Origin of the sequence: Enterococcus sp. DIV0802b (assembly GCF_050543535.1) — a bacterium.
Lineage (GTDB): Bacteria > Bacillota > Bacilli > Lactobacillales > Enterococcaceae > Enterococcus_D > Enterococcus_D entomosocium.
The window spans coordinates 1-57,671 of sequence record NZ_CP172941.1 but is presented as its reverse complement, the minus strand read 5'-3'; the positions used below and the strand labels follow the sequence as shown (position 1 = coordinate 57,671).

The 57,671-nt window shown below is 44.2% G+C and carries 54 protein-coding genes and 1 other annotated feature (1 of these 55 running past the window's edge); of the genes, 14 read left to right on the top strand and 40 right to left on the bottom strand.

Annotation, left to right across the window (positions count from 1 at the left end; genetic code table 11):
- A protein-coding gene (locus IGJ12_RS00270) for an extracellular solute-binding protein (RefSeq protein ID WP_016611650.1) crosses the window boundary here: on the bottom strand, positions 1-813 show its start. 858 nt of this gene lie to the left of the window's left edge; 813 of the gene's 1,671 nt are visible here — the first part of the coding sequence; its start codon is at positions 811-813; its stop codon lies beyond the left edge, outside the window.
- 205 nt (positions 814-1,018) lie between these two features.
- Here IGJ12_RS00270 and IGJ12_RS00265 point away from each other — a divergent pair, with 205 nt between their 5' ends.
- The gene (locus tag IGJ12_RS00265; protein ID WP_430619232.1) at positions 1,019-2,524 is read left to right on the top strand and encodes a response regulator transcription factor; all 1,506 of its coding nucleotides are present in this window, start codon (positions 1,019-1,021) and stop codon (positions 2,522-2,524) included.
- Complete coding sequence (locus IGJ12_RS00260) at positions 2,518-4,221, top strand: sensor histidine kinase (RefSeq protein ID WP_139843220.1); 1,704 nt, start codon at positions 2,518-2,520, stop codon at positions 4,219-4,221. Before IGJ12_RS00265 ends, IGJ12_RS00260 begins: the two co-directional genes overlap by 7 nt.
- Positions 4,222-4,295: 74 nt before the next feature.
- Here the strand turns inward: IGJ12_RS00260 and IGJ12_RS00255 are convergent, their stop codons facing one another.
- Positions 4,296-4,997: a TetR/AcrR family transcriptional regulator gene (locus IGJ12_RS00255; protein ID WP_005232882.1), complete on the bottom strand. Its 702-nt coding sequence runs from the start codon at positions 4,995-4,997 to the stop codon at positions 4,296-4,298.
- A gap of 225 nt (positions 4,998-5,222) precedes the next feature.
- On the opposite strand from IGJ12_RS00255, the gene IGJ12_RS00250 reads away from it, so the two are divergent.
- Genes IGJ12_RS00250 through IGJ12_RS00240 form a run of 3 tightly spaced genes read left to right on the top strand, consistent with a single transcriptional unit; the run spans position 5,223 to position 6,287 of the window.
- Positions 5,223-5,549: a PadR family transcriptional regulator gene (locus IGJ12_RS00250; protein WP_005232883.1), complete on the top strand. Its 327-nt coding sequence runs from the start codon at positions 5,223-5,225 to the stop codon at positions 5,547-5,549.
- Complete coding sequence (locus tag IGJ12_RS00245) at positions 5,536-6,126, top strand: DUF1700 domain-containing protein (RefSeq protein WP_005232884.1); 591 nt, start codon at positions 5,536-5,538, stop codon at positions 6,124-6,126. Before IGJ12_RS00250 ends, IGJ12_RS00245 begins: the two co-directional genes overlap by 14 nt.
- On the top strand, positions 6,123-6,287 hold the full coding sequence (locus tag IGJ12_RS00240; protein ID WP_005232885.1) for a hypothetical protein: 165 nt from the start codon (positions 6,123-6,125) through the stop codon (positions 6,285-6,287). Before IGJ12_RS00245 ends, IGJ12_RS00240 begins: the two co-directional genes overlap by 4 nt.
- A gap of 292 nt (positions 6,288-6,579) precedes the next feature.
- Here IGJ12_RS00240 and IGJ12_RS00235 read toward each other — a convergent pair whose 3' ends face one another.
- A complete protein-coding gene (locus IGJ12_RS00235; RefSeq protein ID WP_005226468.1) occupies positions 6,580-7,065 on the bottom strand; it encodes a hypothetical protein in 486 nt (161 codons plus the stop codon).
- Between the two features lie 258 nt (positions 7,066-7,323).
- Between IGJ12_RS00235 and IGJ12_RS00230 the strand changes: the two genes are divergently transcribed.
- Complete coding sequence (locus IGJ12_RS00230) at positions 7,324-8,697, top strand: MFS transporter (protein WP_430619231.1); 1,374 nt, start codon at positions 7,324-7,326, stop codon at positions 8,695-8,697.
- A 124-nt stretch (positions 8,698-8,821) separates the two neighbouring features.
- Here the strand turns inward: IGJ12_RS00230 and treP are convergent, their stop codons facing one another.
- Positions 8,822-10,801, bottom strand: coding sequence for a PTS system trehalose-specific EIIBC component (treP, locus tag IGJ12_RS00225; RefSeq protein WP_008376729.1), 1,980 nt, complete (start codon positions 10,799-10,801; stop codon positions 8,822-8,824).
- A 336-nt stretch (positions 10,802-11,137) separates the two neighbouring features.
- Here treP and IGJ12_RS00220 point away from each other — a divergent pair, with 336 nt between their 5' ends.
- Genes IGJ12_RS00220 through treR form a run of 3 tightly spaced genes read left to right on the top strand, consistent with a single transcriptional unit; the run spans position 11,138 to position 15,201 of the window.
- A complete protein-coding gene (locus IGJ12_RS00220; protein WP_061053524.1) occupies positions 11,138-13,765 on the top strand; it encodes a glycoside hydrolase family 65 protein in 2,628 nt (875 codons plus the stop codon).
- Between the two features lie 14 nt (positions 13,766-13,779).
- Positions 13,780-14,430 carry a beta-phosphoglucomutase gene (pgmB, locus tag IGJ12_RS00215; protein WP_005232889.1) on the top strand — a complete coding sequence of 217 codons (651 nt, stop codon included), beginning with the start codon at positions 13,780-13,782 and terminating at the stop codon, positions 14,428-14,430.
- Positions 14,431-14,484: 54 nt separating this feature from the next.
- Positions 14,485-15,201 (top strand): trehalose operon repressor, encoded by a 717-nt coding sequence (gene treR / locus IGJ12_RS00210; protein ID WP_005226457.1) that lies wholly within the window; start codon positions 14,485-14,487, stop codon positions 15,199-15,201.
- Between the two features lie 302 nt (positions 15,202-15,503).
- Here treR and rny read toward each other — a convergent pair whose 3' ends face one another.
- The 7 genes from rny to yfmF form a co-directional block, all read right to left on the bottom strand.
- Positions 15,504-17,078 carry a ribonuclease Y gene (gene rny / locus IGJ12_RS00205; RefSeq protein WP_005232891.1) on the bottom strand — a complete coding sequence of 525 codons (1,575 nt, stop codon included), beginning with the start codon at positions 17,076-17,078 and terminating at the stop codon, positions 15,504-15,506.
- A 243-nt stretch (positions 17,079-17,321) separates the two neighbouring features.
- Positions 17,322-18,365 (bottom strand): recombinase RecA, encoded by a 1,044-nt coding sequence (recA, locus tag IGJ12_RS00200; RefSeq protein WP_077453209.1) that lies wholly within the window; start codon positions 18,363-18,365, stop codon positions 17,322-17,324.
- 102 nt (positions 18,366-18,467) lie between these two features.
- Entirely contained in the window at positions 18,468-19,706 is a 1,239-nt protein-coding gene (locus tag IGJ12_RS00195) for a competence/damage-inducible protein A (protein ID WP_430619230.1), read from the bottom strand.
- A gap of 127 nt (positions 19,707-19,833) precedes the next feature.
- The gene (gene pgsA, locus IGJ12_RS00190; protein WP_005232894.1) at positions 19,834-20,415 is read right to left on the bottom strand and encodes a CDP-diacylglycerol--glycerol-3-phosphate 3-phosphatidyltransferase; all 582 of its coding nucleotides are present in this window, start codon (positions 20,413-20,415) and stop codon (positions 19,834-19,836) included.
- Positions 20,416-20,547: 132 nt separating this feature from the next.
- Positions 20,548-21,450, bottom strand: coding sequence for a helix-turn-helix domain-containing protein (locus tag IGJ12_RS00185; RefSeq protein ID WP_005232895.1), 903 nt, complete (start codon positions 21,448-21,450; stop codon positions 20,548-20,550).
- A gap of 464 nt (positions 21,451-21,914) precedes the next feature.
- Positions 21,915-23,213, bottom strand: coding sequence for an EF-P 5-aminopentanol modification-associated protein YfmH (yfmH, locus tag IGJ12_RS00180; protein WP_005232896.1), 1,299 nt, complete (start codon positions 23,211-23,213; stop codon positions 21,915-21,917).
- Entirely contained in the window at positions 23,206-24,474 is a 1,269-nt protein-coding gene (yfmF, locus tag IGJ12_RS00175; protein WP_429960304.1) for an EF-P 5-aminopentanol modification-associated protein YfmF, read from the bottom strand. The genes yfmH and yfmF overlap by 8 nt, the downstream gene beginning before the upstream one ends.
- A 161-nt stretch (positions 24,475-24,635) precedes the next feature.
- Here yfmF and mscL point away from each other — a divergent pair, with 161 nt between their 5' ends.
- Positions 24,636-25,082 (top strand): large conductance mechanosensitive channel protein MscL, encoded by a 447-nt coding sequence (gene mscL / locus IGJ12_RS00170; RefSeq protein WP_429960303.1) that lies wholly within the window; start codon positions 24,636-24,638, stop codon positions 25,080-25,082.
- Positions 25,083-25,178: 96 nt separating this feature from the next.
- Here the strand turns inward: mscL and IGJ12_RS00165 are convergent, their stop codons facing one another.
- The 13 genes from IGJ12_RS00165 to IGJ12_RS00105 form a co-directional block, all read right to left on the bottom strand.
- Positions 25,179-25,631 (bottom strand): GNAT family N-acetyltransferase, encoded by a 453-nt coding sequence (locus IGJ12_RS00165; RefSeq protein WP_086298923.1) that lies wholly within the window; start codon positions 25,629-25,631, stop codon positions 25,179-25,181.
- A 61-nt stretch (positions 25,632-25,692) separates the two neighbouring features.
- A complete protein-coding gene (locus IGJ12_RS00160; RefSeq protein WP_005226417.1) occupies positions 25,693-25,938 on the bottom strand; it encodes a Veg family protein in 246 nt (81 codons plus the stop codon).
- A gap of 87 nt (positions 25,939-26,025) precedes the next feature.
- Positions 26,026-26,589 carry a sigma-70 family RNA polymerase sigma factor gene (locus IGJ12_RS00155; protein WP_430619229.1) on the bottom strand — a complete coding sequence of 188 codons (564 nt, stop codon included), beginning with the start codon at positions 26,587-26,589 and terminating at the stop codon, positions 26,026-26,028.
- A gap of 95 nt (positions 26,590-26,684) precedes the next feature.
- Positions 26,685-27,203 carry an NYN domain-containing protein gene (locus IGJ12_RS00150; RefSeq protein WP_005232902.1) on the bottom strand — a complete coding sequence of 173 codons (519 nt, stop codon included), beginning with the start codon at positions 27,201-27,203 and terminating at the stop codon, positions 26,685-26,687.
- On the bottom strand, positions 27,200-28,039 hold the full coding sequence (gene rlmB / locus IGJ12_RS00145) for a 23S rRNA (guanosine(2251)-2'-O)-methyltransferase RlmB (protein WP_005232903.1): 840 nt from the start codon (positions 28,037-28,039) through the stop codon (positions 27,200-27,202). Before rlmB ends, IGJ12_RS00150 begins: the two co-directional genes overlap by 4 nt.
- Positions 28,005-28,427: a Mini-ribonuclease 3 gene (locus IGJ12_RS00140; protein WP_005232904.1), complete on the bottom strand. Its 423-nt coding sequence runs from the start codon at positions 28,425-28,427 to the stop codon at positions 28,005-28,007. The genes rlmB and IGJ12_RS00140 overlap by 35 nt, the downstream gene beginning before the upstream one ends.
- Positions 28,424-29,836 (bottom strand): cysteine--tRNA ligase, encoded by a 1,413-nt coding sequence (gene cysS / locus IGJ12_RS00135; protein WP_005232905.1) that lies wholly within the window; start codon positions 29,834-29,836, stop codon positions 28,424-28,426. The genes IGJ12_RS00140 and cysS overlap by 4 nt, the downstream gene beginning before the upstream one ends.
- A complete protein-coding gene (gene epsC, locus IGJ12_RS00130) occupies positions 29,829-30,365 on the bottom strand; it encodes a serine O-acetyltransferase EpsC (protein WP_034872105.1) in 537 nt (178 codons plus the stop codon). Before epsC ends, cysS begins: the two co-directional genes overlap by 8 nt.
- A 65-nt stretch (positions 30,366-30,430) precedes the next feature.
- Positions 30,431-30,629: a binding site (T-box leader), on the bottom strand.
- Positions 30,626-32,083: a glutamate--tRNA ligase gene (gene gltX / locus IGJ12_RS00125; RefSeq protein WP_430619228.1), complete on the bottom strand. Its 1,458-nt coding sequence runs from the start codon at positions 32,081-32,083 to the stop codon at positions 30,626-30,628. It overlaps the preceding feature by 4 nt.
- A 169-nt stretch (positions 32,084-32,252) precedes the next feature.
- Positions 32,253-33,392 (bottom strand): PIN/TRAM domain-containing protein, encoded by a 1,140-nt coding sequence (locus IGJ12_RS00120; RefSeq protein WP_005232908.1) that lies wholly within the window; start codon positions 33,390-33,392, stop codon positions 32,253-32,255.
- 35 nt (positions 33,393-33,427) lie between these two features.
- Complete coding sequence (locus IGJ12_RS00115) at positions 33,428-33,559, bottom strand: hypothetical protein (protein WP_254907872.1); 132 nt, start codon at positions 33,557-33,559, stop codon at positions 33,428-33,430.
- 1 nt (position 33,560) lies between these two features.
- Positions 33,561-34,931: a DNA repair protein RadA gene (radA, locus tag IGJ12_RS00110; protein WP_005226394.1), complete on the bottom strand. Its 1,371-nt coding sequence runs from the start codon at positions 34,929-34,931 to the stop codon at positions 33,561-33,563.
- Between the two features lie 44 nt (positions 34,932-34,975).
- Positions 34,976-35,485, bottom strand: coding sequence for a dUTP diphosphatase (locus IGJ12_RS00105; RefSeq protein WP_060791698.1), 510 nt, complete (start codon positions 35,483-35,485; stop codon positions 34,976-34,978).
- 189 nt (positions 35,486-35,674) lie between these two features.
- On the opposite strand from IGJ12_RS00105, the gene proB reads away from it, so the two are divergent.
- Both proB and IGJ12_RS00095 read left to right on the top strand, forming a co-directional pair.
- Positions 35,675-36,490, top strand: coding sequence for a glutamate 5-kinase (proB, locus tag IGJ12_RS00100; RefSeq protein WP_008376761.1), 816 nt, complete (start codon positions 35,675-35,677; stop codon positions 36,488-36,490).
- Entirely contained in the window at positions 36,487-37,731 is a 1,245-nt protein-coding gene (locus IGJ12_RS00095; RefSeq protein WP_244732794.1) for a glutamate-5-semialdehyde dehydrogenase, read from the top strand. Before proB ends, IGJ12_RS00095 begins: the two co-directional genes overlap by 4 nt.
- A 104-nt stretch (positions 37,732-37,835) precedes the next feature.
- Here IGJ12_RS00095 and IGJ12_RS00090 read toward each other — a convergent pair whose 3' ends face one another.
- Complete coding sequence (locus tag IGJ12_RS00090) at positions 37,836-38,237, bottom strand: DUF4809 family protein (RefSeq protein WP_015508682.1); 402 nt, start codon at positions 38,235-38,237, stop codon at positions 37,836-37,838.
- Between the two features lie 150 nt (positions 38,238-38,387).
- Between IGJ12_RS00090 and IGJ12_RS00085 the strand changes: the two genes are divergently transcribed.
- Positions 38,388-38,591 (top strand): hypothetical protein, encoded by a 204-nt coding sequence (locus IGJ12_RS00085; protein ID WP_010748476.1) that lies wholly within the window; start codon positions 38,388-38,390, stop codon positions 38,589-38,591.
- 55 nt (positions 38,592-38,646) lie between these two features.
- Here the strand turns inward: IGJ12_RS00085 and IGJ12_RS00080 are convergent, their stop codons facing one another.
- Positions 38,647-39,465: a ZIP family metal transporter gene (locus tag IGJ12_RS00080; RefSeq protein ID WP_005232914.1), complete on the bottom strand. Its 819-nt coding sequence runs from the start codon at positions 39,463-39,465 to the stop codon at positions 38,647-38,649.
- 208 nt (positions 39,466-39,673) lie between these two features.
- Between IGJ12_RS00080 and IGJ12_RS00075 the strand changes: the two genes are divergently transcribed.
- Positions 39,674-41,296, top strand: coding sequence for an ABC-F family ATP-binding cassette domain-containing protein (locus tag IGJ12_RS00075; RefSeq protein WP_005226380.1), 1,623 nt, complete (start codon positions 39,674-39,676; stop codon positions 41,294-41,296).
- Positions 41,297-41,396: 100 nt separating this feature from the next.
- On the opposite strand, the gene IGJ12_RS00070 is transcribed toward IGJ12_RS00075, so the two are convergent.
- The 14 genes from IGJ12_RS00070 to dnaA form a co-directional block, all read right to left on the bottom strand.
- Entirely contained in the window at positions 41,397-42,272 is an 876-nt protein-coding gene (locus tag IGJ12_RS00070) for a DegV family protein (protein WP_016611673.1), read from the bottom strand.
- 140 nt (positions 42,273-42,412) lie between these two features.
- On the bottom strand, positions 42,413-43,705 hold the full coding sequence (locus tag IGJ12_RS00065) for an adenylosuccinate synthase (RefSeq protein WP_005232916.1): 1,293 nt from the start codon (positions 43,703-43,705) through the stop codon (positions 42,413-42,415).
- A 247-nt stretch (positions 43,706-43,952) separates the two neighbouring features.
- The gene (gene dnaB, locus IGJ12_RS00060) at positions 43,953-45,323 is read right to left on the bottom strand and encodes a replicative DNA helicase (RefSeq protein WP_005226374.1); all 1,371 of its coding nucleotides are present in this window, start codon (positions 45,321-45,323) and stop codon (positions 43,953-43,955) included.
- 108 nt (positions 45,324-45,431) lie between these two features.
- A complete protein-coding gene (gene rplI, locus IGJ12_RS00055; protein ID WP_005226371.1) occupies positions 45,432-45,884 on the bottom strand; it encodes a 50S ribosomal protein L9 in 453 nt (150 codons plus the stop codon).
- A 15-nt stretch (positions 45,885-45,899) separates the two neighbouring features.
- Positions 45,900-47,348, bottom strand: a complete 1,449-nt coding sequence (locus IGJ12_RS00050) for a DHH family phosphoesterase (RefSeq protein ID WP_005232918.1) — start codon at positions 47,346-47,348, stop codon at positions 45,900-45,902.
- Between the two features lie 239 nt (positions 47,349-47,587).
- Positions 47,588-47,824 (bottom strand): 30S ribosomal protein S18, encoded by a 237-nt coding sequence (gene rpsR / locus IGJ12_RS00045; protein WP_005226367.1) that lies wholly within the window; start codon positions 47,822-47,824, stop codon positions 47,588-47,590.
- Between the two features lie 23 nt (positions 47,825-47,847).
- Positions 47,848-48,372, bottom strand: coding sequence for a single-stranded DNA-binding protein (ssb, locus tag IGJ12_RS00040; RefSeq protein ID WP_005232920.1), 525 nt, complete (start codon positions 48,370-48,372; stop codon positions 47,848-47,850).
- 43 nt (positions 48,373-48,415) lie between these two features.
- Positions 48,416-48,715: a 30S ribosomal protein S6 gene (gene rpsF / locus IGJ12_RS00035; protein WP_005226363.1), complete on the bottom strand. Its 300-nt coding sequence runs from the start codon at positions 48,713-48,715 to the stop codon at positions 48,416-48,418.
- A gap of 263 nt (positions 48,716-48,978) precedes the next feature.
- A complete protein-coding gene (gene gyrA, locus IGJ12_RS00030) occupies positions 48,979-51,504 on the bottom strand; it encodes a DNA gyrase subunit A (RefSeq protein WP_008376777.1) in 2,526 nt (841 codons plus the stop codon).
- Between the two features lie 23 nt (positions 51,505-51,527).
- Positions 51,528-53,477, bottom strand: a complete 1,950-nt coding sequence (gyrB, locus tag IGJ12_RS00025; protein WP_005232922.1) for a DNA topoisomerase (ATP-hydrolyzing) subunit B — start codon at positions 53,475-53,477, stop codon at positions 51,528-51,530.
- A gap of 5 nt (positions 53,478-53,482) precedes the next feature.
- Positions 53,483-54,595 carry a DNA replication/repair protein RecF gene (gene recF / locus IGJ12_RS00020; protein ID WP_005232923.1) on the bottom strand — a complete coding sequence of 371 codons (1,113 nt, stop codon included), beginning with the start codon at positions 54,593-54,595 and terminating at the stop codon, positions 53,483-53,485.
- The gene (gene yaaA / locus IGJ12_RS00015) at positions 54,582-54,821 is read right to left on the bottom strand and encodes a S4 domain-containing protein YaaA (protein ID WP_008376781.1); all 240 of its coding nucleotides are present in this window, start codon (positions 54,819-54,821) and stop codon (positions 54,582-54,584) included. Before yaaA ends, recF begins: the two co-directional genes overlap by 14 nt.
- A 222-nt stretch (positions 54,822-55,043) precedes the next feature.
- The gene (gene dnaN / locus IGJ12_RS00010; RefSeq protein ID WP_005226354.1) at positions 55,044-56,174 is read right to left on the bottom strand and encodes a DNA polymerase III subunit beta; all 1,131 of its coding nucleotides are present in this window, start codon (positions 56,172-56,174) and stop codon (positions 55,044-55,046) included.
- A gap of 159 nt (positions 56,175-56,333) precedes the next feature.
- Positions 56,334-57,671, bottom strand: coding sequence for a chromosomal replication initiator protein DnaA (dnaA, locus tag IGJ12_RS00005; RefSeq protein ID WP_005232925.1), 1,338 nt, complete (start codon positions 57,669-57,671; stop codon positions 56,334-56,336).

Genomic DNA, 57,671 nt, shown 5'->3' with positions numbered 1-57,671 from the left:
TAGCGTTAGTGCTTCTTTCATTTCTGGCGTATTGGATCCATAAAACATCTGCCCATTCTCATCTTGGAGATACGATTTTGGGTAGGCTCCAAACGCATTCATGATGGCTGTTCCGGTATATGCCGTGCCGCCATGATTTGGCGAAGACAACCAGAAGGCCAATGGCAAACCAACTGCTTTTCCGGTATTGGCTAAATCATTTTCTTGAAAAGCAATCGCTGTTTCCTTCAACTCATCCAATGTAATTGAGCGATTGCCATCTTTATCCAGTTCAATACCTAGCTCATCTAGCCAGTCCTGGCGCAACCAGACAAGATTGGGCCCGAAGTCATCGCTAGTAGATGGGATCGCCATCAAGCGATCATCAAACGTGGCTGCTTCTAACTGAATCCCATCAAACGAATCATAGATGTCTTTTAGAAAATCGTCGGCATGCTCCTCAAATACTTCGGTCAAGTCTTCCACTAAATCATTGTTAACTAATTCTTCCAATTCATCTCTTGATCCGACGATCATCGTATCCGGTAGTTCCCCTGAAGCGATCGCTAGCGATACTTGACGATCATAGTCTTCCCCATGGGCTTCAAAGGCACTCTCCAGCTCGATGCCCAAGCGTTCTTGAATCAATCGAGTATATGCGTTATTGCTGTAAGAATCCCCCTCAGGCAGTTTCGAGTTCGGTGCGGTCTGGCGTCCGATCGTAATCACGGTATCCCCATTTTCATTGGTCTTTGCTTCTTCTGAACTGCATCCTGTCATAATAAGTGCTGAAGCAACTGCTGTTAACATTGCTGTCCCCCGCCTAAATTTCATTGTTTTCCTCCTCAAACTTTTTTGATATCCTTATTATACGCAATCGCTTCCACAGAAAATATAGCACTTTTTTCAGATTCATAGCACGATTTCCAGAAAAATAAAACGTTTACAAATTCGCTCTGTTGCTTTTTTTGTTTATCGCTTACTATAGAAAGAAGAAGCGACTGCGTAATTTTCTCTATACGAAAGGACGGCGAAAACCATGTACCGACTGCTGCTTGCTGATGACAGCTACGATCAAAGAGAAGTGATCAAATACTTCTTGAGTCAGCATGAAAAAGAATGGCTGATCGAAGAAGCCAAAAATGGCCGCGAAGCCTGGCAACTTTTTCAGGAACAGCCCTTTGACTTGATAATTACCGACGTAAAGATGCCCTTTATGGATGGACATGCCCTCGTAGCGAGAATCAAAGAAGCAGTTCCTGAAATTCCTGTGATGTTTATCAGCGGCTTTGAAGATTTTCATTATGTAAAAAAAGCCATACAGTTACAAGCGGTTGACTACCTCTTAAAACCAATCGACCCTGATGATTTTTATGAACAAATAAATAAAATCATTCTTTTTATTGATCAACAAAAGCAGCGCGCTTACACAAAAACAATCGCACAAACCCATTACTTGAAAGAGATTTTGAGTAAACTTTTTTATGGCTATCCTTGGCATTCACTGCCGAAGGAAGAGCAATCGATTGCACAAGATTTTTTTAAGACTCATCCCTCTTTTTTTCTCGTTACTTGGCCGCTGGATTCTTGGAATGCGCCGGATTTTGTCCCTTCGCTATCTGCTGCATTTCCTGAAATGTTCAGTTTGTTTTTAGCTCCAGCACAACTGCTCTTTTTTAACGAACCTTTGCCAAAAAGGGAAATCGAAGAGCGAAAAAACAACTTAACTACCTATTTTTCCGAACAGTTTCAGCAAAAAATAACACTTTTTGACAGCGGACCAGTTCCCCACCATTCAGGGGTGTATGGCACCTATCATGACTTACTGAGAACCAGTCAGCGGTCTTTTTATCAGCAAAACAAAGGGAAAATCTGCCAGCTGCTTCCGGGAGATCACTACATCGTCAAGAAAGCGCTTTTCGAAAAAACCGTTTCGTATGTGAATCAATACGAAAGTAAAAAAGCCCACGCGCTTGTGAAAACAGTTTTCGACTGCTTTGAAACAAATGGACGTGAGGAACCAACCAATGCCAAGTTTTATTTTGCGACCTTTTATCAAACAATCCTCGATCAGTGCACGATCACTTTTGATGCGGAGTGTGGCGCTAATCAGATTGGAAAAATACTGGAAGCGCCAAGTCTGCAACTAATTGCGGATATTTTTGATGCCCTCTTCCATTATATCCATGATGCATTGCTTCAAATCAACGGGAGCCAGTCAAATGACTATGTGCGCCAAGTAAAATCCTATATATTCGCTCATTTTCACCAAGAGTTGAGCTTGGATCGGTTAGCAAAGGAAGTCAATATCAATCCTAACTACCTAAGCGAATTATTCAGTACTTCTGAAGGCATGGGTATCACCAAATACATCAAGTCTTACCGTATCAAACAGGCTCAGAAGCGTTTAAAGAACTCGAACTGCAGCATTCGAACTATCTCCAAACAAGTTGGCTTTAATCATTATTCCTATTTTTGCAAAACGTTCCGAGAAATTGTCGGAATGACGCCGGATGCGTATAGAAAGAGAGGTCCCTTTTGTTAAGAAAAGTCCACGATTGTGTTAAAAATTTTCGTTTTCAAAAAAAGATCGCCCTTATTTCAATTCTTTCAAGCATTGTTCCTCTGATCGTTTTGACCTTTGTCGGGGTATCTATCATCCGAGCCTTTATCCAACAGCAGGAAAAAAGTGCTTACTCCGATAATCTCAAAAGTATCAGCTATCAGTTAGAAAGCAAGATCCACACCTATCGGGACAGCCTGCTCTTTTTAGCCAACAATACCGCCTTGACGCAAGAGCTTTCTAGTCAACGCTTCTCAAACTTTGATCAATACAATCTCTTTCAAAATACGATCGTGCCTTTGTTTCACAGTGTTCGTTTTCCGCAAGCAGATATTAAAGGCATCACGCTATACACCACGATCGATCTTTATGATCATGGGCAATACGTCAAAAAAATCACGGCTGATACAGCACTGCCTTTTCTAAAAGAAAAACCTTCGACCGAGATTCGAACGTATTTTGACAAAGAACGGGAGGAACTTTCTTTTTATACCAACCTTTTTTTAAAAGGCCATACCGCAGATTCCTTAAACTACATCGTTTTAACCATCGATCGAGCAGCATTGTTCACGAATCTTGATGCAGTCACTGAGGAGCCTTATGATTTGACGATTCAGTCAGAGACCGGGCAGACGCTTTACCGCATTGATTATTTGACGAAGCAGCAACGTACTCAAAAACAGTGGCTGGTTGGAAACGCAGTTATTGAAGAGGCACCTGTACTGCTGGATAATCATTGGCAAATCGTTTTTGTTAAAACCGCACAGTCATTTTTCAGCAGTTTACTGTATCTAGTTGGTGCGGCACTTATTATCTTTGGTTTTGTATTAATGATATTGGTTTTATCCAGCTGGTGGTTGGCTAAAACCGTGGTACAGCCGATCAACTCTTTGACCCAGCAAATGGCCTCTTTATCAATGGATCAATTCAAAATCCAGCACACATATTCTTCAAAAGATGAAGTCGGGCAGTTATACACCAATTTTCAAAAAATGCTAGATAAAATCGCTGAGCTGATCAATGAAGTATATGAAGCCGAATTGAAACAAAAAGAATACGAATTGCGGGCTCTGCAAGCCCAGATCAATCCGCATTTCTTTTATAATTCCTTAGCACTGATCAGCAATACTGCCACACTAAACGGCAATCACGAGATCCGTGAGATGGCTCAGCTGCTGTCTCGATTCTACCGTCTCAGCCTAAACCAAGGATCCAACCGGCTATCCGTCAGCAAAGAACTCGATCTGACGATCACCTATGCTAAAATTCAGCAAAAAATGCATCACCATTCCTTTGATTTAGTCCTCGAAATTGACTCAAATATCGGTGAATATCCGATGATCCATCTGCTCTTGCAGCCGTTTGTCGAGAATGCCGTCTTTCATGGGCTTGATCATATTGAAGATGACCGCAGAGGGGTATTGACGATCCGCTGCCTCAAAGAAGGACAATGGCTACGGTTTGAGATTCAAGACAATGGTCCCGGGATTGATCCTGAACAGCTAAAACAACTGGAGGAACCTTCTGATCAACATTATGGTATCAACAATGTACGCCAACGGCTAGCATTGTACTATGGCACGCAAGCTTCCTTATCGATTCAATCAGTAAAAGGTGAAAACACCACAATTGTTCTACTCATACCGCAAGACTTACCTCCTCAAAAAAACCGTCAGTGAAGAATGTTTAATCACTAACGGTTTTTTGGTGTCAAAATATTCAGATATTTATTTTAATGCTTGATTTCAAGTACCTATTCCTCTACAGCAAACGTACCGACCTCTAATAATCCTTGCCGACCCTGGTCTCGCGTCACGCCTTTTGCTTTCTTTAACATTCGTTCCCAATACTCCATGGTATCTTTTATAAAATCCTTGTTGCCGTCAGTACACCCTTCACGAATAAACAGCAATACCAAACCGCTAAAAAAAATCAAGGCTTCTTCATGGTATTTCCTCAGATCGTTTTCTTGCTCACATTGAAAAACAGTTGATTCAGCGATTGCTTCTTGAAAATATGCAAAAGAACGCTCTTTTATGTAAGGACCACAACCAATATCATTTAAAAATAATGCAAAAAAGAGGGCTCGATTGCGACTGGCGAACACGTAATAGTCATGCCAAAAACAGTATAGAGGATCCAGTGTCATCACCGTCTCTTTTTTTGCTTCATGAATGTCATGGAAGACATCATCGACCATTGCCTGTTTATAATTTTGCATGTTTGAAAAATTCAAATAGATTGGTTGGGTCGATGTTCGTGCATATTTAGCAATGTCGCGGACAGTGATTGGCCGATAAAGATATTCCACCAGATATTTTTTTAAACAGTTGATCAAATATTTTTTCGTAATCGTTGCTTTTCTCATAATACCCCTTCCTTTCTTGAGGCGATCAGCTCTCGCTAACGCTCCTCTACTCTCACTTGCTTTCTTCCAGTGAAACACCACCAACACCCAATTTTCTTACTGAAAGTAATCTGCATACTTCTACTTTAACAAAAAAGAGAACGTTAACATATACTTTCTGCCGAATTTCTTAATTTTGTTTTATATTTTTGACCATTTTCCTGAAAAACCTCCTTGTTTTCCTCGGCTAAGTCTTAAGACTGATTTTTTTGATACTACTTGTGAAATGATACTATGTAATGTATAGTATGGATATGAACAGGAGGAGAGCCTTTGGATGCCCAATTAAAAAAAGGATTATTGGAAATTTGTGTTTTAGCCTATTTGCAGCACGGGGACTCTTATGGCTATGAATTAGTCAAAAATATTTCTCCTTTACTACCAATCTCAGAATCCACCCTCTACCCTATCTTGAAGCGCTTAGAAGCCAGCCGAGCGGTTGAGACTTACAACAAGAGTCATCAAGGACGGACCCGAAAATATTACCGCTTGACCAAACTTGGCAAACAGCGGATCGACGATTTTTTAACCAACGACTGGCCCCAATTGACATTGATCCAGCGATTTATTAAAGGAGGAACACTAGATGAACAGAGTTGATTTTATCAAGGCATTGGCTGCAGAATTATCTGAAAAAGTCAGACCTAGCGAGATTCATCAGCTGATCAACTATTATGACGAGATGATCGAAGATTTGATGGAAGAAGGATACACTGAAGAAGAAGCCGTGGCACGCCTTGGCTCCCCAAAAGAACTGATCCAAACAGTCACAGAAACAGAAGAGGTCGTGGTAGAGATTCCCCGCCGCTTTCATCCCTTTTTGCTCTTGATCTTAGTGCTAGGCTTTCCATTGTGGGGCAGCTTATTGTTAAGTGCCGCTTTGCTGATCCTAAGCTTTTTAATAATCATCTGGTGTGTGCCTTTCACCACTGGCATGATTGGTGTCACTACGTTTATCGGTGGGATTGCTAGCGTTGTCTTAAGTCCCATGCTGATGGCGGATGGTTTCTATCTCTTTTTAAGTCAGTTAGGCGTGGGGATTTTCTTATTTGGTTTAGGGCTTCTTTGTCTGATCGCCACTTATAGTATGAGCCGACCTTTTTCACGTCTTACCCACTCCCTTGTCGTTTGGCCAAAATCATTTGTTCAAAACTATCGAAAGAAGGCAGTCCTATGATCAAAATCAATAAGCGCTTTTTCGTTTTTCTCAGTCTGTTGTTTATTATTCTCGGACTGGTCATCACCTTTATCGGTTTTTCAATGTCAGGGTACTCACCTGATGCCTACCATATTGAGCATCGTCGTTGGTATCAACTGATTGGTTTCTACACAGACTAATCGGCAAAAACAATTATAAGTTGCTTTTTTCGTCAGAAAAACAAGTGATTTGCATTAATTTCATGTATTGATGAAAAAATTGAACTTTCCTTTTTGACCTCACCATATTACTATATAGGTACATCCTGTATCCTATTTCATAGGGTAACCAGAAAAACCCATACCATCCTATGGGTTTTTTTGTTGTTTATAAAAGCAAAAAAACGTGCCGCAAGTCCAGGTATCGCCAAGCCAGCTATTTTTAGCTAACCTTGGTAGAGCCTGTCTGCAGTACGTTTTTTCTAATGCTCGATTATTCCCCTAGTACTGGCTGTTCTTGCACAGTGCCAATAGGAAACAAGGCGCGAAACACCCGGCGAACGATTGGGCCTGCAATGAACAATTGCAACGGCAATGCGACAATCACATTTTTCCCAATGTTGCTTAGCCAATTGACGAACACCGAGTGATCAGGGTTTGGATGCATCAACGCACCAAAGAGTGACATACAGATCACCATGCCGGCGATCATCAATGAAGAAATCAAACCGATTTTTTTCCAAGTAGCTGATTGATGGTCCAAAAATCGAAATGCCAAACCTTTTGCCGGACCAGAAACAATGAACCAATCCAAAATAAAGGCGACACAAAGGGCTAATGGCAATTCATTCCACGCCAATTGGAATGCCAATGCAGAAACACCGACTTGGAACATGAGGTTGTAAACACTCATAAAATACACCATGAAAATACACATAAGTGTCGTATAGATCAAACTTTCTTTTTTGTTGATGGGCATGTTACAACTTCCTTTCTCTTTTTCGTACTCGACTATTCTAGCAGAAGAAAATTTTTCGTGTAAGTAAAAGTTTGAAAACTTTCAAAAAAGTTTTTTGCTATTTTTTTATCCACTTCTCTTGACACTTTCTTATGAAGTCAGTAGAATAGCGATAGATTAAATCGTACAGATAACAAGCGGGTTCGCTTGTCGAGAGAGAGGCGGTTTCTATGAGAATAGAAACGGTCTCTTTTTTTGCGAATTTTTAGAGGTGAGAATATGGAAAACAACAAAAAACTCGTGGGGGCGATCCTCGCAACCGGATTGATGTCATTTGCAGGCGTGCTGATTGAAACAGCCATGAATGTAACGTTTCCGACATTGATCGATCAATTTACGCTTTCAACATCCGATGTCCAATGGGTGACGACCATCTACTTACTGGTCATCTCCATCATTGTCCCAATATCGACCTACCTTTTGAAACGCTTCTCATTGAGAACCTTGTTTCTAGCTGCCAACGCCTTCTTCCTTGTTGGCTTGGTGATCGACTTTTTATCGCCGACGTTTGCCATTTTGCTGATTGGCCGCTTTTTCCAAGGTGCCAGCACAGGGATCGCACTGCCTTTGATGTTCCACATCATTTTGACTTACTCCCCCTTTGAAAAGCGGGGAGCGGCGATCGGCTTAGGGAATTTGACCACTTCCATCGCTCCAGCGATCGGACCGACATATGGAGGATTATTGACCGCCCATTGGTCTTGGAATGCGATCTTTCTTTTCTTAATCCCAGTCTTACTGATCTCCCTAGTACTCGGCCTTTACTCGATCCCTAAAACGGCTGGGGCAAAAGACACTTCCCTGGATTTACTGAGTGTATTAGGAATCGTCTTGATGTTCAGCGGCTTCTTATTGTTCTTGAATCAAGTAGGCACCTTAGCGAGTCTACTGCCGCTGATTTTCGGTTTCATTGGTGCTGGCTTGTTTTATCAACGCTCAAAAGGCCCGAACCCTTTGATTCGTTTGGCTGTTTTGAAAAACCGCAGCTTCAGTTTGTTTCTTTTCGGCTTTCTCGTTTGTCAGTTCCTTTTACTGGGCATTTCCTTTGTCTTGCCGAACTTTGTCCAACTCGTCTTGGGAAAAGATGCCTTTACTGCAGGATTAGTTATGCTGCCCGGGGCGGCCATCGGGGCGGTCCTTGCGCCGATCTCTGGTCGGTTGCTGGATAAAGTTGGACCGAAAAAACCGATCCTGTCTGGTTTGACTTTGATTGCCATTGGTTGGCTTGCCTTAGCCCTTGTTTTGCGTTCGCCTTTCATTTGGAGCCTAGTTGCCGGACATGTCTTTTACATGATCGGGATCGGCTTAGCCTACAGCAATATGATGACCACCGGCTTAAACAAGCTGACTCCTGCGTTGTACGCGGACGGTAATGCGATCTTTAATACGCTGCAGCAATTTTCTGGTGCAGTGGCGACGGCTGTGGTGGCGACCATTATCAATTTGGCACAAAATGCGACGACCGATTACACCCAAGGGACGGTCATCGGCTCTCAAATCGCCTTATTCTTTTTGTGGGCCCTGGTCTTACTGACTTTCCTATTAACGATCAACTACTTCCGCAAAAACACCGACAAAAAAGCTGTCAGCTAACTGCGGCTTTGCCAATTGAAAAACAACGAAAAAAAGCCGCCCTCCCTTGAGGACGGCCCATAAAAAAATCCGCTTCCGATTCCCCTTCTTAGTCAAAGGGCGCTCTCGGAAACGGATTATTTTTTTAGTTTAATTCAGCTGAACCAACCGCTGTTTTGGCTGTCACTGTGCCTGTAGTCGTCAATGAAAGCTGACGCACTTTTTCGGCATTCGTGATGACCGTCAAAACGTCTGTCTGTTTGCCAGCTGCGATAACGGCATCTAGATCCATCACTGCAAGCTTCGTTTCTGGTGTGACTGTATCACCTTCAGAAACAAGAACCTCAAATGGCGCACCTTTTAGTTCTACAGTATCCAAGCCCATGTGGACAAGAACTTCCGCGCCACCAGGCGTTAAAATCCCGATTGCATGTTTCGTTTCAAAAATGCTAGAGATCGTACCTGCAACAGGAGCATAAATCGTTCCGTTCGTTGGCTGAACAGCAAAGCCGTCACCCATCATTTTTTGAGAAAAGACAGGGTCAGAAACTTCAGTGATGGCAACTACTTTCCCATCAGCTGGAGCATAAAGGGTTTCTTCTGAAACTTGTGTTGCTTCTGGGGCTGCAGTTGTCGGTGCAGCAGTCGTTGGTGCAACAGCCGCTGCTGCAGCTGTATCAGCAGCCAATTGCGGTTCTAATTTATTTAAGAAGGTAACTTTTCTAAAGACGATAGTGCAAACAAAAGTGATCGCAATCGTCACCGCCATTGAGATGAAGACCATTGGATAGTTTTCAATTTTAAATGATAAGAAGCCAGGCAGTCCCCCTACACCAATACCTAATGCACGGGTATTCGTTGCAGTGATCAGCATTCCACCGAAGGCAGAACCTACCATTGCTGCGACAAATGGGTAAACATATTTCAAATTGATCCCGAACATCGCTGGTTCAGTAACCCCCATGTAAGCAGAAATCGTTGCTGGAACAGAGACTTGTTCTTCTTTTTTATTGCCACGGTGAAGGAACCAAATCGCCAATACTGCCGTACCTTGCGCAATATTTGACAGCATGATCATTGGCCAAAGGTTTGTTGTCCCAAAATCCGCTACTAATTGAGAGTCGATCGCTAGCGTTGTATGATGCAATCCGGTAATAACCAAAGGCGCATACAAGCCACCGAAAATGAAACCAAATAACCAGTTTAATGGTGAGGTCAAGCCAGCATTTACGACCCAAGAAATGCCTGATCCGATTTGCCAACCGATTGGACCTAATACCATGTGAGCTGCTAAAATAGTTGGCAGCAATGAGAACAATGGAACGAAGATCATTGAAACCGCTTCTGGAATCCATTTCCGGAAGAATCTTTCAAGATAAACCAATAAGAAACCTGCCAGCATTGCTGGGATCACTTGTGCTTGATACCCAATTTTATCAATAGTGAAGAACCCGAAGTCCCACGTATAATTTTGGGCGATTTCTGCAGCAGAAGTTGAACTTACTGAATAAGCATTTAATAATTGCGGTGAAACCAATGTAATCCCTAAAACAATCCCTAATATTTGCGTGGTTCCCATCTTACGTGTAATACTCCAGGTAATCCCTACTGGTAGAAAGTGAAAGATCGCTTCACAGGGCAGCCATAAAAAGCCGTTGACACCGTTCCAAAAAGTAGAAGCTTGCGTAATGGTTTGTCCACCTAGAGCTTCTAACGGTACACCTTCTAAGAAATTTCTCAGCCCTAGCATCAAACCACCGACAATAATCGCTGGTAATAACGGGGTAAAGATCTCAGCTAACGTAGCAATCGCTCGTTGCACGATATTTTGATTGTTTTTTGCAATCGCTTTGCTTTGTTCTTTAGAAACACCTTCTATTCCTGATACATCGGTAAAATCATTGTAAAACGTTGAGACATCATTGCCGATAATGACTTGGAATTGTCCCGCATTCGTAAACATCCCTTTGACACTTGGAATTTCTTCAATTGCCTTTTCGTTTGCTTTTGTCTGATCGTTCAAAACAAAACGCATCCGTGTCGCGCAATGTGTTACTGCGGCGATATTTTCTTTGCCGCCAACATATTCCAGCAGCTTCTCAGCATCATCACGATACTTTCCCATAATTAATAAACCCCTTTCATATCCACTTGTATATATATGTTTTAATTACGCACTAATCATAACTTGATAGTTTTGATATTGCAAGCGTTTCAAACCAATTTTTTTCACTTTTTCTACAAACAATACAAGTGAATAGAAAAGGTACCGTATTAAAACCTTAATAAATAAACGTTTTTTAAAATATTTGATTAATATAAAATAATATTGCCAATGACTTTATTTACTGTTTATTTAACAAAAAAGAATAAAAAAACAGGTGAGATAAATTGAAATAGCTTACAAATTACGTTATAATCATCTTGCATGTATAGACAAGTTTAAAGGAGGACAACTATTGTGAATACGATTATATTGTCTAAGGAAGAATGGCTGTTAACGGATCAAACCGGTACGACCTATCCGTTTTCTGGGACAGACAGTGAACGAGTTGCTGCACTGACCGCGCAGCTGCAGAAAATGGAAGGTGGCGGGATCGTCTCTGAATCGCTGGTGTTTACGAATGAAGAAGGGACTTTTTCACTGGACCAATGGTTGACAGAAAAATTGAATCGTCCCTTTGTTTGCACCACGAAAGAACAGTATGAAGAAAAAAGTGCTGAAATTCCTTGGAACCTCGAATACTATGGCTACACCCCTGGTAAAGATGAATACTCGGTGGAGTCACTTTTAACCGTCGGCAACGGCTATCTAGGGCTGCGAGGCACGACGCCTGAGATGACCATTTGTGAAGCGAACTATCCAGGGCTGTATTTAGCAAGTCTTTACAATACGGTAGAATCGGATGTTTCTGGTCATACCATCAGCAATGAAGACTTCGTCAATGCACCGAATCTGCAAAAAATGTACGTGAAGATCGATGATGAAGTGATCGACATTGCCAACAATCAGCTTCTTTCCTTTAAACGGACATTAGATCTGAAGACCGGCTTGTTCCAATCAGTGGCAGAAATTGAAACAAAAAAACAAAAGCGTCTGCGAATCGAAACGAAGAAAATCGCCAATATGCAAGACGTTCACCAATATAGCTTGGTCTATCAGTTTACCCCGCTGAACTTTTCCGGCACCGTTACTTTCGTCAGTGAAGCCGACGGATCGGTCTATAACTATAACGTCGCTCGTTACCGTAGCTTAACCAACCAGCATTTGACCGTGAAAGAGACAGCAGCTGAACAAAACAAAGCGCATTTAGTGGTCACCACTAACCAATCACAGATTACCGTTGTCCAATCCTCTGAACTGTTTTCAAAGGACCTGCCATTGGCTGAGCTGCACGCTGAAACAAACGACCAGCTCGTCCGTCAGCAAGTAGCCCTTGAGGTGACGGATGGACAAACTTATCGGGTCGAAAAATCAGTCACTGCTGCCGCTTATCGGCAAGAGGATCCGCAACCGGCATTTACGTTTTCTTCCTTAGCATTACCTGATTTTGCGACGATGTATACCGCCTCAAAACAAGCCTGGGCTGAATTATGGGCGAAAGCGGCCATCGAAGTCACTGGTGACTTGATGTCGCAAAAAATGCTGAATCTGCATACGTATCATCTGCTGGTCTCCGCAGCACCGAATGCTTATCAGGAGTCCTTAGATGCCAGTATCACTGCCCGTGGCCTACATGGTGAAGCCTATCGCGGTCATATTTTCTGGGATGAACTGTTTATCTTACCCTTTTACATTCTACATTTTCCTGACACCGCCAAAGAAATTTTGCTGTATCGCTACCGCCGCTTAGCTGCTGCCAAAAAAGACGCCCAAAAAGCCGGTTACCAAGGCGCCATGTTCCCATGGCAATCAGGCTTGGATGGCAGTGAGCAATCCCAAGAACTGCATTTGAACCCTATCAGCGGCGAATGGAAAGAAGACCACAGTCGCTTGCAGCGCCACGTCTCCTTAGCGATCGCTTATAACATTTGGCAATATTGGCACAACACACAAGACCGTCCCTTTATGGAACAATATGGATTAGAATTGATGTTAGAAGTCGCCCATTTCTGGCAAAGTGCTGCCACCTGGGATGATACTGCTCAACGTTACTTTATCGATAAAGTCATGGGACCAGATGAATTTCATGAAAGCTACCCAAATAGTGAACAAGGCGGCTTGAAAAACAACGCCTATACCAATATGATGGTAGTATGGTTGTTTGAAGAGATCGAGAACCTCCAACAACAACTATCAGCAGAGAGCTTCCAAGCAGTATTGGAGAAAACGGCTTTAACCCCAGCGGATATTGCTGCTATGGCAGATATTCGTACCAAATTAGGCTTAGAGATCGATCACGAAGGCATCATCGCACAGTTTGAAGGGTACTTCCAGTTGGAAGATCTGGATTGGGCCCATTATAAAGAGAAATATGGCAACATTTATCGGATGGATCGCATCCTAAACGCTGAAGGCAAGAGTGCTGACAGCTACAAAGTCGCGAAACAAGCCGATAGTTTGATGATTTTCTATAATTTCTCAAAAGAGCAAGTCAATCAAATTTTGGCGGATCTTTCTTACCAACTGCCAACAGACTATATTGAAAAAAATCTCCATTATTATTTGGCTCGCACCTCCCACGGCTCGACTTTGTCGCGGATCGTTCACGCTCAGTTAGCGGCAATGGTGGATGATCAGGAATTGGCTTGGTCGTTATACCAAGAAGCCCTCTCTTCTGATTATCGTGATATCCAAGGCGGGACCACGGCAGAAGGCATTCACGCCGGTGTCATGGCCGCTACGTTGTTTATTCCGTTAACCACTTTTGCTGGGATTGATATTCGAGAAGAGCAACTGCAGATCACACCAAACTTGCCAAAAGCTTGGGACAGCTTAGCCTTTCAGCTAGAAGTTCGCGGCACCCGCTTTGCATTGAATGTTACACATGAAACATTGACGATCACCGCTGATCAGCCAGTCACGATCTTAGTGAATGGGCAGCAAGTTTCTCTAGAAGCAAAGAAAGAAGCAACGATTACTTACTAAAAGGAGTGTTACACATGAAAAAAGGATTTGTTTTTGATTTAGACGGCGTTATCACGGATACAGCTAAATACCACTACATCGCATGGAAAGAATTAGCTGCGGAGATTGGGATCGAGATCGATTTGAAATTCAATGAGCAGTTAAAAGGCATTAGCCGCATGGATTCTTTAGAGCGAATCTTAACACTAGGCAACAAAAATGATGCCTACACAGAAGTCGAAAAAGAAGCCTTAGCGACAAAGAAAAATACCCACTATGTACAATTATTACAAAGCTTGACTCCTGATGATCTATTGCCGGGGGTAAAGACGTTCCTTGATGAAGCCAAAGCAAAAAATATTCCTTGTGCCATCGCTTCGGCATCCAAGAATGCGCCGTTTATTTTGGACAAACTAGGTGTCATGCAAGACTTTGATACGATCGTTGACCCAGCAACCTTGAAAAAAGGCAAACCAGATCCAGAAATCTTTATCCAAGCAGCGCTGGCACTAGGCATTGAACCGGCAGAAGCAGTTGGCTTTGAAGATGCTCAAGCAGGGATCGACGGCATCAAAGCTGCTGGTATGTACGCGGTAGGCGTTTATTCAGGAGAAGAACTACACGGTGCAGATGTGATCGTTGAAAAATTGACGGATCTAAACATTGACGAACTTTTGGCGAAATAGTCGATTGCATTTCCAAATTGGCCTCGCTATAATAGCCAAAGAGGGGGCAATCCGATGAACAAGTTCAAAGAGATATTTTTAGATTTAGAACAAAAAATTCTAGCAAACGAATACCCTCCGCATTCTTTGCTGCCTAGCGAAAACCAATTGATCAAAACTTATGGTGTCTCCCGCGAGACTGTCCGTAAGGCATTGAATTTATTGCGGGATGCTGGTTATATCCAAAAGAAACAAGGGAAAGGTTCGATCGTTTTAGACTTGAATCGCTTTGATTTCCCAATTTCCGGCTTGACGAGTTTTCGTGAGCTGCAAGATACCCAACGCATTCCTAGTGAAACAAAGGTTGTCGAGATCCGTAAGATCGCCGTTTCGCCAAAGCTGCACGAGACCACTGGTTGGCCTGTCGCTTCTGAGGCATGGAAACTGATCCGTCAGCGGAGAATCGATGGAGAAGTGGTGATTTTGGATAAAGATTACCTTGATGCTTCTATCATCGAAGAGTTGCCAGAAAACCGAGCGAAAGTATCGATTTTTGATTACTTTGAAAATGATCTTGGCCTTGAGATCGCTTATGCACAAAAAGAAATCACTGTTGACCCCGTCAACAAAGAATTGCGGGATCTAATGGATCTGCGTCCTGAAGATCAGCATGTCGTTACGGTTCGCAGCCTCGTGTATCTAGAAGACACGCGCTGTTTTGAATACACCGAATCGATCCACCGACTGGATAAATTCCGCTTTGTGGACTTTGCCCGTCGACGCAAGATTTGATGGACGTATAGACGTGAAAAAGACAAAACAGACCTAGACTTCACCGAGAAGTCTGGGTCTGTTTTATCTTTCAATCCCCCCCTCTCGAGATGATGCTGGATCGATCCTTCCTCTTTTCGCCTCTGTCGCTAACGATTCATCCTTTTGCTTTCCCGGCGTTTGGCTGCCGACGAACAAAAAAGGCTCAATCATTTATGGGACTGATGAAAAGCACAGTTGATTTTGAACAACTCAGTCGTCCTTATTAACAGTCAGCCACACAAAAAAAGCAGTACCCTCTGAGAGGATACTGCTTTTGCTTGCTATTTGGCGTAATCCGTTGCGCGGGTCTCGCGAATAACGGTTACTTTGATATGACCTGGGTAATCCAAATCGTCTTCGATCTTCTTGCGGATGTCGCGAACCAATCGTACAGCATCCAAATCAGAAATCTCTTCTGGTTTGACCATTACACGGACTTCACGTCCGGCTTGGACGGCAAAACTGGAATCGACACCTTTGAAGCCGTTGGCGATATTTTCTAGGTTTTGCAAGCGGCGAATATAATTTTCCAATGATTCGCTGCGGGCACCTGGACGGGCTGCTGACAAGGCATCTGCGGCTGCAACTAAAACAGAGATAACCGATGTTGCTTCAACATCTCCATGGTGAGAAGCGATCGCATTGATCACCACACCATTTTCTTTGTATTTGGCAGCTAACTCAGCCCCGATCTCAACGTGAGAGCCTTCGATTTCATGGTCAAGGGCTTTCCCGATATCATGCAAGAGTCCGGCACGTTTGGCTAACTGAATATCTTCGCCTAATTCTGCGGCAAGAACACCGGTTAGTTTTGCGACTTCGATCGAGTGGTTCAAGACGTTTTGTCCGTAGCTGGTACGGAAACGCAAACGACCTAAAATCTTGATCAAGTCTGGATGAAGGGTGTGAGCACCGACTTCAAAGGCTGCTTGTTCCCCATATTCACGAATATGCTCATCCATTTCTTTCCGAGATTTTTCGACCATTTCTTCAATTCGAGCTGGATGGATCCGGCCGTCTTGAATCAGTTTTTCAAGGGTCATACGAGCAATTTCACGGCGAATCGGATCAAATCCTGATAAGACGACTGCTTCTGGCGTGTCATCGATGATCAAATCGATCCCTGTCAATGTTTCAAGGGTCCGAATGTTCCGACCTTCTCTTCCGATGATTCGACCTTTCATCTCATCATTTGGTAATGATACGACCGATACCGTGGTTTCAGACACTTGGTCTGCGGCACAACGTTGGATTGCTAGGGACAAGAGATTTTTTGCTTTTCGATCTGCTTCTTCCTTCGCACGCTGTTCAGATTCTTTGACCATGATCGTTAATTCATGGTTCAATTCCTCTTCCGTTGATTTCATGATCAACTCTTTTGCTTCATCTCTAGACAGCGCGGCGATGCGCTCTAATTCTTTCTGTTGTCCATCGATTAAGTTTTCTACTTCTTTTTCTCGCTCGTCAATTAATTGTTGTTTCTCACTAAGTCTGCCTTCTTTATCTTCAAGTGAGCGTTCTCGTTTTTCCAAAGAATCGTCCTTACGATCAAGTACTTGTTCTCTTTGGAGTAAACGATTTTCTTGTGATTTTAAATCAAGTTTGCTTTCTTTCAACTCACTTTCAATCTCTGACCGATACTTCTGATTTTCTTCCTTAGCTTCTAACAATGCTTCTTTTTTAAGAGTTTCTGCTTCTTTCTTAGCGCTTTCGATAATTCCAGCTGCAGAATTTTGGGCGCCGTTGATTTCTTTCTCATGACGAGATTTCGTCACATAAACTCCTAATCCAAGACCGACAATTAAACCGATGATAGCGAGGAGAATGTAAAGTAGTTCCAATGAATCCACCTCCATACTATCTTTTTAAATATTTTGTAATTTTGATTAACAAAGGATAACAAAATTATCAATTCGCTACTTCTTATGTGGAAATCCACATACGTTTATTCTAATGTTTGAACACAAGAGTGTCAACTTTAAATAATAAAGTAAACTTTCGCAACCCTTCCTTTTTACGGATGTTTTTTCAACAATAGATGAATCTAGCAAAAAGCCACAAAAAAGCCAAACAACGAGGTTGTTTGGCTTTTTCAAGACTTATTCGTCTAATGGTAATTCTTCTTGCGCTTCCTCGAGGGTTACGGTCTCTCCTGTTCCAATCCCGTAAGCATCGCGGACGCGAGCAGAAACTTCTAGCATCATTTCTTGGTGTTCACGCATATAGTTTTTGGCGTTTTCACGACCTTGACCGATACGATCCCCTTTATAGGCATACCACGCACCGCTTTTATCGACGATATCTTGTTCCACGGCCATATCCAGCAGTTCGCCTTCTTGGGAAATCCCTTGACCATACATCATGTCGACTTCTGCTACTTTAAATGGTGGCGCTACTTTGTTTTTGACTACTTTGATCTTCGTGCGGTTCCCGATGATATCTGTACCGGATTTCAATTGCTCAGCACGACGTACTTCCAAACGGATGGTTGAATAGAATTTCAACGCACGTCCACCAGGTGTCGTTTCTGGATTCCCAAACATGATCCCAACTTTTTCGCGAATTTGGTTGATAAAGATCGCGATCGTTTTCGTTTTGTTGATGGAACCAGAAAGTTTCCGTAATGCTTGTGACATCAAACGAGCTTGCAAACCAACGTGGGTATCACCCATTTCACCATCGATCTCCGCCCGTGGGACTAAAGCTGCTACCGAGTCAATAACTACGATATCAACCGCACCACTTGAAACTAAGGCGTCAGCGATCTCTAATCCTTGTTCCCCTGTATCTGGTTGTGATAACAAAAGATCATCGATATTTACGCCTAATTTTTGCGCATACTGAGGATCTAACGCATGTTCGGCATCGATAAATGCTGCTGTTCCGCCATTTTTTTGGACTTCCGCAATGGCATGTAAAGCAACTGTCGTTTTACCAGAACTTTCTGGGCCGTAAACTTCTACGATCCGTCCTCGTGGGTAACCACCTACACCTAATGCAACATCCAAGGCCAATGAACCACTTGGGATCGTTGAAATTTGTTGATCAACTTTTTCGCCAAGCTTCATGATGGCACCTTTACCATAGTTCTTTTCAATCTTCTTTAGTGCAGCATCTAAGGCTGCTTTACGATCATCTGCCAAACGGATAATCCTCCTTATATTCATCACTTTCGTGTGTCGTTCATAAGATAATAATAGTCCTTCTGAAGGGAAATTGCAAGAAAAAACGAACAAACATTCGCATTAATTTAATAATTCCTTACGTATTTGATTTAAGCCTGCCATGACAGCACTATGCCGAATATAGGCGCGGTCGCGGTTGAAGTGATACAGCTGGCTCGAGACGCCTTTGTCAGAAGCTAAGGCGATCCAAACAGTGCCTTTGGGCTGGCCTTCTAGTTCGTCCGGACCAGCAACACCAGTAAACGCCACCGCATAATCGGTCTCTGCTTGTTTGCGGGCATAGACGGCCATTGCTTCCGCACATTCCTGACTAACAGTCCCATAGCTTTCTAAAAGCGCTGGATCGATGCCTAAGAGCTTGCTTTTTGTTCCAGCAGAATATGTCACGAACCCACCGGGAAACACCTCAGAGACGCCAGGAATCCCTCCTAGGGTCGCTTGGAACAAACCAGCGGTCAAACTTTCCGCTGCGGTGACGGTTTTCTTTTTCTCGATCAGTAGCTCGACGACTGTTTCTGCCAGCGAATTTTGTTCCCCATATCCATAGAAATACGCACCGACCCGTGCTTGGACGGTTTCTTCTAATGCATCCAATTGTTTGATCCCTTGCGCCTCGTCTGCGGTTTTGACCGTCAGACGCAACGTGACCTCATTGGGTTTGGCATAAGGAGCAATGGTGGGATTGACTTGATTCTCGATCAAATCGGCCAATTCTGTGACCAACGCCGATTCCCCGATCCCGTAATAGCGCAAAACGCGAGAAAGCAAGACTTCTTCTTGGGGAAACTGCTCTAACAGAAGTGGTTTTGCGTGGGTAAGAAACATCGCCTGCAGTTCACTTGGCGGTCCCGGCAGCAGCAAATAACTGGTAGCGGCTGTCTGATAAAAGATCCCGATCGCTAGTCCATTGGGATTTGGCAAAGACTCACCGTCTTTGAAGACTAAGGTCTGCCGCAAATTGTTTTCCGTCATCCTCCGTTGACTGTTTTCAAAGAAGGCTTTCAATTGGTGATAACCTGGTTCATCTCGCACTAATTCCTGTCCCACATGGCGGGCAGTGACTTGTTTCGTCAAGTCATCGTCGGTGGGCCCTAAGCCGCCGCACAGCACGATCAAGTCGCTGCGTTTGTCGGCGATCGTCAGCAATTCCTCTAAGCGATTGGGGTTGTCCCCGACAACACTATGATAAAAAACATCGATCCCTAGACTTGCCAGTTCTTCTGACAAGAAGGTCGCGTTCGTATTCACCACCTGTCCTAAAAGTAATTCGGTCCCGACTGCAATAATTTCTGCTTTCATTCGTTTACTCCTTCATTTATCAGATACGTAAAAGTCTTTCATATTGACAAAAAAAGTCCAGAAAACTTCTGAACTTTCGTGACTTGTATCCTTGTTTTTATCGCTTCTTTATCTAGATCTAGAAATTTTACATAGAATCTTTAAAAACATTCGTATTTTTTATGAAATAATCGACCCCGGAATAGATCGTAAAGATCAAGCATAGATACAACATGATTTGATCGACAGGTAAACCGATCATTGAAAAGGGAATGTTGTTCAAGAACAAGAAAATGATCGCAACCATTTGTGTCGCGGTTTTGATTTTCCCCGGCCACGCAGCAGCCATGACTTCGCCACTTTGTTCCACTAACAACAAGCGTAAACCTGTCACTGCCAACTCACGGCAAACGATGATCGAAACTACCCAGCCTGGGGCTTTGTCTAATTCGACCAGCATGATAAAAGCCGTCATGACGAGCATTTTATCTGCTAACGGGTCAGCAAACTTCCCGAAGTTGGTAACAAGGCCTCTGGAACGAGCGATCTTGCCATCTAGCCAGTCCGTAATGCTGGCTGCCGCAAAAAGGATCGCTGCAATAAGGTGCGTGTTTTCTAATTGTGTCGTACCAACGGTCATCGTGCCAAGATCGATCGGCAAAACCAAGACCAAAATAAAGATGGGGATCATAATGATCCGTAATACAGTTAATTGATTGGGTAAATTCACGAAATAGACTCCTCTCTGCCGACTATTGTACGAAATAACGGCAAATCATGCCACTACTTCTGCTTTTCACCAGTCGGGTGCAACAGATAACTTTTTAGCTAATGATACCTCAATAAGGCGCATTTGTCAGATTTATGCCGCATCGTCTTGGTATTCAATCACGAGACGGACCGTCTTTTGTAACAATTCAAATTGCGGATCAGAAAAGTCCACTTCCTGTCCATTGGCCTTGATGGAGATATTTTGGCTTGCGCCCAGGGTCAAAGTCGCATTCGTGGCGCCTTCTGGCAGCGTCATTGATTGCGTTTCCCCTGCTTGTAGAGTGTATTGGTACACATAAGCATTGTCAACTTGTACACCGACCCAACAAGAAGCATCTAGCCCAGTAAATGCCAATTCAATAGGGTTTTCCGCATCTTTCATCGTGATCGTGATCGACGATTGCGTGGAATCGCTAGCCGTCATCGTCATTTTCGCTTCGCTGGATTCCGTCGTACTTGATGACTCCGTCGCTTCACTCGAAGTACTGGTTTCTTCCGTACTTGTCGTGGTGGAAGCTGTAGACGCCGAATTTTCTACCACGAGAGAAGAACTCCCTTGGATCATCGGTGTTGTATTACGGTCTTGCCAAGCCATGTAGCCCACGATACTCACGATCGTAATGGCAACCAGACCTAATAAAATCATCGGCAAATAGCGGACAACAAATGAGCCGCTTTTTTCTTCTACGTGCTGTGCTTTTCGTGAGCCGCTGACGGTTTCAGGCTGCGGTCTTTTTGGTAAGGGGGCGTCTAACGTATCTTTGCCATCAAAAACGGCCACCAATTTGTCGCCGTCTTCTCCAACCGCTGCTGCATATTGGCGAATAAACGCGCGGACATAAAAAGTGCCTGGCAATTGATCAAAACGCTCCGCTTCAATTGCTTCTAAATAGCGTTTTTGGATCTTTGTCATTTGTTGTAATTCAATCAATGAAATGTTCTTATCTAAACGGGCTTGCCGTAATTTTGCTCCAATCGTTGTTTCGTTGGCCACTCGATCATCTACTCCAGTCTTTTATTCATCTTTAAAAAAAGCCCTAAAATCGCTTCGCTGCTTGTCGTAAGGTCAGCAAAGCTGCTCTATCATTTTAAAACAGGGGTTCCCTGTATCAGTCAATAAAAAAAACTCCGTCACGCCGATTTCCATCTGGGCGCGCCGTCTACTAAATATAACATTTTTTCCGTGATTTTTTGCAAAAAAACAAAAAAAGATTTTGCTTCAATAATTAAAGAATACCATAAAAGAAAAAGTCTGAGGATAGCCTAACCACAACTCGCAAACAAATTTTAATACTTTTCGCCAAATTGGCATCAAAATGCAAGAAAAAACCACCCTTTGACGCAAAAAGAAAACACTGAATGATCTAGGAGGTGGGCAGCCCTTGAGCTGTTGGGCCTTCCTCCTTGAATCATTCAGTGTCGCTTAAATGACAGCTGTTTGACAAAACCAGCCTTCGCTTAGGCTTTTTCCGTTGGATACATGTAAAAACGGCTAAACGCTTTAGGATCGATAAAGGAACGAGCCGCTTGCTGAACATCTTCCAAAGTGATCGATTGGATCACCTCCGGTAGATCAAAGAGCGTCGTTTCACCGAATAAGCTTTGGGTAAACTGGTTTGCAATAAACTCCAATGAGTTCAGTGATTGGAAATATTTCCCTAGCATTTTCTTCTTCAATAACGTCAAGTTTTCTTCATTAATCTCTGGGTCGTGCTGGAAATTCATTAAGATCGCTTCGATCTCTGCCAACATTTCTTTTGGCTCTTCAGAATCCCCCGAGAAATCGGCAAAGTAAAAGCCGCGATCCAAGTTCACTTCAAATCCAAACGTGTCATCGATGATGCCTTGATCATACAGACGCAAATAATTGGCGGAAGTATTGCCTAAAACCAATTGGCAGAAAAGGTTCAACGCATTTTTGAAGCGTAAGAGCTCTCTTCCTGATTCCGGCAGTTTGTTCAAGTCCCCTTTGATCCCTAACACGCCTTTAGCACGTGTCACTGGCATGGTAAGACTTGATTCTGCTTGAATATCGGCAAAGGTTTCTTCAGGAAACTGGCGAATGATCGCTTGCGTTTCTGGAAAGGTCTTGGCCGCTTGATTGGTCCGAATCCACGCCATCGTTTCTTCCGGATCGATGTTGCCTACCACAAAAAGTGTCATGTTGCTTGGGTGATAGAAGGTATTGTAGCAAAGATACAAGTCTTCTGCGGTGATCTGCGCAATGCTTTCCACCGTACCAGCGATATCGATATGCAGGGGGTGCTTCGGATACAAATTTTTGATGATGCCGAAAAACTGCTGCCAGTTCGGATCGTCATCATACATTTGGATTTCTTGGCCAATGATCCCTTTTTCTTTTTCAACGGTTTCTTCTGTGAAATACGGGGCTTGAACGAAATCAATCAACGTTTCAAGGTTCAGCTTGATTTGATCGGTTGCCGAAAAAAGGTAGCTGGTTTTCGTGAAACTGGTAAAGGCATTGGCAGAAGCCCCCTGCTGACCAAAGGTTTGAAAGACATCGCCGTCTTCTTTTTCAAACAGTTTGTGCTCTAGAAAATGGGCAATGCCATCTGGAACTTGATGCAATGCTTCGGGTGAAAACCCGAAATGATTGTCGACAGAGCCATAGTTCGTACTGAAAAGTCCGTAAGTTTTATGGAAATCGGCTTTTGGCAGCAAATAAACTTTCAAGCCGTTTGGCAATACTTCTTCATAAAGGGTCTCATTGATTTGCTGATAGACTTTTTTATTCATGGGTCGTCTCCTTATCCAGGAAGAATACAGCTTGCAAGGACACGTTTTTGGCCAATGCTTGGACATCTGCTACGGTCACTTGAGCCAATTTCTGCATAAATTCATCTTCCGTCATTTTCGTATTCGGTACCCACTGATTCAGATAGGCTGTTTCGATCAGTGCTTGTGGGTTATCCAACGAAAGCAAGTACTGGTTTTTCAACATCGCTTTTGTTTGTGCCAGTTCTTCCGCTGTGACTTCGCCACGCTGCAAGCTTTGCAGCTGTTGTTCGATCAATTTGAAGACCTTGTCGCGGTTTTTGCCGTCGATTCCTGTTTGGACCGACAAGTACCCGCGAAACGTATCGATACTGCTGGAAGCATAATAAGCCAAACTTTCTTTCTCTCGGACATTCATAAACAGTTTTGAATGAGGGAATCCGCCAAACAACCCGTTGAAGACCATAAAGGCGATCCGCTCGGCTTGGTCATAATACACGCCAGTATGATAGCCTAAGTTCAATTTGGCTTGAATGATTGGTTCCCGCAAGATTTTCTCGCGAATGATATTTTCCGCCGCTTGCTGATAAAAGACCGGTATTGCTTGGTCTGGCCGATCGGTAAAGGCCATGTTCTGGAAAATCTCCGCGACTTCTGATTCAACCACATCGCCGATCACAAAAAGATCGATTTGGTCATTGTCCATCATTGAGCGATAGGTTTGGTAAAGCTCTTTTGCGGTCACAGCTTCTAAGTCTTGGGGACGGCCAAAGCTCGGATACTTCTGATTCTGATCGTTTTCGAAATACAACTCTTGCAGCCCTAAAGAAGCCAATGCTTGCTTATCTTCTGCCACGCTGTTCATATAGGCGATCAAGTTGTGCTTTTCGATGGTAAAGTTCTTTTCCTCAAATTGCTCCTCGTGGGCATTCGGATGGAACAAAACTTCTGCTAAAAAAGCGGCTGCTTGCGGCAAGACTGCTTCATCTGACACATACTTCCCGTTGACAAAGGACATCGCTGCATTGATTTGATGCAGATTGCCCCGTTTGTTGACATTCATTCCAAAGCTGGCACCGTAAAGCTCCGCCAGTTGACTGCTAAATGCGGTCTGCGTCGGATAAGCCAAACTAGTCGTTTCTAATAAACTAGTCAATAAAGTCCGTTTGGCGGTCATTTCGGCCTGCAATGGTGCAGTGAACCGAACGAAAAAACGGATCGTTTTATACTTTTTGGTCGGCAGCACCGTTAACCGAACACCTTTTTTTAATTCAATAGACATGTGACACCCCTTCTAGAAGCAAAATTATCTCTTCAATTATAGCATAGCTGACAAACTTTCTCCTTGGCTCATTGATCAAACCTGCTGCAGCGAGCGTTTTTTTTTATAAATCTTGCATTTTTCGCTATACTGTCAGTAAGATTTAGAAGGGAGGATACAGGATGATTAAAGAATTTAAAGAATTTATTTTACGAGGAAACGTCATTGACTTGGCGATCGGGGTCGTGATCGGGAGTGCCTTCACCGCAATCGTCACTAGTTTAGTTGAAGGATTGCTGACACCATTGGTTTCATGGATCTTATCACTCTTCGGTAACGCCGATGCCTTTTCTGGCTTGGTCGTTGAACCCGCCAAAAATGTAGTCTTTGATTTTGGCCGCGTCATCACTGCCATTATTACGTTCTTGATTACCGCATTTGTCTTGTTCTTGATTGTCAAAGCAGTGAACAAATTACGCAATCTGAAACAACAACCTGAGGAAGACGAAGTACCAGAAATCACTGCAGAGGATTATTTAGAAGAGATTCGTGATCTTTTAAAAGCGCAAACGCCTACTGCCAACACCGTTGATCCACGTCCAACATCATTGGACGATACGATCAGATAAGAAACCGGCTCTTTGTCATTAAGGACAAAAGAAGCAATTCGGATTCATCCGATCCATCAATCATAGCGCTAAAAGAAGCAAGCACGGCGAACCTCTCTAGAGAGTCGCTGTGCTTGCTTCTTTTTTCATCCCGACATGCAGGATCCCGTCTTCATAAAAAGGCGGTGTAATGGTTTTAAAGCCATACTGGCCGTAGAATTTTTCTAAGTGGGCTTGTGCTTCGATCTCAATAGGCAAAGCCGGATAACACTGCTCAATGCGATGCAAAACTTCTTTGATCAGACGATGGCCTTCTTTTTGCCCCCGGTATGCCGGTGCCACAATGACCCGACCAAAATGCACCGTTTGTTCCTGCTGGAAAATACGGGCGTATGAAACGACCTGCCCGTCCTCATCAAGGGCCCATAAATGTTTGGCCTGTGCATCGATCACATCGATCTCCTGATACGCACACGCTTGTTCCACCACAAAAACTGCTGTGCGCAAACGGGCAAGTTGATAAAACTCCACCCCAGTCATTTCCCCTAACTCTTTTAGAAAAAACGCCATCCCATCACTCCTTATCTTGTTGAACCAAAAAAGAGTCAACAAAGTGTCAACTCTTTTTGTTTCAAACAGCTTCCGATAAAAATTCAATCTCAACAGTTCTGGTTAAAATATCTGAATAACTATAAGAAACCCGCTCGAATGAATTCTCGTTTGGATCCAAATCTACAACAAAAACTGAAGGATAAGTTTCTGTCAAAACGCCGCGACGTTCAGTTTGACGCTTACGTCCAGTCTGAGCAACTAGCATAATCTCACTACCGATACGGCCTTCTAAATCTTTCTTGATTGTAGCTAAAGTTGTTGGCATCGCATTCACCTCGAGCATCATTATACCACGAAATGCAGAAAATTTCAAGTTTACCATAAAATAATTCTACTTTCAATAAGATTTTTGTTAAACGTCTTTGATAAGCGCTATCAATTTTGTCCCACCGCGGCTGAAAGCGCTTTTTATTTTTTCGTAAGACAGCTTTTCTTGAGCCGCAATCTGATCAAGTTCTAATCCTTTTAAATAATTCATTATAACCATTCTTTCTAAAGACGATAAACTTTTCGGATACTCTACCAACGATTCATTAACAAACAAATAGGTCTCTGCAGTTTCCGCACAGCGATTATGATCGGTCAAAAACCGATTGCCTTCTTGTGAAAGCTTTTCTTCCAGCGAGCAGGCATCGACTTGGGCTTTGCGTTTTTGGGCATGCTGCGCCCGCAACAAGCTGCAGATACGGTTTTCAAAGGATCGCTTAAACAAGATACCCAGCGTCGTTCCTTTGTCCTGATCGTAAGTCTTTAGACACTTATTAAAAACGATCCGGCCTTCTTGCAGCCAATCATCTAAGTCATAATCCCGCAGATAATATTTTTTATGCAAAATCTCAACGATCGGTCGATATTTTCTGAACAACTCTTCAAATCTATCAGAAGGGTGTGATACTTGTCCTTCTTCCCTGCGCATCGATATCACTCCTTTTGTTTTTGCTTCATTTGCTACAAAAGGAGCGTATCATAAATGGCTGGGACATCTTCTAATTTACCAGACCAACTTTGTCCCTAACTAAGGTCGCGCAATTTCTTTTCAAGTTCAGCTAATTGTTCCGGTGACCAAGGGGAATTGCGCCGGAAATTTTCAAACCGCAAATCGGTTTGATGCTCGTGGATGTCTTTTTCTGTTTTTTCCACGCTTTTGTACAATTCCCGTGCCGAAGTTCGCAAAGCACCTTGAGAGAAGATCACCCACTGTTCGGCTAAATCGCTGGTAGCGACGGTGACTTGCGTCAATCGATTGTTTAACTCACCAGCGATTCGTTCAATGTAGCTGTCGGCGGTCTCTCCTTCTTCGGTAAAAATAACTTCCAGCTGATATTTGGTGTAACTTTGTGTCACACCAGGCACCAGTTGGGCATCAAAAACAACGATGATTCTCAAGCCTTCATATTTTGCATAATTCGATAGCCGGTTCAGCAAAGCTTCTCTCGCATCTTCTAAACGGTCCTGATTTTTCAAAAGAACCAGCTCCGGCCAAGCGCCAATCATATTGTAGCCATCCACGATCAGCAAAGGGGTTTTCATTGGGATGCCCCATTTCGGCTAGTAAAGGCCTGATACATCAACAAGCCTGCCGCCACACTGGCGTTCAAGCTCTGCACGTGCCCGGTCATTGGGATCGTCAGCATTTGATCCACTTCTTTTTTCAAACCTTCCCCCATGCCGCGACCTTCGTTACCGATGATCAAACCGACCGCCCCTTGGGCATTCCATGTACGGTAATCACTGCCGCTCATATCAGTACCGAAGATCCAAAAACCAGCTTTTTTCAGCTGCTGGACTGCTTGGGTCAAGTTGGTCACTCGAGCCACAGGGATATGTTCCACTGCGCCGGTCGATGTTTTCACCACGATCGGCGTGATCCCCACCGCACGGTGTTTCGGAATGATGATCCCGTCTACGCCGCTGGCATCAGCGGTTCGCATGATGGAGCCGAAATTATGGGGATCTTCTAGATTATCTAAAATCAGATACAGCGGCTGTTCTTTCGTTTGGGCCAACAATTCATCCAAGGTCAAATACTGGTAAGGGGTGATCGCCAAGATCATGCCTTGATGGACCCCTTGGTCACTCATCGTATCCAGCTTTTGTTTTGGCACCCATTTGACAGGAACTGCCTGTTCCCGTGCCATTTCTTTCAGACGATCGATCTTTTCTCCCCTTGCCTCTTCAGAAAGAAACAGCTTGTTGCCTCGCCCTTCTTTCAAGGCTTCAGCAACCGCATGATAGCCAAAGACAAAATTATCTTCGATGGCTTCTCCCTCGGCTTCTTTGCGGCGATCCGGTCTATTTTCTTTTCTGGCTTCTGATTGGCCAGCTGTTTTTTTATTTGGACGCTTTCTTTGCGGTTTTTCTCGCATCTTCTTCTCCTACTTTCTTTATACACCAGTCTACCAGCTCGTCTAAGCGTTCTTTTTGCTGCGTGAGGTGCAAATACCCGATCAGCGATTCAAAGCCAGTAGCGATGCGATACGTCGTGACATCGGCATTTTTGGCACCCGTATGACTTTTACTATTACGGCCGCGACGATAAAAATCATGTTCTTCTTCGGTCAAGATCTCTTCATCCAACATCTTTTGGATCAACGCTGCTTGGGCCTTGGCAGATACATAGTGGGTCGCCATATGGTGCAGTTGGTTTGGTCGGGTTTGGCCTTGGGCGACTAAATAATCGCGAATATAGACTTCATAGACCGCATCCCCCACATAGGCCAATGCCAAACCATTCAATTGTTTATAATCTCTCATACTTCTCGTCTCCATCGGGTTCCTTGCGGGGTATCTTCTAAGATGATCCCTTGTTCTTTCAACTCATCACGGATTTGGTCGCTGCGGGCAAAATCTTTGGCTTTGCGGGCGGCGATTCGTTCATTGATCAGCTGTTCGATTTCTTCATCTAGCAATTCTTCTGATACAAAATAAATCCCGAAAATCGTCAGCCATTCGCTGAACTTGGCTAATCCAGCGGTTAATAAAGCCAAGTCTGTTTCTGGGTCTTCGCTAGCTAAGTTCAGCCACTTCGCCAATTCATAGACCACTGTGATCCCATTAGCCGCGTTGAAATCATCGTCCATTTCTTTGATGAAACGTTCTTCAAATTCTTCCAGAACCGGTGCATTGACTTCCTCATCGCTGGCTTGATAGTGACTGCTATTCAAGCGGAATTTGGCATTTTCATAGGTCGTACGCAATTTTTGCAGATTGGTTTGTGCTTCATGCAAGGTAGTCTCGCTGTATTTGATTGGTCGGCGGTACTGAGTCGTTGCCAAAAAGAAACGCAGCACCTGTGGATCAACTTTTTTGACCATCTCATGCACCGTGACGAAGTTGCCCAGCGACTTACTCATTTTTTCTTCGTCTTCACCGATCGTCACATAGCCATTATGCATCCAATAGTTGGCAAAGGTCTTGCCGGTTTTTGCCTCGCTTTGGGCGATCTCATTTTCATGATGAGGGAAGGTCAAGTCTTGTCCGCCTCCATGAATATCGATGGTCTCGCCTAGGTGTTTGGTCGCCATCACCGAGCATTCGATATGCCAGCCGGGACGGCCGGCTCCCCAAGGAGATTCCCAAGCGATCTCATCGCCTTTTGCCGCTTTCCACAAAGCAAAATCCAACGGATCTTCCTTGATTTTTTGTTCTTCACCGGTTCGCTGGCTTGCGCCGACTTCCAGCTCGTCGATGGATTGGTCGCTTAATTGCCCATAGTGAGCAAATTTACGGGTACGGTAATAAACATCGCCATTGACTGGATAGGCATAGCCTTTTTCTACAAGAGCAGCAATAAAGGCAATGATGTCTTCAATATGATCCATCACACGAGGATTCATCGTAGCAGGTTTGACATTCAGCGCTGCAGTATCTTCATTGAAGGCGTTGATAAAACGCTCTGCCACTTCTGGGGCCGTCGTACCTAATTCTTTTGCTGCACGAATGATTTTATCATCGACATCGGTAAAATTCATCAAATAGTCCACTGTATAGCCGCGGTATTCGAAATAACGACGTACGGTATCAAATGAAACAGTACTGCGGCCATTCCCGATATGGATATAGTTATAGACGGTGGGTCCGCAAACATACATTTTTACTTTCTTTTCTTCCAATGGCTGAAACACTTCTTTTTCTCGTGTCAGCGTATTATAGATTTTAATCATCGTGGGTAACCTTCTTTCCTTTGATTCGAACGATCTTTGCCGGGATGCCGACAGCAGTTGCTTCTGCGGGGATATCCTTCAAAACCACTGCATTGGCGCCGATCTTTGCATATTCACCGATCGTGACAGGACCTAAGATCTGCGCATGGGCTGAGAGAAACGCACCGGTTTTAACCGTGGGATGACGCTTGCCCCGCTCTTTGCCGGTTCCCCCCAGGGTGACTCCGTGAAACAAGACGACATCATCTTCAATGATCGCCGTTTCCCCAATCACGACCCCCATCCCATGATCGATAAAGACCCCTTGGCCGATCTGGGCACCAGGATGAATCTCGATCCCGGTCAAGAAACGCCAAAACTGGGCCGTCAGTTTTGCCAAAAAATACCAGCGATGCTGAAACAAAAAGTGCGCCCAACGATGCCAAAATAAGGCATGGAATCCCGGATACGTGATGATGATCTCCAACGTTGATCGCACCGACGGATCGTGTTTTTTTGTTGCCGCAATTGCTTTTTTGAACCAAGTCATCTTCTCACCTGCTTTATCCAAACTTCTTGATACGAAAAAAGCGTCTTTCAAATAAGTTTCCTTATTCAAAAGACGCTTTTTTGCGTGGTCCCACTTTTGTTCGCAGTTCGGCACTGCCTTCAAGCGGGTAACGTCCGCTGCTTCGTCTTTGACTTGCGCCAAAGCCACTCCTAGGTGCATTTCCTAGCCTTTTTTGACCACTCTCACCTTCCGTGGCCTCTCTGAAAAAAATCGGCTAGTACTTCGTCTATTCGCTGTGTTTATAACACGTTATTCAAATGATCAAGGGCTTTTTCTTTCCCTAATAATTCAACGGTATCCGGTAGTTCTGGTCCATGGGTTTGGCCTGAGACTGCCACTCGGATCGGCATGAATAAATTCTTGCCTTTGATGCCTGTTTCTTTTTGGATCTCCTTGATAGCTGCTTTGACTGCTGCAGCTTCAACGACTGGCATCGCCAGCAATTTTTCTTTAAAGGCTGTTAAAACCGTCGGTACGGTTTCCCCTGCCAAGACTTCTTTGGCTGCATCATCTAATTCAGGATGTTCTTCGAAGAACAATTCCGAAAGATCGACGATTTGAGCCGCAAAACTCATTTGTGGTTGATACAAGGATACGATTTTTTTCAACCAAGCAACTTTTTCTTCGGTCAATGTTTCTTCGATGCGGCCAGCTTTTACCAAGTAAGGAACGCACATTGCCGTCAATTCATCCAAATCCATTAGTTTCATGTATTGGTTATTGACCCATTCCAATTTCTTGGCATCGAAGGCAGCTGGTGATTTACTCAACCGTTCAGGATCAAAGATTTTGATCAATTCTTCTTGAGAGAAAATTTCTTCCTCCCCAACTGGTGACCAGCCTAAAAGTGCAATAAAGTTGAACATAGCATCTGGCAAATAGCCCAATTCACGGTATTGCTCGATGAATTGCAGAATCGATTCGTCCCGTTTGCTTAATTTTTTCCCAGTTTCGCTATTGATGATTAACGTCATGTGACCGAATTCCGGTGCTTGCCAGCCAAATGCTTCATAGATCATCAACTGTTTTGGTGTGTTGGCGATGTGGTCATCTCCACGCAACACATGGGTGATTTTCATATGATGGTCATCCACTGCTACTGCAAAGTTGTAGGTCGGCATGCCATCACGTTTTTGGATGACAAAATCGCCACCGACATTATCTGATTCAAAAACGATCTCGCCTTTGACCATGTCATGGAATTTGTATTCAGTATTGCGAGAGACACGGAAACGAATCACTGGTTTCAAGCCTTGTGCTTCTTTTTCGGCTTGCTCTTCCGGTGTTAAGTTGGCACATTTCCCTGCATAATGAGGCATTTCGCCACGCGTTCTTTGGCCTTCGCGTTCGGCTTCCAACTCTTCTTCCGTACAATAACACTTATACGCACGATTGCTTGCGAGCAATTGATCGATCAGTGGTTGGTAGATATCGCCGCGTTCTGATTGACGATACGGCCCATATTCCCCTGGATTTTCAGGTGATTCGTCCCAATCCATCCCTAACCATTGCAAGTTTTCAAGCTGGCTTTTTTCACCATCTTCAATGTTTCTTTTTTGATCGGTGTCTTCGATTCGGATAATAAATTCACCGTCATTGTGACGAGCAAACAAATAATTGAATAAAGCCGTCCGAGCATTCCCGATGTGTAAATGTCCTGTTGGACTTGGCGCGTAACGTACACGTACTTTTGTCATTGTTTTCCTCTTCCTTCATCTGATTTCCAAGCCAGCCAAGCTGCTTGGGGCTTATTGTTCAGTTTAGTGGGAAAGACCCGCGTAAAAAACAGAACCCTCAAGTTGAATTGTACAATCAATAACCCAATTAGTAAAGGCAGCTGGCATATTTTACGCCAGCTGCCGAGGATTATTTCTCTGATTTTGATCCTTCTTTGTTGTCGATGCCGCGACCAGAATGGGCTGGTTTGGCAAAAATCATCCGCCCAGCTGCCGTTTGCAAGGCGCTGGTGACGATCACTTCGATATGTTCGTTCATGTAATGCTGGCCATCTTCCACCACGACCATCGTCCCATCATCTAGATAAGCGACCCCTTGCTGCCGCTCCGTGCCAGCTTTCACTACTAAGACGTGCATGCTTTCTCCTGGAATCACCACTGGTTTGACCGCATTGGCCAACGCATTGATATTCAAGACCGGCACATTTTGAAATTCAGAAACTTTGTTTAAATTGTAGTCATTAGTCACAACGACACCATCCAGCAATTTCGCTAACTTGATCAGCTTGCTGTCGACTTCGGAAATGTCTTCAAAATCGCCTTCGTACATCTCAACTGCGATGCCTTCTTCTTTTTGCAAAGCATTCAAAATATCCAAGCCGCGACGGCCCCGGACCCGTTTCAAACTATCGCCAGAATCTGCGATGTATTGCAATTCATACAAAACGAAATTCGGGATTAGCAGGACGCCTTCCAAAAAGCCGGTTTTGGCAATATCATAGATCCGGCCATCAATGATCACGCTGGTATCCAAAATTTTGTATTTGTGGAAATGATCCGCGATTTTTCTTTCTAGCATCTGCTGTTCATCTTGCTCTTGAGGCTCTGCCTTTTTATTTTTCGGGGCAAAGACTTTTTTCCATTCATCGATCCGTGTCGTCCCGATCTGAAAACCGAGATACCCTAACAGGACCATCACTAAGATTGGGGCGATCCCGTTGATAAAAGGAATATCCCAATTGTAAAAAGGAATCGACACGATCACACCGATCATCAGACCGATGATCGAACCAATTGCGCCAAACAAGAGATAGGTTAAGCTCAATTCGCTTAGTTTTTCTTCAATTTTGCGAATACCGGCTGCAATATATTTCGCTAATAGTAAAGATAATAAAAAGAAAATAAGGGCTCCAAGCAAACTATTAGTGATGTTATTATTCAGCCATTCATTTTGGGTTTGCCCAATGGCTTGCCATGCGATAGGCATCAGTGAGATCCCCAGACTTGCTCCGGCAAGTACCATTAGTGCGGTAATGACTCGTTTCTGCATACATGTTCCTCCATACTCCAGTAGGTTTCTTTTGTTCAAAAATCCGTGCTGCCAGACAGGCTCCTTCCGCCAGTCAGCGGCTGTCGGTCGGTTGGTTCAAACGAATGAATCAGCAGCGTCAGGGCAAGAGGAGAGGCGATTGCCCCTTGCTCTTGCATTGACTCCACTTTAACGGAAGACTTTCCGCAAGGTTTCGGCTAAGGTAGACACGCCTTCGACTTCGATGCCTTTGGGCGGCTGCCAGCCAGTCAGATTATTTTTCGGCAAATAAACTTTCGTAAAACCTAGTTTTTGCACCTCTTTGACCCGTTGCTCGATCGCGTTGACTCGGCGAATCTCACCCGTCAAGCCAATTTCACCGATAAAACACTCCGTCGGGCTGGTGCCTTTTTCTTTGTAGCTAGACGCGATACTAACAGCGATCGCTAAATCGATCGCAGGTTCATTTAATTTGACCCCGCCGGCTGCTTTTAAGTAGGCATCTTGATTTTGCAGCAGCAAGCCTGCCCGTTTTTCTAAAACCGCCATGATCAGCGAGACGCGGTTGAAGTCTAGCCCCGTCGTCGTGCGTTTGGCATTGCCGAACATCGTTGGCGTGACCAGTGCTTGGATCTCCACCAAGATTGGCCGACTGCCTTCCATTGCCACTACGATCGCCGATCCGGTTGCGCCTTCTAAGCGTTCTTCCAAAAAGACTTGTGACGGATTGGCGACTTCTTTCAACCCGCCTTCTTCCATTTCAAAAATCCCGATCTCATTGGTGGACCCAAAGCGGTTTTTGACGGCCCGCAAAATTCGAAAACTATGGTGCTTTTCGCCTTCGAAATACAAGACGGTATCCACCATATGCTCCAGCATCCGCGGTCCTGCGATCGAGCCTTCCTTCGTCACGTGGCCAACGATAAAGATGGCGATGCCATTGGTTTTGGCGATTTTCAGCAATTCTGCGGTCGTTTCTCGCACTTGGCTGACACTGCCTGCCACGCTGGTGATATCCGGTTGGGTCATGGTTTGGATCGAATCGATGATCACATAATCTGGGCGGATGTTTTCGATCGCTTTACTGATCTCTGACATGTCCGTTTCCCCATAGAGATAAAATTCCGTGTCAATGGCGCCTAAGCGCTGCGCCCGCATTTTGATCTGCTCGGCACTTTCTTCTCCTGACACATACAAGACCGTCCCGCCGATCGCTGCTAATTGCTGGGAAACTTGCAAGAGCAGCGTCGATTTTCCGATCCCTGGATCCCCACCGATCAAAATCAAGGAGCCTGGGACCACGCCACCACCTAAGACGCGATTCAACTCAGCGAGTTTCGTTTGGACCCGCGGTTCTTTTTTCGGTACGACATCGGCGATTTTCGTCGGCTGCATCTTTTGCCCCGTCAATGTCGTACGTACTCGACGATCGGCGGTTTCTTGGATCACTTCTTCCACCATTGAATTCCAGCTGCCGCAATTGGGGCATTTCCCTAAATATTTAGGGGAACTATACCCGCAATTTTGACAGACAAATTGACTTTTTGCTTTTTTTGCCATTGATCTCCTCCACTACTTCTATCAAACAGACCCCCAGGCAGGATTTACTGATTCGAGGAGCCAAAGCCGCCGGTTCGGCTGGCAGTGGTTGTATCTTGATCAGCTTTTAAGAACGGCAAGAAAATTCCTTGGCCGATCCGTTCGCCTTTTTTAATGACGACATCTGTGGGGCCGAAATTGGTAAACTGAAACATGATATGCCCTTCATTATCTGGATTGTCATAGTAATCGCTGTCGATGACGCCGACACCATTCGTCAAGACTAAGAAACGTTTCAAAGGATTGCTGGAACGATTTGTCAGCTGCAAATACTCGTCTTCCCCCATATAGGCTTTGATCCCCGTGGGAACCAAGGTTGGCTTCAATTGTTTTGCGGTCTCTTTTGCAAAAAGCGCTTTGACCCCGTCGATCACGCCCGCTTTCCAAATGCTTGGCACCACGATTTCTTCCGCTGCTTCAAAGTCGTAACCAGCCGCATGATGGGTGGCACGTTGAGGCAAGGTGATGCTTTTTTCTCTATATGCTGTAATAATTTCAAATCCTCGTAATTTCATGGGTTCCTCCAATAATAAAACATATAGCTATTTTAGCATAGGAAGAACTATTTTCTTCATGGAAAACACAATTATCGAAAAGTCTTTACAATTTCTTCGTTTAAAAATAGACCAAAAAGAAAAAAGGACATGACGAAACGCCCGTTTGCGAGTACAATAGAAAAAATATCAAAAAATAGGCGGTGGCATATGCGCGCAGATCTTTCAAACAAAAACCGAATCGTTGTAAAAATCGGCACCAGCTCGTTGATTTATCCCAATGGTGCCATCAATCTAGCTGGCATCGATGAATTAGCCTTTGTCTTAGCAGCTTTGCAAAACCAAGGCAAAGAAATCATCTTAGTTTCTTCCGGGGCGATCGGTGTTGGCATGAACAAGTTGAATTTGAAAGAACGACCCGTGGAGATCCCGCAGCAGCAAGCCGTGGCCGCCGTTGGCCAATCGGAACTGATGACGATCTACAACCAGCGTTTTCAAAGCTATAGCCAGCAGACTGCACAGATCCTGCTGACCAGAGACATCATCGAATTTCCCCAAAGCCGTCAAAACGTTAGCAACACCTTAGAGCAATTACTTACGATGGGGATCATCCCGATCATTAATGAAAACGACACGGTGGCAGTAGATGAATTGGACCATCTCACCAAATTTGGCGACAATGACCAGTTGTCAGCGATCGTCGCTCAGTTGACGAAAGCCGAGCTTTTGATCATGCTTTCTGATATCGATGGCTTTTATTCCGCCAATCCGCTGAATGATCCTGATGCCGTTTTGTATTCCGAGATCAATGAAATCACCCCGGAACTTTTAGAACAAGCTACGGGAAAAGGCAGTCCTTATGGAACCGGCGGTATGACCAGTAAACTAAAAGCCGCCCAACGCATCTTAGACTTGAACAGTCACATGCTGCTGGCTAACGGCAAGCAGCCGAAAATTATTTTTGACTTGCTCGCAGGGGAACCTGTCGGCACCCACTTTTATCAACGAACGGAGGATGAGCAATGAGCAACTTGCAAACGATCGGTCAACAAGCTCAAGCAAGCGCCCAGACATTAAGCTTACTGAGTGCCAGTGAAAAAAACCACCTACTGGCAGCGATGGCCGATGCTTTAGAAAAAGCTACCGAGAAGATTTTAGCTGCTAATCAACAAGACCTAGCTGCCGCAAAAGCCAAAGGAACCAGCCAGACGATGCTGGATCGACTGTTGCTGACAGAACAACGGATCACCGAGATGGCTAACGGCATCCGAGAAGTCGCCCAATTGCCCGATCCAATCGGTGCCGTGGATAAAATGTGGCGCAATGCTGACGATCTTTTGATTGGTCAACAACGAGTGCCTTTAGGGGTCATCGGCATCATCTACGAAGCTCGTCCTAATGTCACCACTGACGCCGCTAGTCTGTGTTTCAAATCAGGAAATGCCGTGATTTTGCGTGGTGGAAAGGAAGCCTTCCACTCCAATCAAGTCCTCGTGACTATTTTACAAGAGGCTTTAGCTGCCAATGGACACTCCCGCCATGCGATCCAGTTTATCGAAGACACGAGCCACGAAACAGCGGCTGAGCTGATGCGGCTGACGGATTACTTGGATGTTTTGATCCCCCGTGGGGGCGCCGGCTTGATTCGTCGCGTCAAAGAGACCGCCACAGTACCAGTGATCGAAACCGGCACTGGCAACAATCATATCTACATCGATCAAGCCGCCCAGCTGCCGATGGCACTGGCGATCGTCACGAATGCAAAGACTCAACGCCCTTCTGTCTGCAATACCATCGAAACGATCCTCGTCCATGAAGCAGTGGCAGCGGAGTTTTTGCCTATGGTAGAAAAGCAGTTTGCCGATCAAGTCGAATTGCGAGGGGATCAAAAAGCATTGGCGTTTTTGAACAATGCACAGCTTGCCACTGAAGAGGACTGGGCAACCGAGTTTTTAGACTATATCTTAGCGATCAAAGTGGTGGCTTCGCTAGAAGAAGCCATTGCTCACATCAATCGCTACAATACGAAGCACTCCGAAGCGATCATCACCGATGATTATTTCGCTTCCCAACGCTTCTTGAAAGAAGTTGATGCGGCGGCGGTTTACGTCAATGCCTCGACCCGTTTCACGGATGGCTTTATGTTTGGCTTTGGTGCCGAGATCGGCATCTCGACGCAAAAACTCCATGCCCGTGGGCCAATGGGGTTAGAAGCACTGACTTCTACCAAATACATTATTTATGGCGAAGGCCAGATCCGTAAGTAACGATACGAAAAAAACAGCCACTTGCTGTCATGACTTCCAATAGTTAGACTAAAAAGCTAACTTTAAAAGGTCGGTACATGCGCAAGCGGCTTTTTTTCGTCCTCTTATGCTTGTGCAGCCCGCAGAACGAAGGAAATCGGTTCGATGCCAAACAATTCTGTCAGCACTCGATTGGTTGTGGCAAAGACGTCAGCTTCGCAACTCTTTTTCGGACAAGAAATCGTCTGTCCTTTGCTGGAAAACGTATCCTGACGGCTGCCCTCTACGAAAATTACTTCTTGCGTTCCTTTTTGATAGATCAATCCTTCGTCTTCTTCTAATAATAAGCGCGTCTGCCACTGATTGATCTGGGCAATTGGCATCACCAATGCAGCAACATCCAAGTTTTCTAACGAAAAACTACGACCATCCGGCAGCTGCAGCGTGAAGGTATTGAGTTCATAAGGCAAACAGGCATTGCACCCTCCTTCTGTGATGACTTGGCTCGTGAGAATTTCTGCATTCATTCTTTTTGACTCCTTTCATGATTCATTCATGTTTAGTTTATCACAAACCTATGGCGCACGGCGGAGCAATTATTCCGTCTTAAGTTGGATGTGTTTCTTTTTCTTTCTTGTTATGCTAGGGATAAGAAAAAAAGTCTAGGAGGAGTCACAATGAATACAGAAAGTTTATTAGGAAGAATCGTTACTGTCGTGGCAGTTTTAATCGCAGCATCCCTTGTTTTATCCGTTGTATTAGGCATTATTGGTGGGCTGATCGGATTGGTCTTCCGTTTCGGGATTCCTTTGCTGCTAGCCGTTTTGATCGTTCGCTGGTTAACATCGATTCGCCAAAAGCCAAGAAAATATTATCGTTAATTACAAGTAAATCAAAAACACCTGACGTTTGGAAAGTCAGGTGTTTTTTTATCGATCAGCCTAATGCTACATCTAAAACCATCATTAAGATAAAGCCTAGCATGACGCCAAAGACCGCAAAATGGCGGCGACTCGTCAAGGTTTGCTGCGCTTCTGGAATCAATTCTTCCACCACTACATAGATCATAGCACCCGCTGCAAAAGCCAACGCATACGGCAAGACAGCGGACATACTCGTTACTAGCAAAGCTCCGATCACACCGGCGATCGGTTCTACGATCCCTGACGCTTGCCCGTACATAAAGGCTTTGGTTCGGCTTAACCCTTCTTGGCGCAAGGGGATCGAAACGGCTGCGCCTTCTGGAAAATTTTGGATCCCGATCCCGATCGCTACCGAAAGCGCCGCTAAGATCGCTGCTCGCGGATCATCGGCACTAGCCGCCGCCCCAAACGCTACCCCTACCGCCAAGCCTTCCGGGATATTATGTAGTGTGATGGAAAAAACCAGCAAGATCGTTCGCTTCAAATGACTGGGCAAACCTTCTGTTTCATGATTCGGACCAAAATGCATATGCGGGAGCGTCTTATCTGCTGCATATAGAAACAAACCACCCAAACCAAACCCGATGCTGACCACAAGCCACGGAATGTCGCCATTTTCTTCGGCTCGTGCGATCGCAGGATCTAATAACGACCAGAAACTAGCAGCGATCATCACGCCAGAGGCAAACCCCAGCATCGTATTCAGGACATTTTTATTGATTTCTTTGAAGAAAAAGACTAGCGCTGCCCCAAGCGCCGTCATACCATACGTAAAGATTGTCCCCGCCAACGCTTGCTGCCATGGCGACAATCCAACCAACCAATCCACCATTCGTCTGCTCCTTTGTCTAACTATTCTACCAATACTCTAGCATAGGAAGCCGTCAGGTTCTACTAGGAAGGCAGCAGCAGCCAAAATTTTTCTTTCACCAGCCCTAAGCCTTTCCTGATGAAATCCTCGGCTTTACTTGAAAGTTTCAACATTCATCGCTATAATGCTAGGAGACTCCATGTCAATTTATATAAAGTGAGGAAAAGAATTGATTACAGTAAGTGATGTAAGTTTGCATTTTTCAGACCGCAAACTGTTTGATGATGTTAATATTAAGTTTACGCCTGGTAATTGTTATGGTTTGATTGGTGCAAATGGTGCTGGTAAATCAACTTTTTTAAAAATTTTATCTGGTGAGATCCAACCTTCAACCGGGAATGTGTCTTTAGGTCCTGATGAACGGATGGCTGTCTTGAAGCAGAACCACTATGATTACGAAGAGTTTCCAGTGATCGAAACGGTCATCATGGGCCATAAACGTCTCTACGAAGTGATGAAAGAAAAAGACGCGATCTACATGAAGGAAGACTTTTCTGATGAAGATGGGATTCGTGCCGCCGAACTAGAAGGCGAATTTGCGGAACTTGATGGCTGGGAAGCAGAGCCCGAAGCAGCTGTTCTTTTGCAAGGCCTGAACATTCCCGATGAATTGCATCATGTCTTGATGAAAGATCTAACTGCTGGTCAACGGGTGAAAGTCTTACTGGCACAAGCCCTTTTCGGTAAGCCAGACGTCTTGCTCCTAGATGAGCCTACCAACGGATTGGATATCCAATCTATCAACTGGTTAGAAGAGTTTCTGATCAACTTTGACAACACCGTCATCGTTGTTTCCCATGACCGCCACTTCTTAAATAAAGTTTGTACCCATATGGCCGATCTAGACTTCGGCAAAATCAAATTGTTTGTCGGCAACTATGATTTCTGGTTGGAATCAAGCCAATTAGCTGCGAAATTACAATCCCAATCAAATGCCAAAAAAGAAGAGCAGATCAAAGAACTGCAAGACTTTATCGCACGCTTTAGTGCCAATGCATCAAAATCCAAACAAGCAACTTCTCGGAAAAAAATGTTGGATAAAATCACTCTTGATGATATTCAACCTTCGTCTCGCCGCTACCCGTTTGTCGGTTTTAAACCAGAACGTGAAATCGGGAATGACTTGCTGCAAGTCGACAATGTCAGTGTGACGATCGACGGCAAAAAGATTTTAGACAATATCTCTTTCACCTTGAACAAAGACGACAAAGTCGCTTTTGTTGCCAATAGCGATATCACCACCACAACGCTATTCAAAGTCATCATGGGGGAAATCACTCCTGATACAGGTAGTGTTCGTTGGGGCGTGACCACGCAGCATGCCTACTTGCCAAAAGATACGACCAGCGAATTTGATACGGATACCCCGATCGTTGATTGGTTGCGTCAATACGCAAGCAAAGAAGAAGACGACAATACCTTCTTGCGCAGCTTCCTAGGTCGCATGTTATTCTCTGGTGACGAAGTATTAAAACCCGTCAATGTTCTTTCCGGGGGCGAAAAAGTTCGCTGCATGTTGTCGAAAATGATGCTTTCAAAAGCCAACGTATTGGTATTGGATGATCCAACCAATCACTTGGACTTAGAATCGATCACCGCATTAAACGATGGCTTGATGGCCTTCACCGGCTCATTGTTGTTTGCTTCTCATGACCACCAATTTATTCAAACCCTTGCGAACCGTATCATTGCGGTCTCTAGCAAAGGCGTGGTGGATCGTGCCGAAACGACCTACGATGAATTCTTAGAAAACAAAGATGTCCAAAAACGCGTAGCAGAAATGAATCAATAAGCTGCTTTTGAAAAAAAGAACGCTCCAGTTGCCCGCCACCAAGGCTGCAACTGGAGCGTTTCTTTTATTTTGTCTAGGTGCTTCGGGTATTTTTGGCAGGTTACGCTTGTTCTAAACGGGCTTTGCCGAATGAAAACAGCGCCAAGCAGCCGTAGCCGGTATGACTGGAGATCGTTGGACCTAATGGATAATGATGAATAATAATGTCAGGAACTTTTTCGGTCAAACGTTTGATGACTTTCTCCGCCGCTTCGGCATCGCCAGCATTGGCAAAATAAACCGTATTGGTTTTTGATTCGTGAAGATTGGCGATGGTTTGATCTACGATTTTTTGGATCGCTTTGTTGCGTCCCCGCACTCGATCAACGCTGCGTAATTTTCCCGCAGTATCGACGGTAATAATTGGTTTCACGTTCAGCAATCCGCCGATCGCTGCCGCCGTTTTAGAGATTCTGCCGCCGCGTTCCAATTGTTTTAAATCGTCGACGGTGACCCATGAATCTAAACGCAGTTTGTTTTCTTCTACCCATTGGCTGACTTCCAGCAACGAACGTCCTTGGGCTTTTTGTTGGGCTGCTTCAGCCACTAAGAAGCCTTCGCCTAAACTCGCAGAGCGCGTATCGATCAAGGTGATCGCAACTTCTTTGTATTCTTCTTTTAGTAAGGCTACGGCTTGGACGGCACTTTGGAATGAGCCGCTCATTCCTGAAGAAAAACCTAAATAAAGGACCGGTGTGCCCGCTTCGACATATGGCCGAAAATACTCCATATAACGTCCGACATTGATTTGAGAAGTTGTCGGCTGCGCATGCTCTTTTAGTTTTCCTAAAAACCATTCCGTATCAAATTCTTTGCCCATATCATCGATATATTCTTTGCCGTCTAATTCGATCAGCATCGGAATATACGCAACATCTAGCTCCGCTAATCTTGCTGCTGGTAAATCACAGCAGGAATCTGTCATGATTTGAAACATGGTTTCACCCCTCTCGTTACCCCCTATTATAGCAAAAAAAGAACAAGACAGAAGAAATTCTCATCAAAAGCAGCCAAACTTATCGTTGACTGCTTTTGACACAGGAGTTCTTCGTCTTGTTCTGAAGCTTTTGCGTCAGATTAGATTTGCGCCCAAACACTTTCTAAAATGTTGGTTTGGCTGCGGTCTGGTCCTACCGAGAAGGTCGAAATGCGGACACCGACTAATTCAGAGATGCGGTGAACGTAATTGCGTGCATTTTCTGGCAGATCTGCTAATGTTTTGCAGCCAGTAATGTCTTCAGACCAGCCAGGAAGTTCTTCGTAGACTGGTTTGCAGCGGTTCAACTCTTTCAAGCTTGCTGGGTAATGATAGATCAATTCACCATCTAGTTCATAAGCGGTACAGATCTTCACGGTTTCTAAACCGCTCAAAACATCGATCGAGTTAAGGGATAGGTTTGTAATCCCTGAGACCCGTTTTGAATGGCGCATCACGACGGTATCAAACCAGCCCACACGGCGAGGACGTCCTGTCGTTGTTCCGTATTCACGACCGATCTTACGAATTTGTTCACCTGTTTCATCAAACAGTTCCGTTGGGAAAGGACCATCTCCTACCCGAGAGGTGTAAGCTTTGCAGACACCAACGACTTTGTTGATTTTTGAAGGACCCACACCACTACCAATAGTGACTCCCCCAGCAACGGGGTTGGATGATGTCACGAAAGGATAGGTTCCTTGGTCGATATCCAGCATCACGCCTTGTGCCCCTTCAAATAAAACCCGTTTGCCTTCATCTAAGGCATCGTTAAGGATCACCGAAGTATCCGTCACATATTTTTTGATTTGTTGGCCATATTCGTAATACTCTTCAAAAATGTCTTCAAAAGCGATTGGCTCTGCGTCAAACATTTTCACGAATTGACGATTTTTTTCTTCTAAGTTGATACGCAGACGTTCTTCAAAAATTTCTTTGTCTAAAAGATCAGCGATCCGAATGCCGACTCTGGCAGCTTTATCCATATAGGCTGGTCCGATCCCTTTGATCGTGGTACCGATCTTGTTGTCACCTTTGGCATCTTCTTGCAGCTGATCCAAATGGATATGGTAAGGTAAAATAACATGTGCACGATCAGAAATCTTTAAGTTTTCTGTTATTATATTGTTTTCTTTTAAGTATGCTAATTCTTTAACTAATGATTTCGGGTTCACAACGACCCCGTTTCCAATGACACTGATTTTATCTGCATAAAAGATCCCAGAAGGAATCAAATGCAGTTTATAGGTCACACCGTCAAATTTAATCGTATGGCCGGCATTGTCTCCACCTTGATAACGTGCAATGACTTCCGCGTTTTCACTCAAAAAGTCCGTAATCTTTCCTTTACCTTCATCGCCCCATTGTGTACCTACTACTACTACAGATGACATATAATGACCTCTTTCTTTAATTAGTGCATTCCTTAAGTATTGTAACAAGATTCGCAAGCTCTTTCAATCTAAAATCGAATAATCGTTTTAAATTCTCATTTTTCAGGGGTAAAAAACGAACTATTTTCTTTGGAATAATTATTTATACACGTAAAAACGAATAAAGTCGGCACATAAAAAAAGCCCTACTACCATCAGCGCGATGCAGACGGCAGCAGGAGCCTTTGTTTCTCAAATCATTGGTGCCTTACCCGAACTCTTCTCGTGGCGAGACCGAGGAGAACTTATTGTATTCTTTGATGAATAGAAGTTCGACGGTCCCTCGAGCACCACTCCGGTTTTTCTCAATAATGACTTCGATCACATTGTTGTTTTGTTGTTCTTCTGGTTCATCGTCATCGTCGCCTTCACTGCGGTAGTAGTCATCCCGATACAAGAAAGCAACGATATCGGCATCCTGCTCGATCGACCCTGATTCCCGGATATCACTTAAAACAGGACGTTTGTCTTGTCGCTGTTCCACACCCCGAGAAAGCTGAGACAGTGCGATCACCGGCACTTTCAATTCCTTCGCCAGTTTCTTTAATTGGCGAGAGATCTCAGAGACTTCTTGTTGGCGGTTTTCGCGACCCGTTCCTTCAATCAACTGCAAATAGTCGATCAATATCAAGCCGAGATTGCCTTTTTCTTGCGCGAGTTTCCGACAACGTGCCCGAATCTCAGAGATCTTGATCCCGGGGGTATCATCGATATAGATATTGGCGTTAGAAAGACTGCCCATGGCAACGATCAAATTCCGCCACTCTTCTTCTGAGAGCTGCCCCGTCCGCAAGTGACTGGCCTCAATCGAGCCTTCCGCACAAAGCATCCGGTTAACCAATGATTCAGCCCCCATTTCCAGACTAAAGATCGCCACGGAACGATCGGTTTTCGTTCCGACATTTTGCGCGATATTCAAGGCAAACGCGGTTTTCCCTACCGCGGGGCGGGCAGCGAGAATAATCAGCTCTTCTTTTTGCAGCCCCGCCGTCATTTTGTCTAAAGCCGCATAACCCGTAGGTAATCCGGTGATTTCTTCATTGTTTTGCGCCAATTGATCGATCGTTTCGATCGTCCGATTCAAGACTTCCGCTATCGATTGGAAGCCATTACTGTTGCGCTTTTCGGATACTTCTAAAATACTTTTTTCTGCTTGATCAATGATCGACTGCACATCTTCATCTTGTTCAAAGCCTTTGGTTACGATACGGCTCGCTGTTTGGATTAGATTGCGCAGCGTGGCTTTGTCGTCAACGATCTTCGCATAATAAGCAATACTTGCTGCTGATGGTGAAGCTTGACTCAATTCAGTCAGATACGTCAGACCGCCAACATCTTCAAGACTGTTGCTTTTTTCAATTTCTGCTTTCAACGTAATCAAGTCGATCGATTCACTACGGTCGTTCAACTGGATCATTGCTTGAAAAATTATTTGATGGCTGCGGCGATAAAAATCTTCTGGGGCGATTACTTCCATTGCATCGATGATCGCATCGGCATCTAAAAAGACTGCCCCTAGGACCGCTTGTTCCGCTTCAATATCTTGTGGGGGAACTTGATTTTGCCAAACTTCATTCATGCCATTCGCTCCTTCGTCCATTCATTCTACAAGATTCCCATCCAAAGTACAAGATTGCTTGGACGTTTGCCGAAAAAAACCCCAACATGTGACTGTTGGGAGTAATGCTTATTCTTGAATGGTATGAACATTGATCGTTGCTGTTACTTGTGGGTGCAATTTTACAGGTACTTGCGTAAACCCTAATGCACGAATCGGCTGATCCAATTCGATTTTGCGTTTGTCGATCTTAATTTTGTATTGCTTGTTCAAGGCATCGGCAATTTGTTTTGATGGGATCGAACCGAACAAGCGGCCATCTTCCCCTGCTTTGGCATTGATCTTCACGACGGTTTCTTCTTTTTCAAGAAGTGCTTTTAGCTCTTTCGCTTCTGCTAAGACTTCCGCATCTTGTTTTTCTTTGGCTTTTTGTTTGCCTTTTAATTCTGCCATGCTTTCATTGTTGGCAGGTTTGGCTAAGTTGTTTTTGATCAGGAAGTTTTGTGCGTAGCCATTAGGGACTTCCTTGATATCGCCTTTTTTGCCTTTGCCTTTGACATCTTGTAAGAAAATAACTTTCATCTTGGTCACTCCTTGTTATTGTTCATTTTTCGTTAATTCCGCTCGCAACTGGTTTTCTACATCGCCAATGCTGCTGTTTTTTATTTGCGTGGCTGCGTTGGTAAAATGTCCGCCGCCGCCTAATGCCTCCATCAAGGTTTGTACATTGACTTTTCCGGTACTTCTAGCACTAATACCGATCAAATCTCCTGGCTGTTTCGTAATGACAAACGCGGCATGGATCCCATTGATCGATAGCAGAGTATCGGCCGCTTTTGCAACGGTGACACTATCGTACACCCGATCTTCATCCGCTGCAGCAATCACGATATCTTCGCGGAAATGCTGGCTGCGAGAAACCAGTTCACTGATCATCAAATAGGAATCTAAATCCGTACTCAACATGTATTGAACCAATGACGTATCTGCGCCTTGATTTTTCAAATAGCCAGCAATATCAAAGGTCCGACCAGTGGTTCGCACCGTGAAGTTCTTCGTATCCACGTAGATTCCCGCTAATAAAGAAGTCGTAATAAATTTAGGGACTTGCGATCTGCGAGAAGCGCGATACTGGATCAATTCTGCTACCAGTTCCGATGCTGAAGACGCGGAAGATTCAATATACGTCAATAATGGCTTATCGGGAAACTCATCCCCGCGACGATGGTGATCGATCACTGCGATTTTGTCAAATTCATCATAGACCGCTTGCGAGATCGACATCGACGGCTTATGGTAATCTACCATCACTAAGACACTTTCTTCATTTGATAAATTGACTGCTTCTTCCCCAGTGATCACAAATCGTTCCAGCTCGGGGTATTTTTTCAATTCTTCCAATGCCCGCTGAATGTCGGCGGTGATCTCTTTCGGATTTAAAATGATGTAGCATTCTTTGTCGCTCATCATCGCCATGTAAGCCACCCCAAAAGCCGAACCTAAAGCATCCATGTCCGGGTAACGATGACCCATGATAAAAATCCGCTGGTTTTCAGCAAAAATCTTTCTCAACGCCGTACTCATGGCACGAGAACGAACACGCGTTCTCTTCGGCGTACCATCCGTATTACCGCCAAAGAATTGCGGTTTTGCTTCTTCTTTGGCTTCTTTTAAAACGACTTGATCGCCGCCACGAACTAACGCAATGTCGAGATTGTTTTGTGCCACTTCACCAATCTCTTCAAAAGACTCTTCCCCATAGGAGATTCCCATACTGATCGTTAATGCCAGATCATTTTTTTCCGCAACTTGCCGTACTCTAGTCAAAAATTGGAATTTTTCTTCCTTCATCCGCTCAATATCTGAATACTTCGCGACGAAAAGAAACCGCTCGGAATTGATTCGTTTGTAAAAAACATGATTCTCACTTGCCCAATCAGAAATCAGTGTCGTGATCAGCGAGTTCAAATAAGAAACTTGTTTGTCGTCTTTTTTCTCAATCAAATCATCGTAATTATCAATTGAAATCAACCCAATTGCTGCCATCTTTTTTACCCCTCAATGTATCATCCCATTTTTTTGAAGCTTTGTTCCTTATTTTACCACAAAACAATCAAATAGGCGATTGATGCAAAAAGTTCCACGTGAAACTTTTTTGGTGAGATAATCATGGGAAAATTTCTGTCACTCGTTATTTTATCTGTATATAAAATAACAAGTATTTCTTCAGTAGATAAAAAAATTGACAAGCTTCAAAAGAAACTTGTCAATGAAAATCATTCGATTTATTCTTCGCCTACGAATGGAAGTAATCCCATAATACGCGCACGTTTGATTGCAATGGTAAGTTTGCGTTGGTTTTTCGCACCAGTACCAGTTACACGACGTGGTAAAATTTTACCGCGTTCTGAAATGAAACGTTTTAGTAATTCAATATCTTTATAATCGATATGTTCAATATGGTTTGCAGCAATGTAGTCTACTTTACGACGTTTGCGTCCGCCTCTTCTTTGTTGTGCCATCCTATTTCCCTCCTATCAATTTCTTAGAATGGTAAATCATCGTCTGAAATGTCGATTGATGAGTTTCCGAATGGATCGGAGTTGTCTCGATCAAAATTAGGCATTCCTGATGGTTGAGAGGATTGAGTTTGATTTGAGTTATTGTTACCAAATCCAGAAGAACTATTTGAGTTATACGTATTGCTGCTGCCAGATCCGCTATCAGTTGTGCGTCTTTGCTCGGAAGCATTTCGCGATTCTAATAATTGGAAGTTGTCAGCAACGACTTCTGTTACATAAACACGTTGGCCTTGTTGGTTGTCGTATGAACGGGTTTGAATACGTCCAGTAACCCCTAATAAAGTTCCTTTGCGTGCATAGTTTGCTAATGTTTCCGCTGGTTTTCTCCAAATAACACAGTTGATGAAATCAGCTTCGCGCTCTCCACTTTGGTTGGTAAAATTGCGATTTACCGCCAAGGTAAAGGTTGCGACACCAGTGCCATTAGAAGTGTAACGTAAATCAGGATCTTTGGTTAGTCTTCCTACTAGTACAACATTATTAATCAAAGTTCATCATCTCCTCATCGCTTTTGTTTCATGTGAAACAATATTATGCTTCTTCTTTGACAATCATGTGACGGATAATGTCATCATTGATTTTCGCAAGACGGTCAAACTCGTTGATTGCACTTGCAGTTGTTGAAGAAGAAACTTTAACGATGTGATAGATACCCTCACGGAATCCATCCATTTCATACGCTAGACGGCGTTTTTGCCAATCTTTTGATTCGATAACTTCAGCGCCGTTATCAGTTAAGATTGAGTCAAAACGAGCGATCAATGCGGCTTTTGCTTCTTCATCAATGTTTGGACGAATGATATATAAGATCTCATATTTCGTGTTTTCCATTGATTTTTCACCTCCCTGTGGACTTTGGCCCCTAGTTTTCTAGGAGCAGAGAGAGTGGTCTAATTAGACTACTCACAAATAATTATTATACACTTTTTTCGTCCCTACTGCAAGCTATTTTTTTGCGTCCCTGCATCTACCCATCACCGCAAACAATCGCTTACACTGATAAATACGTCAGCTGCTGCCGATTTTTTGAAAAAGAGTAAAAAGACAGCAAGCTGCAGGTTCGCAGGTTGCTGTCTTCCTAGAAAATGTATTGCTTATTCTTGTGTATCCGTGGTGTCTTCCGTTGTTTCTTCCACAACTGGCACGTCTTGTCCCGCTGTTTCTTCGGCAGTCGTTAGTTCTTCTTCGACTTCCGGTTCAACCGTTGCCATCGTCACTACTTTGGCATTGTTTTCCATCTTCATCAAACGAACCCCTAAGGTTGCCCGACCAGTTTGGGAAACAGTCGCTACATTGAAACGAATCAAGACGCCTTTATTGGTGATCACCATGATGTCTTCCTCACCGCTGACCGTCGTCAAGCCGGCTAATGGACCGTTTTTCGCCGTAATGTTGGCTGTTTTGATCCCTTTTCCGCCACGACCTTTGATTGGGTATTCAGAGCCTTTGGTGCGTTTGCCATAGCCGTTCTCAGTGATGACCAAGACTTCACTGTCTTCTGTGATCACAGCGGCACCTACGACGTAGTCTCCATCTCTTAGACGAATGCCTCGCACACCAGCAGCTGTTCGGCCCATATCCCGAACAAGGGCTTCTTTGAAAGTCACAGAGTAGCCATCGTGGGTGCCGATGATCACGACATCTTCGCCATGGGTTTCGATCACGTTAACCAACTCATCATTTTCCCGAAGACCGATCGCAATCAGACCATTGGCACGGATATTTGAAAAGGCCGTCACTGAGGTCCGTTTGACCACACCTAGACGCGTCGTGAAGAACAAGTAGCGTCCTTCTTGAGGCCCACCAGAAGCCGAAATGATCGCTTCGATCCGTTCGCTAGAATCGATCCCTAGCAGATTGATCACAGGGATACCTTTGGCTGCCCGACCATACTCAGGAATTTCATAGCCTTTGGCTTTGTAAACTTTCCCTTTATTGGTGAAGAACAGTAATGTGTCGTGAGTCGAACAAGAAATCAACGTCTTCACGAAGTCTTCATCGTGGATCCCCATTCCTTGAACGCCACGTCCGCCGCGACGTTGTGCACGGAATTCAGACTTAGCTACTCGTTTGATGTATCCATTGTTCGTCAAAGTAATGACGATTTCTTCTTCTTCGATCAAGTCTTCATCTTCAAGACTTAAGACTTCCCCAACCAATAATTCAGTCCGGCGATCATCGCCAAAGCGTTGGCCTAATTCTTGCAACTCCGTTTGGATGATCTCTAGGACTCGTTGTGGATTTGCTAAAATGTCTGTCAAATCAGCGATAAATTCTAACAAACCTTGGTACTCGTTTTCGATCTTGTCGCGTTCCAAACCAGTCAAGCGACGCAAACGCATATCTAAAATTGCTTGCGCTTGGCGATCGGACAATTTGAAGCGCTCCATCATGCTATTTTTTGCTTCATCATCAGAATTTGATGCCCGGATCAAAGCAATGATCTCATCGATATGATCCAATGCGATCCGTAACCCTTCTAAGATGTGGGCACGGGCTTCTGCTTTGTTTTTATCAAACTGTGTCCGACGAGTCACCACTTCTTGTTGATGCTCGATGTAGTTTTCTAAAATTCGTTTCAAACTCAAAATCTTCGGCACGCCTTTTTCAATGGCTAACATATTAAAGCCAAAAGAAGATTGCAGTGCAGTCATTTTGTAGAGATTGTTTAAGATCACCGACGCACTGACGTCGCGACGAACGTCGATAACGATCCGCATGCCTTCACGAGACGATTCATCCCGCAGATCGGTGATTCCTTCGATCCGTTTGTCACGGTGCAGCTCAGAGATCCGCTCGATCAACTTCGCTTTATTGACCATATACGGCAATTCAGTCACTAAGATCCGTTCTTTACCGTTGGGCATTTCAGTCACTTCGACTTTTCCGCGAACAGTGATCGAACCTTTCCCTGTTTCATAGGCACGGCGAATACCGGATTTTCCCATGACGATCCCGCCGGTTGGGAAATCTGGTCCCGGCAGGACTTCCATCAATTCACTTGTCGTGACTTCTGGATTTTCCATCAATAGATCGATGGCTGCAATAACTTCATTCAAGTTATGAGGCGGGATATTGGTCGCCATCCCAACAGCGATCCCCGTCGTCCCGTTGACCAAAAGGTTCGGGAAGCGTGCTGGTAATACCGCTGGTTCTCGTTCTGTATCATCATAATTGCTTTGGAAATCAACAGTATCTTTGTTGATGTCCCGCAGCATCTCCATCGCCAGTTTGCTCATGCGGGCTTCGGTATACCGCATCGCAGCGGCACCGTCACCATCGACTGAGCCAAAGTTTCCGTGGCCATCGACTAACATGTAGCGATAGCTGAAGGGCTGTGCCATCCGCACCATTGATTCATAGATCGCACTATCACCATGGGGATGGTATTTCCCCATGACATCGCCGACGATCCGGGCTGATTTTTTATGGGGCTTGTCTGGTGTGACCCCTAATTCATTCATTCCATATAAAATTCGGCGGTGAACCGGCTTTAAGCCATCCCGCACATCTGGTAAAGCCCTAGCAACAATTACACTCATTGCATAATCGATAAAGGACTCGCGCATTTCACTGGTCAGATTGACGTCATGAATATTTTGTTTTGCTTCTTCACTCAAGCTGTTTCCTCCTCTACGATTGGCTAGATGTCAAGATTTTTCACGTAGTGCGCGTTTTCTTCGATAAAGGCCCGTCTTGGTTCGACGCGATCCCCCATCAGCATTTCAAAAATTTGATCGGCTTCAATGGCATCATCTACGCTGACCCGCAGCATCATCCGATTGTCAGGATCCATCGTGGTTTCCCATAACTGGTGGTCATCCATTTCCCCTAGACCTTTGTATCGTTGAACTGTTGGTTTTGGTGTCGCAGGTAGTGATTCAATCGTATTTTTCAAATCTTGTTCGGCATTCTTGCCGGGTTGGATATAATGGATATTTTTCCCTTGTTTGACACCGTACAATGGCGGTTGTGCGATATAGACATAACCGGCTTCAACGATGGGACGCATATAACGATAGAACAGCGTCAAGAGTAGGGTCCGGATATGGGCACCATCGACATCGGCATCGGTCATGATGACTAGCTTGTGGTAACGGGCTTTTGCTACATCAAAATCAGCACCAAACCCGGTACCCATTGCCGTAAACAATGAACGGATCTCTTCGTTTGCTAGGATTTTGTCCATGCTGGCTTTTTCGACATTTAAAATCTTCCCACGGATCGGTAAGATCGCTTGGAATTCCCGACTGCGGCCTTGTTTTGCTGAACCGCCGGCAGAATCTCCTTCGACGATAAACAATTCGCATTTTTCTGGATCATTACTGGAACAGTCGGCTAATTTCCCAGGTAAGTTACTGATTTCTAACGCACCTTTTCGGCGAGTCATTTCCCGGGCACGTTTGGCTGCTTGACGGGCTTTTGATGCCAAAAGTCCTTTTTCCACGACTTGACGACCCACATTCGGGTTTTCCATCAAGAATTTCGTGAAATGTTCGGAAAAGAGACGATCGGTGACTGTCCGCACTTCGGAATTTCCTAATTTGGTTTTCGTTTGTCCCTCAAACTGAGGATCTGGATGCTTGATGGAGATAACCGCCGTCAAGCCTTCCCGAACATCTTCTCCGGTCAGGTTTTCGTCGTTTTCTTTCATCAATTTTGACTTGCGGGCGTAATCATTGATCACCCGGGTCAAGGCAGTCTTAAACCCGAATTCATGGGTTCCGCCTTCATAGGTATGGATGTTGTTGGCAAAACTTAGCAGGTTGCTATGGTAGCTATCGGTATATTGCATGGAGACTTCAACCGTGATTCCTTGTTGTTCTCCTTCTAAATAGATCGGATCTGGGAAAATCACTGTTTTACTCGCATTCAAATGCTCCACATAGCTCTTGATCCCGCCGTCGTAATGATATTCTTTCAAAACGGGTTTTTCTTCCCGTTTGTCTTCGATCGAGATTTTTAAACCACGGTTCAAGAAGGCTAATTCCCGAACCCGCGTCGCTAATTTATCAAAATTGAATTCCGTTGTTTCCGTAAAGATCTCTGGATCTGGAACAAAGTGGACGGTCGTTCCGTGGCGGTCGGTTTCATCGATCACTTTTAAGTCATCAACGACTGCTCCACGATGGTATTCTTGATAATACACTTTGCCTTCTTTATAGACTTTTACGTCTAAAGTCGTGGACAACGCATTAACGACGGAGGAACCTACCCCATGAAGTCCGCCGGAAACCTTGTAGCCGCCGCCGCCAAATTTCCCGCCGGCATGCAGGATCGTAAAGACGGTTTCTACCGCTGGACGGCCTGTCTTGGCTTGGATATCAACGGGGATCCCCCGACCGTCATCGACGACCGTAATACTATTATCTGGTTCAATGATCACTTGAATACTTGAGGCAAAGCCTGCTAGTGCTTCGTCGATCGAGTTATCGACGATTTCCCATACTAAGTGGTGCAAACCTTCTGAACTGGTAGAACCAATGTACATCCCAGGTCGTTTGCGGACGGCTTCTAGTCCTTCCAGCACTTGGATCTGACTGGCATCATAGGCTTTCGCACGTTCAACTAAGCTTTTTTCTTCTTCTGTCATTCAGTCTATTCTCCTTTAATATGTCCTTGCTCTACATAAAAAATCTCTGCTTCCACAGACATTTTGTCTTTTACATGTTCTAATGTCGTTGTTGTCAGAAAGGTCTGAACTTTTCCTTCAATGGTTTCCAATAAATGCAGTTGTCGGGAATCATCCAGCTCACTCATGACATCATCTAATAAAAGGACGGGATATTCCCCTGTTTCTTCTTTCATCAAATCGATTTCTGCCAATTTGACACTTAGGGCCGTTGTTCGCTGCTGTCCTTGCGAACCAAAGGTCTGAACATTTTTCTCATTGATCAAAAAATCCAGATCGTCTCGATGGGGGCCTGCCAACGTGACTTGCCGAAATCGTTCACGGTCTTTGACTTGTGCCAAGGCTTTGACAAATTGCTGTTGGATCTCCTCCAGCGAGGTCGCCTCACCGGGCACATTTGATAAATAGTCGATCTGCAAGGTTTCTTTTCCTTGGCTGATCTTTTGGTGCAGCTGATTTGCCCAATACGCCAAGCGCTGAACAAACCGTTGTCTGGCTAAAATGATTTTACTGCCGAAAGCCACCAGCTGTTCCGTCAAAACATCTAAATAGATCTCATCGGTCTGTTTTTTTTCATTCAGCTGTTTTAAGTATTGATTGCGCTGTTTCAAAACGGATTGGTATTGAACGAGATCATAGAGATAAATTGGATCGATCTGCCCAATTTCCATATCGAGAAATTTGCGGCGGACTTGGGGACTTCCTTTTACAAGGGAGAGGTCTTCTGGAGCAAATAAAATGACATTCAGCTGCCCTATGTAACTACTGAGCTTTTTTTGCTCAATGTGGTTTACTTTCGTTTTTCGTCCTTTTTTTGACAAAAACAGTTCTAACGGGATCGTTGAGCGTCCCCGACTGACACTGCCAGAGATCCGCGCACCTTCCGTGTCCCAACGGATAAGTTCTTGCTCGCTGGAGGTGCGGTGGCTTTTGGTCATCGCCAATACATAGATACTTTCTAAAATATTGGTTTTTCCTTGCGCATTTTCGCCTAAAAAAATGACCAGACCTTTCTCAAAAGTCAGTGTCAGCGAATCATAGTTCCGATAATTGCTTAAATGCAACTCATTCAGCCGCATCTGCGTCTTCCTTCTTCACCATAAAAAAAGTACCTTCATCAGGTAGCTCAACACGCATTCCCGCATACAATTTGCGCCCTCGTCGATTTTCCGGCTCGCCGTCGACAAAAACGGTGTGCTCTGCAAGGTACCATTTCGCTTGGCCGCCGCTGCTGATCACACTGACTTCTTTGAGCATTTGTCCAAGTGTCATATATTCCGTTTCTAACGGTATTTGCATTTTCATAATTCCCCTCAATTCTATCAAAGAGCGTTTAGCTCTATTATACTCTTTTTTTGCCAAGAAAACAAATTCATCGGCATATTTTTCATTCTCAGAAGACTTACTGCTTTTAGACAAAAAAGAAGCCAAAATAGAAAAAAGGGCTTAAAAACGATTTTAAGCCCTTTTAACTCATTTATTCATTTTCAGATGATTGTTTCAACTTTTTTCAAAAGACATGAAAAACTAGTTGGTGCGCACCGGTGTGATCAGCTGGATAAAGCTGCCTTTGCTCTCTGTTGGCTCCAATGTAAAGGGACGGATCGCTGAGATAAAGCGGATCACGATGCTGGTGTCACCAAATGCTCGTAGTGCAGCTTTCATATAATCAGGATTGAAAGAGATCTCTAATGGGTCGCCGGTCACTTTTTCAAAAGAAAGGTCTTCTTCCACTTTCCCGATTTCTGGTGAGTTTCCATATAAGACAACAGCTTCCTCGGAGATTGCCAAACGAACGATGTTGTTACGGCCTTCATGGGAAAGCAATGACGCCCGTTCGATAGCCTGTAACAATTCTGGCACAGAAAATTCAATTTCAGTATTGAAGCTTGAAGGGATCAGACGGTTGGTATCTGGGTAAGTTCCTTCCAATAAACGAGAATAGAATTTCATAGTTTTCGTTTGGAACAATACTTGGTTATCCATAATGCTGATTTGGATCGCTTCTTCTTCATCTGTTAAGGAACGAGAAAGTTCCGTTAGGCTTTTGCCGGGAATCACGATATTGAAGGCTGTTTCCCCGCTTTCCAAGGGAATCACCCGTTGGCTCAAACGGTGTGAGTCCGTTGCAACAGCTAATAATTTTTGATTTTCTAAGACAAAGTGGACCCCAGTTAAGATTGGACGGCTTTCGTGTTGCGAAACCGCAAAGACCGTTTCACTAACAACCTTATTCAACACGTGCGCTGGAATCTCGATCGAATCTTGACTTTCGACAACTGGTAAATGTGGATAACTATCGGCATCCAAGCCGTTGACGGTAAAGTTAGCTTTTCCAGAAGTGATCGCTACTTGATTATTGTCTAAAACTTCTAACGTTAAGGTACTTTCAGGCAAACGACGAACGATTTCGCTGAAGAAACGTGCTTGTAAAACGATTGCTCCTGTTTTTTCGATTTGCATTTGCGCTTTTTCGTTTTCCACACTTAAAAAAGTTTCAATGGAAATATCGGCATTGCTCCCAGTCATGGTCAATCCTTTTTCGGAAAGGGACAATTTTACTCCGGTTAAGATCGGGATGGTGGTTTTGGTTGAAATCGCCCGTTGGACAGTTTGTAATTCTTGCATGAACTCTGTTCGGTTTAAAGTTAGCTTCATAGCGATACTCCTTTAATTTATAGTTATTAAATAAAAGTAATAGTAGTAATAGGCTTGTTAGTAATGTGGATAACTCGAGAAAAGAGTGATTAGACTAACGAAAATGCCTGTGAATAACTTGTGGACAACTTTTTTGGTTCTTCTTTTCTTATCCACAGATCAGCTGAAGAGAATTTGTTTGATTTCAGCGATCTCATTTTTGATCGTGGGATCTGTTTCGACTAAATGCTGAATTTTTTCATGGGCATGAATGACCGTGGTATGGTCTTTGCCACCAAATTCGCCACCGATTTTTGGTAAAGAACTATCGGTCAATTCTCGAGAGAGATACATCGCGATCTGCCGTGGGACAACGATGCCTTTGACCCGTTTTTTCCCTTTTAGATCATTGACATGAATGTGATAGTATTTTGCGACTTCTTCTTGGATCTGCAAAATCGAAACTTGGGTCGAGCCATGGCTTGATTTCAAGGCTTTGATGGCTTCAGCTGCCAAGCTCGTTGTAATGTCTGAGTTTTGCATCGTAGCAAAAGCTTGCACCCGCACGAGTGCTCCTTCAAGTTCCCGGATATTTGAATCGATCTGTCCAGCGATATAACTTAGCGTATCGTCGGGGATCTCCAAGCGTTCGGCTTCGGCTTTTTTCCGCAAAATCGCAGTCCGCGTCTCTAGATCCGGCGGGGTGATATCAACGGACAAGCCCCAAGCAAAACGGGAAACCAAACGTTCTGGTAAAGTCGGGATCTCATTTGGCAAACGATCACTTGTGAGGACGATCTGTTTATTATTGCGATACAGTTCTTCGAAGGTATTAAAGAATTCTTCTTGGGTTCCTTCTTTATTGACTAAGAATTGAATATCATCCACTAGCAAAAGATCAACATTGCGGTATTCGTTTCGAAAATCTTCCATTTTGTTCTTTTGAATAGAAGTAATGAAATCATTGGTGAAATTTTCACTACTAACATACTTGATTTTGGCATTGGGACGTTTCAGCAACATTTGATGACCGATCGCATGCATCAAGTGGGTTTTCCCTAAACCAACGCCACCATAGAAGAACAGCGGATTATAAATAGACCCAGGATCTTCTGCAACAACTAAAGCAGCAGCGTGGGCCATCTGATTGCCTTTCCCGATGACAAAGGTATCAAATGTGTATTTTTCATTTAAGATCGATTTCGGCGGCCGCTCGTTTTCTTTTGCAGCTGTTTGAATAGTAGAAGGGGCTGTTTTTAAAGCTTCTGCTTCTTCGACAGTCACAAAACTAGGAATCAATTCTTCACCAGTTTTCATAAATCCCATTTCAACAATTTTGGCAGCTAGATTTTTTTCCCAATAAGATTTATGAAGATCGCTGGGTACTTCGATCAGCAGCTGATTTTTTTCAAACGACAAGACATTGGCAGTCTCGATCCAAGCACTATAACTGGCCGGATTCAGCTCTTCTTTAAAGGAACGTTGAAGATCTTGCCAAATAGAATCAGCAGATGGCAT

Bases quoted from the DNA above. Each gene is read 5' to 3' on its own strand.
- IGJ12_RS00265 (WP_430619232.1), top strand. From the start codon at position 1,019: ATGTACCGACTGCTGCTTGCTGATGACAGCTACGATCAAAGAGAAGTG.
- IGJ12_RS00245 (WP_005232884.1), top strand. From the start codon at position 5,536: ATGAACAGAGTTGATTTTATCAAGGCATTGGCTGCAGAATTATCTGAA.
- IGJ12_RS00240 (WP_005232885.1), top strand. From the start codon at position 6,123: ATGATCAAAATCAATAAGCGCTTTTTCGTTTTTCTCAGTCTGTTGTTT.
- IGJ12_RS00235 (WP_005226468.1), bottom strand. From the start codon at position 7,065: ATGCCCATCAACAAAAAAGAAAGTTTGATCTATACGACACTTATGTGT.
- IGJ12_RS00230 (WP_430619231.1), top strand. From the start codon at position 7,324: ATGGAAAACAACAAAAAACTCGTGGGGGCGATCCTCGCAACCGGATTG.
- treP (WP_008376729.1), bottom strand. From the start codon at position 10,801: ATGGGAAAGTATCGTGATGATGCTGAGAAGCTGCTGGAATATGTTGGC.
- pgmB (WP_005232889.1), top strand. From the start codon at position 13,780: ATGAAAAAAGGATTTGTTTTTGATTTAGACGGCGTTATCACGGATACA.
- treR (WP_005226457.1), top strand. From the start codon at position 14,485: ATGAACAAGTTCAAAGAGATATTTTTAGATTTAGAACAAAAAATTCTA.
- rny (WP_005232891.1), bottom strand. From the start codon at position 17,078: ATGGAGGTGGATTCATTGGAACTACTTTACATTCTCCTCGCTATCATC.
- IGJ12_RS00195 (WP_430619230.1), bottom strand. From the start codon at position 19,706: ATGAAAGCAGAAATTATTGCAGTCGGGACCGAATTACTTTTAGGACAG.
- yfmH (WP_005232896.1), bottom strand. From the start codon at position 23,213: ATGAATAAAAAAGTCTATCAGCAAATCAATGAGACCCTTTATGAAGAA.
- yfmF (WP_429960304.1), bottom strand. From the start codon at position 24,474: ATGTCTATTGAATTAAAAAAAGGTGTTCGGTTAACGGTGCTGCCGACC.
- mscL (WP_429960303.1), top strand. From the start codon at position 24,636: ATGATTAAAGAATTTAAAGAATTTATTTTACGAGGAAACGTCATTGAC.
- IGJ12_RS00165 (WP_086298923.1), bottom strand. From the start codon at position 25,631: ATGGCGTTTTTTCTAAAAGAGTTAGGGGAAATGACTGGGGTGGAGTTT.
- IGJ12_RS00160 (WP_005226417.1), bottom strand. From the start codon at position 25,938: ATGCCAACAACTTTAGCTACAATCAAGAAAGATTTAGAAGGCCGTATC.
- IGJ12_RS00155 (WP_430619229.1), bottom strand. From the start codon at position 26,589: ATGCGCAGGGAAGAAGGACAAGTATCACACCCTTCTGATAGATTTGAA.
- IGJ12_RS00150 (WP_005232902.1), bottom strand. From the start codon at position 27,203: ATGAAAACCCCTTTGCTGATCGTGGATGGCTACAATATGATTGGCGCT.
- rlmB (WP_005232903.1), bottom strand. From the start codon at position 28,039: ATGCGAGAAAAACCGCAAAGAAAGCGTCCAAATAAAAAAACAGCTGGC.
- IGJ12_RS00140 (WP_005232904.1), bottom strand. From the start codon at position 28,427: ATGAGAGATTATAAACAATTGAATGGTTTGGCATTGGCCTATGTGGGG.
- cysS (WP_005232905.1), bottom strand. From the start codon at position 29,836: ATGATTAAAATCTATAATACGCTGACACGAGAAAAAGAAGTGTTTCAG.
- epsC (WP_034872105.1), bottom strand. From the start codon at position 30,365: ATGACTTGGTTCAAAAAAGCAATTGCGGCAACAAAAAAACACGATCCG.
- gltX (WP_430619228.1), bottom strand. From the start codon at position 32,083: ATGACAAAAGTACGTGTACGTTACGCGCCAAGTCCAACAGGACATTTA.
- IGJ12_RS00120 (WP_005232908.1), bottom strand. From the start codon at position 33,392: ATGCAGAAACGAGTCATTACCGCACTAATGGTACTTGCCGGAGCAAGT.
- radA (WP_005226394.1), bottom strand. From the start codon at position 34,931: ATGGCAAAAAAAGCAAAAAGTCAATTTGTCTGTCAAAATTGCGGGTAT.
- IGJ12_RS00105 (WP_060791698.1), bottom strand. From the start codon at position 35,485: ATGAAATTACGAGGATTTGAAATTATTACAGCATATAGAGAAAAAAGC.
- proB (WP_008376761.1), top strand. From the start codon at position 35,675: ATGCGCGCAGATCTTTCAAACAAAAACCGAATCGTTGTAAAAATCGGC.
- IGJ12_RS00095 (WP_244732794.1), top strand. From the start codon at position 36,487: ATGAGCAACTTGCAAACGATCGGTCAACAAGCTCAAGCAAGCGCCCAG.
- IGJ12_RS00090 (WP_015508682.1), bottom strand. From the start codon at position 38,237: ATGAATGCAGAAATTCTCACGAGCCAAGTCATCACAGAAGGAGGGTGC.
- IGJ12_RS00085 (WP_010748476.1), top strand. From the start codon at position 38,388: ATGAATACAGAAAGTTTATTAGGAAGAATCGTTACTGTCGTGGCAGTT.
- IGJ12_RS00080 (WP_005232914.1), bottom strand. From the start codon at position 39,465: ATGGTGGATTGGTTGGTTGGATTGTCGCCATGGCAGCAAGCGTTGGCG.
- IGJ12_RS00070 (WP_016611673.1), bottom strand. From the start codon at position 42,272: ATGTTTCAAATCATGACAGATTCCTGCTGTGATTTACCAGCAGCAAGA.
- IGJ12_RS00065 (WP_005232916.1), bottom strand. From the start codon at position 43,705: ATGTCATCTGTAGTAGTAGTAGGTACACAATGGGGCGATGAAGGTAAA.
- dnaB (WP_005226374.1), bottom strand. From the start codon at position 45,323: ATGAATGAAGTTTGGCAAAATCAAGTTCCCCCACAAGATATTGAAGCG.
- rplI (WP_005226371.1), bottom strand. From the start codon at position 45,884: ATGAAAGTTATTTTCTTACAAGATGTCAAAGGCAAAGGCAAAAAAGGC.
- IGJ12_RS00050 (WP_005232918.1), bottom strand. From the start codon at position 47,348: ATGGCAGCAATTGGGTTGATTTCAATTGATAATTACGATGATTTGATT.
- rpsR (WP_005226367.1), bottom strand. From the start codon at position 47,824: ATGGCACAACAAAGAAGAGGCGGACGCAAACGTCGTAAAGTAGACTAC.
- rpsF (WP_005226363.1), bottom strand. From the start codon at position 48,715: ATGGAAAACACGAAATATGAGATCTTATATATCATTCGTCCAAACATT.
- gyrB (WP_005232922.1), bottom strand. From the start codon at position 53,477: ATGACAGAAGAAGAAAAAAGCTTAGTTGAACGTGCGAAAGCCTATGAT.
- recF (WP_005232923.1), bottom strand. From the start codon at position 54,595: ATGCGGCTGAATGAGTTGCATTTAAGCAATTATCGGAACTATGATTCG.
- yaaA (WP_008376781.1), bottom strand. From the start codon at position 54,821: ATGAAAATGCAAATACCGTTAGAAACGGAATATATGACACTTGGACAA.
- dnaN (WP_005226354.1), bottom strand. From the start codon at position 56,174: ATGAAGCTAACTTTAAACCGAACAGAGTTCATGCAAGAATTACAAACT.
- dnaA (WP_005232925.1), bottom strand. From the start codon at position 57,671: ATGCCATCTGCTGATTCTATTTGGCAAGATCTTCAACGTTCCTTTAAA.